This is a genomic window from Halospina sp. K52047b (genome assembly GCF_008709855.1).
Lineage (GTDB): Bacteria > Pseudomonadota > Gammaproteobacteria > Pseudomonadales > Oleiphilaceae > Halospina > Halospina utahensis_B.
Genome location: NZ_VYJH01000007.1, coordinates 1 through 56,608 on the forward strand (window position 1 = coordinate 1; position 56,608 = coordinate 56,608).

Annotated in this window: 50 protein-coding genes, 2 pseudogenes and 1 riboswitch (1 of these 53 cut by a window edge); of the genes and pseudogenes, 24 read left to right on the top strand and 28 right to left on the bottom strand. The window is 62.7% G+C overall.

Annotated elements, in window-relative coordinates; translation table 11 throughout:
* Nucleotides 1-1,472: pseudogene (locus F3089_RS09820) on the top strand (IS3 family transposase); the annotation flags it as partial.
* A 25-nt stretch (nt 1,473-1,497) separates the two neighbouring features.
* Here the strand turns inward: F3089_RS09820 and F3089_RS09825 are convergent.
* The 12 genes from F3089_RS09825 to F3089_RS09880 all read right to left on the bottom strand — a co-directional run bounded on the left by F3089_RS09825 (nt 1,498) and on the right by F3089_RS09880 (nt 18,638).
* Nucleotides 1,498-2,349 carry a sigma factor-like helix-turn-helix DNA-binding protein gene (locus tag F3089_RS09825; RefSeq protein WP_151440642.1) on the bottom strand — a complete coding sequence of 284 codons (852 nt, stop codon included), beginning with the start codon at nt 2,347-2,349 and terminating at the stop codon, nt 1,498-1,500.
* Complete coding sequence (locus F3089_RS09830) at nt 2,346-4,607, bottom strand: DEAD/DEAH box helicase family protein (protein ID WP_151440643.1); 2,262 nt, start codon at nt 4,605-4,607, stop codon at nt 2,346-2,348. Before F3089_RS09830 ends, F3089_RS09825 begins: the two co-directional genes overlap by 4 nt.
* A 537-nt stretch (nt 4,608-5,144) precedes the next feature.
* Entirely contained in the window at nt 5,145-6,587 is a 1,443-nt protein-coding gene (locus F3089_RS09835) for a cobyric acid synthase (RefSeq protein ID WP_151440644.1), read from the bottom strand.
* Nucleotides 6,588-6,784: 197 nt separating this feature from the next.
* Nucleotides 6,785-7,396: a cob(I)yrinic acid a,c-diamide adenosyltransferase gene (cobO, locus tag F3089_RS09840; protein WP_151440645.1), complete on the bottom strand. Its 612-nt coding sequence runs from the start codon at nt 7,394-7,396 to the stop codon at nt 6,785-6,787.
* A gap of 2 nt (nt 7,397-7,398) precedes the next feature.
* Nucleotides 7,399-8,712 (bottom strand): cobyrinic acid a,c-diamide synthase CobB, encoded by a 1,314-nt coding sequence (locus F3089_RS09845; RefSeq protein WP_151440646.1) that lies wholly within the window; start codon nt 8,710-8,712, stop codon nt 7,399-7,401.
* 139 nt (nt 8,713-8,851) lie between these two features.
* On the bottom strand, nt 8,852-9,616 hold the full coding sequence (locus tag F3089_RS09850) for an ABC transporter ATP-binding protein (protein WP_151440647.1): 765 nt from the start codon (nt 9,614-9,616) through the stop codon (nt 8,852-8,854).
* The gene (locus F3089_RS09855) at nt 9,616-10,527 is read right to left on the bottom strand and encodes a FecCD family ABC transporter permease (protein WP_502707335.1); all 912 of its coding nucleotides are present in this window, start codon (nt 10,525-10,527) and stop codon (nt 9,616-9,618) included. Before F3089_RS09855 ends, F3089_RS09850 begins: the two co-directional genes overlap by 1 nt.
* Nucleotides 10,528-10,624: 97 nt before the next feature.
* Nucleotides 10,625-11,506: a cobalamin-binding protein gene (locus F3089_RS09860; protein ID WP_151440648.1), complete on the bottom strand. Its 882-nt coding sequence runs from the start codon at nt 11,504-11,506 to the stop codon at nt 10,625-10,627.
* A 5-nt stretch (nt 11,507-11,511) separates the two neighbouring features.
* Nucleotides 11,512-11,814 (bottom strand): DUF2149 domain-containing protein, encoded by a 303-nt coding sequence (locus F3089_RS09865; protein ID WP_151440649.1) that lies wholly within the window; start codon nt 11,812-11,814, stop codon nt 11,512-11,514.
* Entirely contained in the window at nt 11,811-12,257 is a 447-nt protein-coding gene (locus F3089_RS09870) for a MotA/TolQ/ExbB proton channel family protein (protein WP_151440650.1), read from the bottom strand. Before F3089_RS09870 ends, F3089_RS09865 begins: the two co-directional genes overlap by 4 nt.
* 19 nt (nt 12,258-12,276) lie before the next feature.
* Nucleotides 12,277-16,833, bottom strand: a complete 4,557-nt coding sequence (locus F3089_RS09875; protein WP_502707334.1) for a cobaltochelatase subunit CobN — start codon at nt 16,831-16,833, stop codon at nt 12,277-12,279.
* Nucleotides 16,833-18,638 carry a TonB-dependent receptor domain-containing protein gene (locus tag F3089_RS09880; protein ID WP_151440651.1) on the bottom strand — a complete coding sequence of 602 codons (1,806 nt, stop codon included), beginning with the start codon at nt 18,636-18,638 and terminating at the stop codon, nt 16,833-16,835. The genes F3089_RS09875 and F3089_RS09880 overlap by 1 nt, the downstream gene beginning before the upstream one ends.
* A gap of 154 nt (nt 18,639-18,792) precedes the next feature.
* A riboswitch (cobalamin riboswitch) is annotated at nt 18,793-19,011 on the bottom strand.
* A gap of 154 nt (nt 19,012-19,165) precedes the next feature.
* On the opposite strand from F3089_RS09880, the gene F3089_RS09885 reads away from it, so the two are divergent.
* Nucleotides 19,166-21,025: a DUF3413 domain-containing protein gene (locus F3089_RS09885; RefSeq protein ID WP_192497330.1), complete on the top strand. Its 1,860-nt coding sequence runs from the start codon at nt 19,166-19,168 to the stop codon at nt 21,023-21,025.
* Here F3089_RS09885 and cobD read toward each other — a convergent pair.
* From cobD to F3089_RS09905, 4 genes are read right to left on the bottom strand one after another with little or no spacing between them, the layout of a single operon-like run.
* The gene (cobD, locus tag F3089_RS09890) at nt 21,022-22,008 is read right to left on the bottom strand and encodes a threonine-phosphate decarboxylase CobD (RefSeq protein WP_151440653.1); all 987 of its coding nucleotides are present in this window, start codon (nt 22,006-22,008) and stop codon (nt 21,022-21,024) included. The genes F3089_RS09885 and cobD overlap by 4 nt on opposite strands.
* Nucleotides 22,008-22,946, bottom strand: coding sequence for an adenosylcobinamide-phosphate synthase CbiB (gene cbiB / locus F3089_RS09895; RefSeq protein WP_151440654.1), 939 nt, complete (start codon nt 22,944-22,946; stop codon nt 22,008-22,010). Before cbiB ends, cobD begins: the two co-directional genes overlap by 1 nt.
* Entirely contained in the window at nt 22,946-23,260 is a 315-nt protein-coding gene (locus F3089_RS09900; RefSeq protein WP_151440655.1) for an AzlD family protein, read from the bottom strand. The genes cbiB and F3089_RS09900 overlap by 1 nt, the downstream gene beginning before the upstream one ends.
* Complete coding sequence (locus F3089_RS09905; RefSeq protein WP_151440656.1) at nt 23,247-23,969, bottom strand: AzlC family ABC transporter permease; 723 nt, start codon at nt 23,967-23,969, stop codon at nt 23,247-23,249. Before F3089_RS09905 ends, F3089_RS09900 begins: the two co-directional genes overlap by 14 nt.
* A gap of 133 nt (nt 23,970-24,102) precedes the next feature.
* Between F3089_RS09905 and cobT the strand changes: the two genes are divergently transcribed.
* Both cobT and F3089_RS09915 read left to right on the top strand, forming a co-directional pair.
* A complete protein-coding gene (gene cobT, locus F3089_RS09910) occupies nt 24,103-25,149 on the top strand; it encodes a nicotinate-nucleotide--dimethylbenzimidazole phosphoribosyltransferase (RefSeq protein WP_151440790.1) in 1,047 nt (348 codons plus the stop codon).
* Nucleotides 25,142-25,774, top strand: coding sequence for a histidine phosphatase family protein (locus F3089_RS09915; RefSeq protein ID WP_151440657.1), 633 nt, complete (start codon nt 25,142-25,144; stop codon nt 25,772-25,774). The genes cobT and F3089_RS09915 overlap by 8 nt, the downstream gene beginning before the upstream one ends.
* Here the strand turns inward: F3089_RS09915 and cobU are convergent.
* From cobU to F3089_RS09945, 6 genes and pseudogenes are all read right to left on the bottom strand, one after another.
* Nucleotides 25,737-26,279, bottom strand: a complete 543-nt coding sequence (cobU, locus tag F3089_RS09920; protein WP_151440658.1) for a bifunctional adenosylcobinamide kinase/adenosylcobinamide-phosphate guanylyltransferase — start codon at nt 26,277-26,279, stop codon at nt 25,737-25,739. The genes F3089_RS09915 and cobU overlap by 38 nt on opposite strands.
* Nucleotides 26,279-27,064: an ABC transporter ATP-binding protein gene (locus tag F3089_RS09925; protein ID WP_151440659.1), complete on the bottom strand. Its 786-nt coding sequence runs from the start codon at nt 27,062-27,064 to the stop codon at nt 26,279-26,281. Before F3089_RS09925 ends, cobU begins: the two co-directional genes overlap by 1 nt.
* Entirely contained in the window at nt 27,064-27,891 is an 828-nt protein-coding gene (locus F3089_RS09930; protein ID WP_160898413.1) for a FecCD family ABC transporter permease, read from the bottom strand. Before F3089_RS09930 ends, F3089_RS09925 begins: the two co-directional genes overlap by 1 nt.
* On the bottom strand, nt 27,884-29,008 hold the full coding sequence (locus F3089_RS09935; protein WP_151440661.1) for a PilT/PilU family type 4a pilus ATPase: 1,125 nt from the start codon (nt 29,006-29,008) through the stop codon (nt 27,884-27,886). Before F3089_RS09935 ends, F3089_RS09930 begins: the two co-directional genes overlap by 8 nt.
* A gap of 21 nt (nt 29,009-29,029) precedes the next feature.
* Nucleotides 29,030-29,302 (bottom strand): annotated as a pseudogene (locus tag F3089_RS09940) (twitching motility protein PilT); the annotation flags it as partial.
* The gene (locus tag F3089_RS09945) at nt 29,257-30,312 is read right to left on the bottom strand and encodes a type IV pilus twitching motility protein PilT (protein ID WP_151440663.1); all 1,056 of its coding nucleotides are present in this window, start codon (nt 30,310-30,312) and stop codon (nt 29,257-29,259) included. The pseudogene F3089_RS09940 and the gene F3089_RS09945, both read right to left, overlap by 46 nt.
* Before the next feature lie 144 nt (nt 30,313-30,456).
* On the opposite strand from F3089_RS09945, the gene F3089_RS09950 reads away from it, so the two are divergent.
* The 10 genes from F3089_RS09950 (at nt 30,457) to F3089_RS09995 (ending at nt 39,377) form a co-directional block, all read left to right on the top strand.
* Nucleotides 30,457-31,161 carry a YggS family pyridoxal phosphate-dependent enzyme gene (locus F3089_RS09950; RefSeq protein ID WP_151440664.1) on the top strand — a complete coding sequence of 235 codons (705 nt, stop codon included), beginning with the start codon at nt 30,457-30,459 and terminating at the stop codon, nt 31,159-31,161.
* Nucleotides 31,161-32,003, top strand: coding sequence for a pyrroline-5-carboxylate reductase (gene proC / locus F3089_RS09955; RefSeq protein WP_151440665.1), 843 nt, complete (start codon nt 31,161-31,163; stop codon nt 32,001-32,003). The genes F3089_RS09950 and proC overlap by 1 nt, the downstream gene beginning before the upstream one ends.
* A 192-nt stretch (nt 32,004-32,195) precedes the next feature.
* Nucleotides 32,196-32,756, top strand: coding sequence for a YggT family protein (locus F3089_RS09960; protein ID WP_151440666.1), 561 nt, complete (start codon nt 32,196-32,198; stop codon nt 32,754-32,756).
* A 118-nt stretch (nt 32,757-32,874) separates the two neighbouring features.
* A complete protein-coding gene (locus F3089_RS09965; protein WP_192497331.1) occupies nt 32,875-34,812 on the top strand; it encodes a dynamin family protein in 1,938 nt (645 codons plus the stop codon).
* A gap of 69 nt (nt 34,813-34,881) precedes the next feature.
* Nucleotides 34,882-36,039 carry a homoserine O-succinyltransferase MetX gene (gene metX / locus F3089_RS09970; RefSeq protein ID WP_095616420.1) on the top strand — a complete coding sequence of 386 codons (1,158 nt, stop codon included), beginning with the start codon at nt 34,882-34,884 and terminating at the stop codon, nt 36,037-36,039.
* Nucleotides 36,029-36,622: a methionine biosynthesis protein MetW gene (gene metW / locus F3089_RS09975; protein WP_095616419.1), complete on the top strand. Its 594-nt coding sequence runs from the start codon at nt 36,029-36,031 to the stop codon at nt 36,620-36,622. Before metX ends, metW begins: the two co-directional genes overlap by 11 nt.
* A 12-nt stretch (nt 36,623-36,634) precedes the next feature.
* The gene (locus F3089_RS09980) at nt 36,635-37,087 is read left to right on the top strand and encodes a DUF4426 domain-containing protein (protein ID WP_151440668.1); all 453 of its coding nucleotides are present in this window, start codon (nt 36,635-36,637) and stop codon (nt 37,085-37,087) included.
* Entirely contained in the window at nt 37,074-37,685 is a 612-nt protein-coding gene (gene rdgB / locus F3089_RS09985) for an RdgB/HAM1 family non-canonical purine NTP pyrophosphatase (RefSeq protein WP_225741730.1), read from the top strand. The genes F3089_RS09980 and rdgB overlap by 14 nt, the downstream gene beginning before the upstream one ends.
* Nucleotides 37,669-38,829 carry a radical SAM family heme chaperone HemW gene (hemW, locus tag F3089_RS09990; RefSeq protein WP_225741731.1) on the top strand — a complete coding sequence of 387 codons (1,161 nt, stop codon included), beginning with the start codon at nt 37,669-37,671 and terminating at the stop codon, nt 38,827-38,829. The genes rdgB and hemW overlap by 17 nt, the downstream gene beginning before the upstream one ends.
* The gene (locus tag F3089_RS09995; protein WP_151440669.1) at nt 38,826-39,377 is read left to right on the top strand and encodes a hypothetical protein; all 552 of its coding nucleotides are present in this window, start codon (nt 38,826-38,828) and stop codon (nt 39,375-39,377) included. Before hemW ends, F3089_RS09995 begins: the two co-directional genes overlap by 4 nt.
* Here F3089_RS09995 and trmB read toward each other — a convergent pair.
* From trmB to F3089_RS10010, 3 genes are read right to left on the bottom strand one after another with little or no spacing between them, the layout of a single operon-like run.
* Nucleotides 39,371-40,075, bottom strand: coding sequence for a tRNA (guanosine(46)-N7)-methyltransferase TrmB (gene trmB / locus F3089_RS10000; protein WP_151440670.1), 705 nt, complete (start codon nt 40,073-40,075; stop codon nt 39,371-39,373). The genes F3089_RS09995 and trmB overlap by 7 nt on opposite strands.
* A gap of 32 nt (nt 40,076-40,107) precedes the next feature.
* Complete coding sequence (locus tag F3089_RS10005) at nt 40,108-41,619, bottom strand: YifB family Mg chelatase-like AAA ATPase (protein WP_151440671.1); 1,512 nt, start codon at nt 41,617-41,619, stop codon at nt 40,108-40,110.
* A gap of 33 nt (nt 41,620-41,652) precedes the next feature.
* The gene (locus F3089_RS10010; protein WP_151440672.1) at nt 41,653-41,916 is read right to left on the bottom strand and encodes an accessory factor UbiK family protein; all 264 of its coding nucleotides are present in this window, start codon (nt 41,914-41,916) and stop codon (nt 41,653-41,655) included.
* 301 nt (nt 41,917-42,217) lie between these two features.
* Between F3089_RS10010 and glnK the strand changes: the two genes are divergently transcribed.
* Together glnK and F3089_RS10020 are read left to right on the top strand one after the other, a co-directional pair.
* A complete protein-coding gene (glnK, locus tag F3089_RS10015; RefSeq protein ID WP_095616411.1) occupies nt 42,218-42,556 on the top strand; it encodes a P-II family nitrogen regulator in 339 nt (112 codons plus the stop codon).
* Nucleotides 42,557-42,626: 70 nt separating this feature from the next.
* On the top strand, nt 42,627-43,871 hold the full coding sequence (locus F3089_RS10020; protein WP_151440673.1) for an ammonium transporter AmtB: 1,245 nt from the start codon (nt 42,627-42,629) through the stop codon (nt 43,869-43,871).
* A 65-nt stretch (nt 43,872-43,936) separates the two neighbouring features.
* Here the strand turns inward: F3089_RS10020 and F3089_RS10025 are convergent, their stop codons facing one another.
* From F3089_RS10025 to speE, 3 genes are read right to left on the bottom strand one after another with little or no spacing between them, the layout of a single operon-like run.
* On the bottom strand, nt 43,937-44,794 hold the full coding sequence (locus tag F3089_RS10025) for a class I SAM-dependent methyltransferase (RefSeq protein ID WP_192497332.1): 858 nt from the start codon (nt 44,792-44,794) through the stop codon (nt 43,937-43,939).
* A complete protein-coding gene (locus tag F3089_RS10030) occupies nt 44,791-46,005 on the bottom strand; it encodes an MFS transporter (protein ID WP_151440675.1) in 1,215 nt (404 codons plus the stop codon). The genes F3089_RS10025 and F3089_RS10030 overlap by 4 nt, the downstream gene beginning before the upstream one ends.
* Before the next feature lie 43 nt (nt 46,006-46,048).
* Entirely contained in the window at nt 46,049-46,936 is an 888-nt protein-coding gene (speE, locus tag F3089_RS10035) for a polyamine aminopropyltransferase (protein WP_151440676.1), read from the bottom strand.
* A gap of 120 nt (nt 46,937-47,056) precedes the next feature.
* On the opposite strand from speE, the gene speA reads away from it, so the two are divergent.
* The 8 genes from speA to F3089_RS10075 form a co-directional block, all read left to right on the top strand.
* Complete coding sequence (gene speA / locus F3089_RS10040; protein WP_151440677.1) at nt 47,057-48,946, top strand: biosynthetic arginine decarboxylase; 1,890 nt, start codon at nt 47,057-47,059, stop codon at nt 48,944-48,946.
* 69 nt (nt 48,947-49,015) lie between these two features.
* Entirely contained in the window at nt 49,016-49,660 is a 645-nt protein-coding gene (locus F3089_RS10045; RefSeq protein WP_151440678.1) for a sigma-70 family RNA polymerase sigma factor, read from the top strand.
* Complete coding sequence (locus F3089_RS10050; RefSeq protein WP_151440679.1) at nt 49,657-50,298, top strand: ChrR family anti-sigma-E factor; 642 nt, start codon at nt 49,657-49,659, stop codon at nt 50,296-50,298. Before F3089_RS10045 ends, F3089_RS10050 begins: the two co-directional genes overlap by 4 nt.
* 11 nt (nt 50,299-50,309) lie before the next feature.
* The gene (locus tag F3089_RS10055) at nt 50,310-51,053 is read left to right on the top strand and encodes an SDR family NAD(P)-dependent oxidoreductase (protein WP_192497333.1); all 744 of its coding nucleotides are present in this window, start codon (nt 50,310-50,312) and stop codon (nt 51,051-51,053) included.
* 80 nt (nt 51,054-51,133) lie between these two features.
* A complete protein-coding gene (locus F3089_RS10060) occupies nt 51,134-52,909 on the top strand; it encodes an acyl-CoA dehydrogenase C-terminal domain-containing protein (protein ID WP_151440681.1) in 1,776 nt (591 codons plus the stop codon).
* Nucleotides 52,910-52,987: 78 nt separating this feature from the next.
* Nucleotides 52,988-53,893 (top strand): phospholipase A, encoded by a 906-nt coding sequence (locus F3089_RS10065; protein WP_151440682.1) that lies wholly within the window; start codon nt 52,988-52,990, stop codon nt 53,891-53,893.
* A gap of 213 nt (nt 53,894-54,106) precedes the next feature.
* Complete coding sequence (locus tag F3089_RS10070) at nt 54,107-54,982, top strand: LysR family transcriptional regulator (RefSeq protein ID WP_151440683.1); 876 nt, start codon at nt 54,107-54,109, stop codon at nt 54,980-54,982.
* Nucleotides 54,983-55,045: 63 nt separating this feature from the next.
* Nucleotides 55,046-56,608, top strand: partial view of a sensor domain-containing diguanylate cyclase gene (locus F3089_RS10075; RefSeq protein ID WP_151440684.1) — the 5' portion only. 297 nt of this gene lie beyond the right edge of the window; only the first 1,563 of its 1,860 coding nucleotides appear in the window; the start codon lies at nt 55,046-55,048; the stop codon falls past the right edge of the window.

Genomic DNA, 56,608 nt, shown 5'->3' on the forward strand with positions numbered 1-56,608 from the left:
GCCGAGTTGGCCAGCCAGGAAGGCATCAGTACGGCAACCTTGTACAATTGGCGTAAAGCCGCCAGAGAGCAAGGTGCCGTTTTGCCATCGAACTCAGCCACCCCCGAGAAGTGGAGTAGCGAAGAGAAGTTCCGCATTGTGCTGGAGACCGCCCCAATGACGGAGGCGGAGCTCGGTGAATATTGCCGCAAACACGGTCTGTACCCGGAGCAGATCGAGGCCTGGAAAGCCGCCTGTGCGGGGGCTAATGCCCAGTCTGATGAGCAGGCCAAAAGGAACCGGCAAGCGACCAAAGCCGAGAAGAAACGAACCAAAAAACTTGAGTCGGAATTGCGACGCAAGGACAAGGCTCTTGCGGAAACGGCGGCTCTGCTGACGCTGTCAAAAAAAGCCGAGGCGATCTGGGGCCCCAAAGACGAGGACGAATGACCAGCCTCCCGGATCGCCAGCAGGCCATTACTCTGATTGAACAAGCGCAGAGTAGCGGAGCCCGGCTGGAGAAGGCTTGTGCCTTGCTGAACCTGACTGTACGCACTTATCAGCGCTGGACGACTGACAAGGGTGTCAAAGCGGACCAGAGGCCATTGGTGCCCAGAGCGGCGCCGAGCAATAAACTGACGAACCAGGAGCGCCAGGCCGTGGTATCGCTGTGCAATCAGAAAGAATATCGAAGCTGCCCGCCGGCGTTTATCGTGGCCGATCAGCTGGATCAGGGACGCTACCTGGCCTCGGAGTCAACGTTCTATCGGGTTCTGCGTGAGTACGATCAGGTGCACCCCAGAGGCCGACAGAAAGCACCTGAGAGCAGGCGCCAAGCGACCACACACAAGGCGACACAACCAAACCAACTGTGGTCGTGGGATATCTCATGGTTACCGGGCCCGGCCAGAGGCACCTGGTTCTACCTGTACCTGATGCTGGATGTGTACAGCCGCAAGATCGTTGGCCATGAGGTCTACGACAGCGAAACCGGAGAGCTGGCCAGCGAGTTCATTGAAAAGGCGTACTGGCGTGAGCATCTGGCAACGAAGGACAAACCACTGGTGCTGCACTCTGACAATGGCAGCCCCATGAAGGCGTCGACCTTCCTGGAGAAACTGTACGACTTGGGCATTACGCCCTCGAAAAGCCGCCCCAGAGTGAGCAATGACAATGCCTACTCGGAGTCGCTGTTCAAAACTCTGAAGTTCCGCCCGGGGTTCCCGACAAACGGCTTCACAACAATCGAGCAGGCCCGGGACTGGGTGTTGGCGTTCGTGCGTTGGTACAACACCGAGCATCGCCACAGCGCCCTGAATTACGTGACACCACAGCAGCGCCATAACGGCGAAGCTGACCAGATCCTGGTCCAGCGTCAACGGGTTATCGAGGCTGCGAAGGCTGAAAACCCGCGCCGCTGGTCCGGTGATATTCGAAAACTCAGCTTGCCGGAATCAGTGACTCTGAATCCGGAAACGGCGGTCAATTGTTAAAGAGCTGATGACTTAAACGCGACATCTACGTTGACAGACACCGCATATTACTCTCGACGATCGATGCAATCATGCCCCCAGTTAATCTTTTTTCAGACCTAAATTTATCTTTAAGCCCCTTCTCGATCTGCCTCACCCTCTCCCGAGTCAAATTTAGACAATTACCTATTTCTTGAAGCGTCTCCTTTTCCTCAGTAAACCCCCATCGACGGACAAAAATAAACTCTTCATTGCTACTTAAATTTTTTATAAATGCATCCAAATCCTCGATCAAAAGCGAATCGAGGGCTTCTATAGTTAATCCGTCTACCTTACTAGGCAACAAAACAGAACTTTTAAAGCCTTCAAGATCAACCTCACCTCTCAGGGCCTTGACAAGCTCACTAACACAAAGCTTCTTAATATTTAGTGCGCCAGAAATCGCTGCCTCTCCAATACCGTCTACCTGTACAAGCTCCTTCTGGTTGAGTGTAATCAAACTACTAACTGACGTACCTAATCCCTTACTCTCCAACTTCTTAAGAGCCTTAAGGTCACCTTCCTCCAAATTCATTAGATTTAGATAAACCCGGAGCGACAGGTTATATAATTCATCAAAATCCTCGCACTCCAAATTTTCTCCTTTATGAGGCCCTATGGAAGTCGAAGATTCAAAATCGTCCTTCATTTTAGAAAAAAGTTCAAAATACTTCGTTCCAAAATATGGAATTTTACGTAATTCACTTTCTTCTAACTCAAGAATCTCAGCGACTGTCGTTTCCTGACCACGCCCTATATATCCTTCTCTTACACCAAACGCTAAGCGTTGCATAACCTTTCTGTGGCCATTAAAACTCTCAACCTCTAATAATGGCATATCAAAATATTGGATATTCATTTAGAAGCCTTTCTCACCTTACTCAATTTCGCCAGAAAAAGGGATGGGGATTTAAACTCACGTAATATCTTTTCCTTTTCGCTATCTGCCAAACTCTCAAAATCATTACGACTCCTTACCAAATCAACGTAATGACGAATCAGTTCGCGCTGTTCGTTGGGTTCTTTCTCAATATCAGGCGGCAACCGCACTTCTTCTGATTTTAAATCGATATTGGTATTCAATTCATTTAAATGCAATTCTTTTGACCCACCAAGTGCTCCCGATTCATTTTTGGTAAATTCGCAGGTGGATGGATCCACACCTAAATCCTCAAGTTCATTTTCAGAAATATAGGGCAAGAACCCAAAGCTCAGCCCGGAACTTATTGCTCTTAAACTGGGAGAAATATAATTTTTCTGTCTGTATTCATCGATAAATTTATATACCCGTTCATAAAAAATGGACATATTTAAATCATCACCAAATGCCGCCTTGAGGTATCCATAATATGAATCGAAATGCGTAGCAATCTGATCAGGGGACACACTTTCTAGATAGACCTCCAATTGATGGATTTGAGGAACATACATCTCAGAGGCGTAAAATGCGGTAAGCTTTTCTATAAGATTTGATCTAGAGTTTAATCTAAATTTTAAGTTCTCAATTAAGTCAAGCACTTTTGCGGCTGACTCACTATAGAGTACGTCAATTGTTGAATCATGGAATTTAGGATCTAGTTGGTTGACTTCGTCATCGTTTTCGATTGCTTCGGGTTTTGTCCTGTTCACTGCGCGAGCAAAGCCCGTGATCTGCTCCAGCCTCTCTAGCGAACCCACGAAATCCAAAACATCCACAAAGTCCTTATTCGCAGTTTTTCGCAGCCCCCTTCCGAGCTGCTGTAACCAAACGGTTTGAGACCCTGTATAGCGCATAAACACAAGTAAGTTGGCCTCAGGAATATCTACTCCCTCGTTAAATAAATCACATACTAGAATAAATCGATAACTATCTTCTCGAAACTTCCGAAGATTTTCTCTTCGAGAGTCCTCAGATTGCTTGGAGTGAACATAAGTAGCAGACCCGAGCTCAAAGAACTTGATAAGATGGTTAATGTGATCAATATTTCTACAAAAAACGATGCCTTTTACAGGATCAAGTTGCTTATTATCGATGGTTTTCTCAATGATTCTAACGACCTCCTCATCTTTACGATGAAGAAATAGTCGTTTATCTAAATCTGAAACTGAAAGTCCGGTTTCTAGTTGATCTATTTTGCTTTGATCTAGATCATCAAGTAGAACATGATACCTAGGAAAAGCTAATTTTTTATTTGCTAAAGCCCATACCAGATCGTACTTTCCGATATGGCCATCCTCACCCCCAAAAAATGCGTTCACATCTTTGTTATCCCCCCGAAAGGGCGTTGCCGTTAGCCCAACTAAAAGCTTTGGTGCGAATGCCTCGACAACCTGACTATAGGTCGATGCTGGAGTATGATGCGCCTCATCAACTATAATAAAATCAAATTGATCACTTCTTAATTGACTTAATCGCGAGTACAATGTATCGAAGCTAGCAAATACGAAACTTGTGTTTTCAGGCGCGGCACCAGAGAAACATGCACTAAACGTGAAATCACCAATCCCAAATACGTTTTTAAAAGCAGTGACGGTCTGTAGTAGTATTTCAACTTGGTGGGCAAGAAAAAGAACTCTTGAGTCTTTCTCCATTAATTCTTTCATCAACAACGCAACAGTATAGGTTTTACCTAGTCCTGTCGCCATTTCCATCAGAAGTCTATTTGAACCAGACTTATATTTTTCGTAAGACTCCCTTATTATTTCCGATTGGTATTTTCTTGGTTTAATTTCTCTCCCTATTTCAGAATGCTTTACATGCCACAGATTCTGTAATTCATCCCGATCCACCAATTCCAGACCTAGGCGGAGAGCCCTAACCTTAACTTCATTGGTAAAGTATGAGTTTGTAACTAATATGAGATTTGAAGCTTTTGCTAACTTGGCGCCGGCTACCAATTGATTTAATGCCTTCACGTCGACTTGTGTACCGAGAGCTCTTTGCTTAACTTCAATGGCAAATTTCTTGCCGTTTCTGTAAGCGAATATATCAACCCCTCCATCACCTGACTTAAAATCTTCGCCAAGCTTGGTTATATATGCGTCAGACCAACCTGCACTAAGGAACAAGTCCCTTACAAAGACCTCAAATTCGCTATGGTGGAGGGAGTCAATTTCCTTAAAATTTTCTATTTTCATTTTTCCTTCCCGGTGAGCCGAAGCTGTTTTTATAATCACAGATACATAAAAACCGGCTGATTTCTCTGAGTAGTGAGTTCGTGGCGGCACTGCCTATATATTGATCATTGCTTTTGGATGAGGGTGGTTCTCCGATCTTTCGTAGTTCAAGGCCCTGAATCTGGCTCACTCTAAGGCAATGATCACTGGGCGTTTACACTGTTACTCGGAAATTTGTAGCAAGCCCCGGTACGAGAGACACGAGGGGACGTTACACTAACGCGACGCGATACAGGCACGCGATTGAAACGCCAATGGGTGGGGCGCTTTTGATCCTCAAAATATCAGCCTAGCTGAAGGGCAGTCCTTGGTCCATGCATTGGTTTGAATTGCTGTTTTTTCGGAGCTGATGGCGGAATTGCGGTTTGCGCGCCAAGCCGTATGAAGTCAGTACGTAAGGAGTATTTTCGGTTAGGTGATGCAATGCGGCATCACCCAAACGGTCCAGTTCTACCACCTGATAAAGTAAGTCGAACCTCAGGTGCCAAGGGTATGAAGTCAGACGCATTTAAGTACGCCCGCGCTAACATACTCCGTCACAGCATCGGCCAGCCGGTCCAGCTCGGCCAATCTGTGTTGCTGATAATCGGCGATTGCTTGGTCGTTTTGTAGCCCGGCCCATATCAGCAGGGTGTCGCAGGCCTCGGCGTCATCAAACACCCCATGGATGTAACAGCCAGCTATGGCCTGATCCTGGCTAACCGCCCCATCCGGCCTTCCATCCAATGACGCCAACGGCCGCTCCAACGCACTCCCGGTCGTCACCCCATTATGAATCTCATACCCACTCATCGGCGTCCCGCTCTCCGCAAACACCCCGGTCACGCGCCGCAGTTGCTTCCCTTCCTCCAGCCGCGTTTCAAGATCCAGCAGGTTCAGGCCGTCGGTTTCGCCGGGTTCGCCTTCGATGCCGTCCGGGTCGGCGATGGTTTTGCCCAGGATTTGGAATCCCCCGCAAATCCCGAGCACCTTGCCGCCGTAGCGCAGGTGGCGCTGGATGTGTTCGTCCCAGCCCTGGGCCTTGAGCCATTCGCGGTCGGCTCGGGTGCTTTTGCTGCCGGGGAGGATGATGAGGTCGGCGCCGGGTTTGGGTTGGTCGGGGCCGATGAACTGGAGGTCCACCTTGGGGTGGAGGCGCAGGGGGTCGAAGTCGTTGTGGTTGCTCATTCTGGGGAGCGCGGGGACGACGACTTTGAGGGCGTCTTCGTCGGCCTCGGTGCCGGTGAGGCCGACGCTGTCTTCGGCGTCCAGGATGAGGCCCTGGAGGTAGGGGAATATGCCGGCGATGGGTTTGCCGGTGTAGTCTTCGAGCCATTTGAGGCCGTCTTCAAGCAGGGCCGGGTCGCCGCGGAAGCGGTTGATGAGCAGGCCGGTGACGCGGTCGCGTTCGGACTGGGACAGGAGCTGGAGGGTGCCGACGAGCTGGGCGAAGACGCCGCCGCGGTCGATGTCGCCGACGAGCAGTACGGGGAGGTCGGCGGCTTCGGCGAAGCCCATGTTGGCGATGTCGTTTTCGCGCAGGTTGACTTCGGCGGGGCTGCCGGCGCCTTCGACGATGATCACATCATAGCGGGCCTTGAGGGCTTCCCAGGCGGCCATGACGCTCTTGCGGGCTTCTTTCTTGAAGCCGTGGTAGTCGACGGCGTCCATGTTGCCGTAGACCTGCCCTCGCAGGATGACCTGGGCGCCGCGGTCGGTCTGGGGCTTGAGGAGCACGGGGTTCATGTCGCTGTGCGGCTCGATGCCGCAGGCCAGGGCCTGGAGGGCGGTGGAGCGGCCGATTTCGCCGCCGTCTTCGGTGACGGCGCTGTTCAGGGCCATGTTCTGGGGCTTGAACGGGGCCACGGAGATGCCCTGGCGGTGGAGCCAGCGGCACAGGGCGGCGACGATGGTGCTCTTGCCGGAGTCCGAGGTGGTGCCCATGACCATCAGCGATTGCATGAGGTGTTGCCTCCGTTGTGCGCGTTCCCTGTAGGAGCGAGCTCTGCTCGCGATACCCTTTGCAGGAGCTTGCTTGCAAGCGATAGTGCCAGAGAGGGTATCGCGAGCAAGGCTCGCTCCTACGGTAGATTGATTCGCTCGCGATATCGCTTGCAAGCAAGCTCCTACGGGTCAGGAAATCGCGGGCGTGCCCGCTCCTACAGTTCGACGCCTTTCTGGGCGCGGACGCCGAGGTCTTTGAAGGCGTGTTTGACGATGGTCATGTCGGTGACGGTGTCGGCCAGCTCGATCAGCTCTTTCGGGGCGTTACGGCCGGTGACCACGACGTGCTGCATCTCGGGGCGGTTCTGGAGGTCGTCCAGGACCTGGTCCAAGTCGAGGTATTCGTAGCGCAGGGCGATGTTGAGTTCGTCGAGCAGCACAAGGCCGTAGCTGTCGTCCTGGAGCATGCGCTGGACTTCTTTCCAGGCGTTTTCGGCGGCTTCGACGTCTTTTTCGCGGTCCTGGGTGTCCCAGGTGTAGCCCTGGCCCATGACGTGGTAGTCGACGTTGGGTTGGTCGCGGAAGAAGCGTTCTTCGCCGGTTTGCATTTTGCCTTTGATGAATTGGACGATGCCTACTTTCATGCCGTGGCCCAGGGCTCTGGCGGCCATGCCGAAGCCGGAGGAGCTTTTGCCTTTGCCGTTGCCGGTGGTTACGAGTAGGACGCCCTGGTCTTTCTGGGCGTTGGCCATGCGTTCTTCCATGACCTTCTTCTTGCGGGCCATGCGTTGGGCATGGCGTTCCGGGTCTTTCGCATTCTCTCGCATCGTTATCGCTCCTGGCCTTTAAAAAGTTCCGCCACCAGTTTGGGGGCCGTGGGGAAGTAACCGTGGAAGTAGCTCGCTGTGAGTGAGCCCTGTTTGAACACGCGCTCCCCTTCACTGCCGTTTTTCTTGGTCGTTCTCATGGCCGGTTCCCGTTCCGTTTCGAGTTCGGAGTGGTGGAAGGTGTGGCCTCGGAGTTCGCCATTGTCGGTGTTCAGGGACTGGATGCCCAGTGCCTTGAGTTTGGGGGCCATGGAGACTTTGCCGGGCATGAGGGCGTAGAGGCTGTGTTCGGTGCCGTCTTCCGGGTCGGTCATGGTTTCGGTGCAGGCCATGAGGCCGCCGCATTCGGCATAGATTGGCTTTCCGGCCTGGTGGTGGGCCTGGATGGCCTGTTTCATGGCTGTGTTGGCGGCGAGTGCTTCTCCGTGGAGTTCGGGGTAGCCGCCGGGGAGCCAGAGGGCATCGGCGTCCGGGAGTTCTTTGTCCGCGAGGGGAGAGAAGAACTTCAGGGTGGCGCCCATGGCTTCGAGGAGTTCGGTGTTGGCCCGGTAGATGAAGGCGAAGGCGGCGTCCTTGGCGATGGCGATGGTGGTGCCTTCGAGGAGCCTTGGCGGTTGTTCGGGTGTTGTTGCTTCCAGGGTGACCTGGGCCGGGAGTTGGTCGAGGCCGGCTTCTTTCAGGACTTCGGCGGCGGCGTCGAGTTGTTGATCGAGGTCGGTGATTTCGTCGGCCTGGACGATGCCGAGGTGGCGGTCCGGGATGTCGAAGGCCTCATTCCTCGGGATGGCGCCGAGGAGGCTGATGTCTTCGGGGAGGCTCTCCTTGCACAGGTGGGCGTGGTAGCCGCTGCCGGTGCGGTTGGCGATGACTTCCTTCACTTCCAGATCATCGCGGTAGCGGGCGAGGCCCAGAGCAATCGCGCCGAAGGTCTGGCCCATGGCGTTGGCGCCGATGACCGGTAGCGCGGGGATGCCGCAGGCGACGGCCATGTCGGCGGTGCTGGGGTCGCCGTCGAAGAGGCCCATGGAGCCTTCGACCAGTATCAGGTCAGCGGTCTGGGCGGCTTCGGCGAGGCGCCAGCGGACTTCGTCCATGCCGGTCATCCAGCCGTGGACCTGGTAGACCGGGTTGCCGGAGGCCCGTTCGAGGACCATGGGGTCGAGGTAGTCCGGGCCGTGCTTGAAGACGCGGACGTTGCGGCCTTCGTTTTTGTGGAGGCGTGCCAGGGCGGCGGTGACCATGGATTTGCCGTGGCCAGAGCCCGGGGCTGTGATCATGGCGGCGGCGGTGGTGCCTGTGATGGTCTGGGTGTTCATTGAATTCAGCCTCGGTTAGTCTTGTTCCCTGTAGGAGCGAGCTTTGCTCGCGATTGTTTTATCGCTTGCTTTGTCTGGATCGCTTGGATCGCTTGCAAGCAAGCTCCTACAGGGGGGTCATTTTTGGGGGTTCTTTCCGTCATGACGGCACGAATACGGGAGCCCCATCCACCTCCGCCCACGTGAGGGGCTGGCCGTAGAGCTGTTCGAGGGCCTTGGGTTTGAGCATGCTTTCGGCCTCGCCCCAGCAGGCTTCGCCGTCCGGGTACAGGAGCAGGAGGTGGTCGCACCAGCGGGCGGCGAGGTTGAGGTCGTGGAGGCACATGACGACGGTGTGCCCTGCCCTGGCCTGTTCCGAGAGCAGTTCCATCACGGCCACCTGGTGGCGGAGGTCCAGGTGGTTGGTGGGTTCGTCGGCGAGCCAGATGCTGGGGCTCTGGGTCAGGGCCGTGGCCAGGGCGACGCGCTGGCGTTCGCCACCGGATAGGGTACTGACGGAACGATCCGCCAGGTCGCTGAGTTCCAGGCGTTCCAGGGCCTTTTCGGCCATTTCGAGGTCGTCGCCGCCTTCGAGCTGCCAGGGGGACAAAAAGGGGTGCCTTCCGATCAGGGCGGTTTCGAGGACGGTGGCGGGGAAGCCGTCCTGGCGTTCCTGGAAGACGAGGCCGAGCTGCCGGGCGATGGTGCTGCGCCGCATCTGGCGCAAAGGGGTGTCGTCGATCCGCACTTCCCCGCTCCTCGGGCGGTTGAGGCCGCCGAGGGTGTGCAGCAGGGTGCTCTTGCCGGCGCCGTTGGGGCCGAGGATGCCCCAGGTCTGGCCGGGTTCCATGCGCAGGCTGAGCGAACGGCCGTCGGCGCGCTCGGGGATGTCGATGATGAGATCGCGGGTCTCGAGCACGGCCATCAGCGACTCCGGTACAGCAGCACGAGGAAGGTCGGCACGCCCAGCAGGGCGGTGATCACACCCACGGGGAGCTGTTCGGGGGCGATGACGATGCGCGCGAGCGTGTCCGCCAGCGTGAGCAGTGCGCCCCCGGCCAGCGCGCAGGCCGGCAGGATGAGGCGCTGGTCGTTGCCCAGCACCAGCCGGAGCATGTGCGGCACCACCAGCCCCACAAAGCCGATGCTCCCGGCAGTGGTCACGGCCAGTGCGGTGAGCAGGCTGGCGAGCACGTAGATGGTCCATTCCAGCGGGCGCACGGCCACGCCCAGCGCCGCCGCCTGTAGCGGGCCACGTGCAAGGACGTTGAGGCTGCGCCCGAGGGGGATCACCAGCAAGCAGACCAGCGCCAGCGTGATCAGCGCCGGCCAGGGGGTCTGGGCGTAGGTGAGGTCGCCCATGAGCCAGTAGAGCATGCCCGGGAGCTTGTCCGTCGGGCCGATGGCCAGCATCAGTGTGATCACCGCGCCCCAGCCGGAGGCGACCACGATGCCGGTGAGCAGCAGCCGCGCCGGGGTCCAGCTGCCGGTGCCGTGGGCGAGGCCGAAGACCAGGAAGGTGGACAGCAGCGCGCCCGCGAAAGCAGAGCCGGAGAGCACGGCGGTGCCGGTGCCGGCGAGCATGGCGGCGAGCGCGCCCACCGAGGCACCGCCGGAGACACCAAGCACGTAAGGGTCCGCCAGCGGGTTGCGCAGCAGGATCTGCATGAGCGCCCCGGCCACCGCCAGCAGGCCCCCGGTGGCGAACCCGGCCAGTGCGCGCGGCGCGCGCAGCTCAAAGATGAGGGTGCGGTGCAGTTCACTGCCCTCGCCCAGGATCACCGCCCAGAACTCGCCGGGCGCGATGGTCACGCTGCCGATGGCGACGGCCATCATTAGGGCCAGCAGCCCCAGCAATACCAACCACACCAGCGGCAGAAAAGGACGCCAGGCGGAAATGGCCATGGAGGCGCTGGCCCGGTGCGCGACGGCCTCAGCGGCGTTCACGGGCGGTCTCCAGTTTCTTGCACAGGGTGGCGCCGCCTTCCAGCAGGCGTGGTGTAGGCCGCTGCAGGGTGGACGGCGGCACGAAGAAAAGGTTGCCCCGCTCGGTGGCGGTCAGCGAGCCGTACTGTTTCCATTCCTGCAACCAGTCCCGGTTCTGCTCGCCCATGCCGCCGGCGACGATCGCCTCCGGGTTCCCGGCCAGCACGGATTCCCGGTCGATGCGTGGCACCAGCCGGTCGAGCTCCGCGTAGATGTTTTCGCCACCGCACAGTTCAATCACTTCGTGGATGAAGTGCTCGCCATTAACCGTCATCAGGGGCTGATCCCAGACCTGGTAGAACACTGGCACCGGATCGGCATCACCGTATTCATCACGCAGCGACTCGATCCCGGCGCGGAACCGATCGGCTTCCCTGTAGCCCACCTCTTTGGTATCCGCCAGGGTCGAGAGGCGCTCGATGGCGCTGGCGATGCCCTCGAAATCCCTGGGCTCGAGGTAGTACAGGGTGAGGTCCAGCTCTTCCAGCCGCTCGGTCTGTTCCTTGGGGTTGCCGGTCACCCAGACAATCACCAGGTCCGGCGACATGCTCAGGATCCGCTCGACATCGAGCCGCTTGAGGCTGCCGATGATGGGCAGTTCCTTCGCGGCCTCGGGGTAGTCGCTGTAGTTGACCACACCCACCACGTCGTCCCCGGCGCCGGCGGCGAAGAGCAGCTCAGTGGCGCCGGGCGAGAGGCTGATGATGCGTTCAGCGGGGCTGTCCAGGCAGACCTCCTTCCCACGGTCATCCGTGGCACAGACTTCCGCGTGGGCCATCGTGGTGGCGACCAGAAAGAGAAGGGCGATGGCGGTGAGTCGGTGCAGCATCCGGATCACTGGCTGTTCCCCTTGTCGATCATGATCATGCGCCCGGTTTCCGGGTCCCGGTAGACCTGGCCCATGGGCTGGAAGCCTTCACCGGATTCGCCGGCGCCCTCGGGCAGCTCCGGCATCTCACGGCCCGCCTTCACGTCCACGCCGCTCTGCTGCGGGTCGTTGGCCCTTTCGGATGCGGCCAGCGCCACCATCAGGCCCACGGCGAACACAAGCATGATATCAGCCAGGTTCGCCAGCGGGCCCATGGGGTCCTCGTCGGTGACGTCGAAACGGCTGCGGCGGTACTCCGGCACACTCATGCGCTGGCCTCCTCCAGCCGTGCCATGGCGCCATCGTACCAGCGGCGGCGCATGCGCCCGAGCAGGAAGCCGATGATGCCGGCAAGCAGGCCGAGGACGGTGGTGTTGAAGGCCACGGTCACCGCCTCCGCCAGCACGTCGAGCTCACCGCGCCCGAGCGCGGCCAGGCCCGGGCCGAGCGGGATCAGGGTGCCCATGAGGCCCATCATGGGGCCGACACGAGCGATCAGGTCGGCGCGGTCAATGCGGCGCTGGGCGCGGGCGGCGAGGGATTCCGTATCACCGCGTTCGATCATCCGGCGCAGGCCGCCGGTGCGTTCACCGATGGCCAGGCCAGTTTCCCAGAGCGCCAGGGCGATCAGCGCCAGCAGCGCGATGATCACCGGCTCCAGGAGGAAGCTCACCATGGAGTCCATGATGTCGAGGGTTGCGGATGTAAACATTGCTTGCCTCCTTCAGGCCTTATGAGAGGCGTCGACCGGCGACGACACCACCACCGAGAAGCAGCAGGACACCACCGCCGATGAACCACGGAAGCAGGACCTGTCCGCCCTCGGCCGAGGCCTTTTGCGCATCGGGTTGCTCGGACGTTTGTTCCGTTTTCTTTTCCGATTGCTGCTGGGCCTTCTCTTCGGCTTCCTGCTGCTTGGGTTTCTGTTTCATAGTGACTTCGCGCATGCTCACCGGCTGGGCCTTGCCGGACTCCGGCGCCTGCATGCGCGCGGCATCGAGGACGGCCCTGAAGTCTTTCTTCAGCTCGGCATCGCTCAGGTTCTCGGCCACCCACTGCATGGTGGGGTGGTCCGGGCGGGTGTGGCCGCTGCCGGGCAGGCCGTTCTCGACGACGAGTTGGGCGAACTCCTGGCGCAGTTTCTTGAGGGTTTCCTCGTCGGGCTTCCAGAAGCCGCGATGCGCGGCCACCAGTGTGATCGCCTGCATGTGGGTTTTGACGTGGACGTTGTGGTCCTTCTCGAGGAACTTATCGAGACCCAGGTTGTGACGGTCCTCGAAGTAGACCTCGTTGATGTCGTCCCAGACGGCGGATTTCACCACGTCCGGGCTCGTCACCTGCCAGCCCCAGAGGTTGTCGAGGAAGTCCGCGGACATGGTGCGTGCGCCGGCGTAACCCTGCTCCATCAGCGGTTTGATCCACTGCGGGTTCAGGTTCTGGCCACGCAGCTCGCTTAGCAGGGCCTGCTGCAGGGATTCGACCCTGGGGTTGTCGGGGTCGGCGTGCATTAGGACGCGGTTGGTCGGGGCCTGGCCGGTTTCGTGTTCCACGGCCATGGAGAGGCCGCCCTGGAAGTCGAAGCCGTCGTCGTTGTCGAGCAGGCCGTAGACGTGGCTGGCGCGGCCGAGGTAGGTACGGCCGACGTCATCCAGGCGGTCCTTGAACGCATCGTGCGCGGGGCGGCCGCCCTGCTTGTCGCCGCCGAAGGCATAGCCCATGCGGCGGGTGTAGGCGTCGGCGACCTTGCCGCGGTCGTCCCAGGCGCCGGAGCGGTCCGCGAGGCGGTTGACGCCGGCGCCGTAGGAGCCGGGGGCGGTGCCGAAGACGCGCAGGGCCGCATCCGAGCCGGCTTTCTGGGCGTCAGAGCCGTTGGCCATCATGGCCTTGGTGTCGGCAACCCAGCGCGCGGCCACGTCGTTCTTCGCGAGGCTTTCACTGCCGGGGTCGCGCATTTCCTCGGGCAGCGGTTCCATGGCGGCTTCCAGGGCGCGGTCCAGCTGCGGGTGCTTGTTCATGATGGTCTTGTAGGCGCCATCCAGGGCCAGGCGCGAGGCCTGGTCGAGGAGCACGAGCTGGTCCTCGTAGAGGTCGCGGAACAGGCCGGAGGTGGTGAAGAGTGCGTCGCGGCGACGGGCCCGGTCTTCCAGCGGCATGCGCTCGAGGCCTTCGACGATGCCACGGGAGTTCCACTTGGGCTTGATGCCAAGCATGTCCAGACCGAAGGCGATCATCACGCCTTCATCACGGACGGTGTCCGAGGCCCAGAGGACGATGGCTTCACTGCCCTCGGCCTTGGGATCGCCCTTGTTACGGGCGTCCTCGGCCATTTCCGCGCCCAGGGACCAGGCAACGCGGGTCGGGACCAGGTCGCTGGAGAGAGCGTGGAAGTTGCGTCCCGTGGGCAGTACCGCCGGGGTTCGCACGGGGTCGTTGCCCTCGCCCGGGGGGACGAATCGGCCATCGAGGCCGGCCATGAGGTGGTCCATCTCTTCGCCGGGGGAGGCCTTGAGCTTCTCGCGCCATTCCGGCTTGGGCTCTTCGTCGTCACCGGCCATGGAGTTGAGCATGGTTTCGATGCCTTCCTGTTCCCAGTCACGCCCGAAGACGTGCAGGCCCAGGGGCATGAAGCTCTCCTGCATGGTGGTCAGGTAGTGGCCGACCTCGTGCACCAGGAGTTCGTCGTCCACGTCTTCCAGGTGGACGGTTTCCTCGTCGTGGTGGTGCTCGTGGCCGTGCTGGTCACCATCCTCATGCTCATGCGCGTGGGCGTGTTCGCCTTCCGGGTCTTTGTTGCCCTCGGCATGTTCGTGATGGTGCTCGGACTCGGCGTGTTCCTCACCTTCCTTGTGCTCTTCCTCGCCTTCTTCACCCTCTTCGTGGTCCTCTTCCTCGCCGTGGTGATGCTCTGCGGCAAGCTCCTTCTCAATGTCCTGGACCATGTCCAGTTCCTTGAGGCGCTTGCGCAGTTCCTTCACGGCACGGTCGCGCGAGGAGGAATCCGGATCGTTGGAGGACTCCCAGGTTTCGACGAGCTGGCGCAGTTCCAGCAGGTTGTCGTAGAGCTTGGTGGTTTCCAGCGGCGGCGTGAGGTGGCTGATCATTACGCCCATGGCGCGGCGCTTGGCCTGGATACCCTCGCCCACCCCGTCAACGATGTAGGGGTAGATGAGCGGAAGGTCCTTGCCCAGCAGCTCCGGGTAGTCGTCCTCGGCCAGGCCCGCGCGGCGCCGGGGCAGGAACTCGCGCGTTGAGTGGCGGCCCAGGTAGACGAGCGCATCCGCGTTGAAGTCCTTGCGCAGCCACTGGTAGAAGCCGAGGTACTGGTGGGTGGGCGGGAAGGTGGTGTTGGCGTGCAGCAGTTCCTCGCTCACTTCCCAGCCACGCGGCGGCTGCGGGCCGATGAAGACGTTACCGAAATGGATGCCGGGGAACAGCATCTCGCCTTCGTGAACCATGGAGCGGCCCGGCGCTTCGCCCCAGCCCGAGAGGCCGGGGATGCCGGTGCGGATCAGGGCATCGCGGATGCTGGTGACCTTCTTCGTCGAGTTCTGCTCATTGCGGAGAACGGCGCGCCAGCCGGTCTGGTACTGGTCGAGCAGGTCCAGAGCGCGCTGAGTGGCGTCGTGCTCGTAGTTGCGCAGCATGTGGCGCAGGTCCTTCACGCCGTTCTTGAGCAGGTCATTGCCGAGCTTGGTATGGCCGTTGTTGGCGGCGTTCTTCAGCTGGGCGTGGAGGTAGCCCACGGGGCCGTGCTGCATCTCCGCCTGGACAGCTTCCGGCAGTTGCTTGAAGCGCTCCAGGTAGGTCTCCTTGCTCACGGAGGGCACCTTGCCGGCCAGATCTTCCAGGCCGGACTGCTGGTCCGGCAGGTTCACGCCGCGATTCTGGATCTCATCCAGCAGGGCTTCCGGGGACTCGGGAAGCTCGCCCGTCTTGTAGCCCTCGGCCTTGAGCCGCTGCAGGATCTCGAACAGGGATTCCGGGACGTTGAGCTTGTCCGCGCCGATGTTCTGCCGGCCCGGCGGGTGGTTGTAGTAGACCACCGCAACACGCTTGTCCGAGTTGTCCTTTGTCTGGAGCGTGACCCAGCGATCCATCCGGTTCGCGAGGGCGTTAACGCGCTCGGCCACCGGCGTGGTCAGCGTGAGTTCCACGCCCGTTTCCTCATCGATGCGCGGCGGCTCAGCCACCGCCAGCACCATGGGCTGGCTGATGCCCTGGAGTTCGGGCATGGCGAGCTGGTAATGCACCGAATCCCACGGCAGCCCTTCATCGGAGAGCAACCACTCGGGCTTGGTGAGCTTGGAGATGCGGATCCCCTTGATGACCGGCACATCCAGGTTATTGAACGCTTTGGTCACGGCTTCGCGGCCATCGCCACCGCCAACGGTGAAATACTGCAGGCTGACGATGCCGGACAACGTAGCCGGCTGGATCCGTTCCTCCAGCGTCTTCACCGCTTCCACGCTCGCCCCACCCCAACGGGCCAGGATGGTGAAGCACTGGATGCCACGCTCTTCCATCTGCTCGCAGGCGGCGTCCAGCAGGTCCCGATCGCCGGGGCGGTCGCCCGAATCCAGGTCCAGCAGGGCCACGGCCGGGCCTTCCTCCAGGTTGAGGGAATCCGGATCGGCACTGGCTTCGCCATTACGGTAGTACCGGATGGGCTCGCGGGGCTTGGGTTCCGGCACCTCGATGTCATACCCGGCCTGGGCCAGCGCCCAGCGGAAGAGGCCATCCATGTGCTCGGGGCTGCGGCCCTGGTAGAAGGCGCGGCCGGTGAGCCATTCCGCCTGCTCCGGGTACTGCTTGCGGCGTTCATCCAGGTGCGCGGCGGGGTCCTCGCCGGGTTCAGGGTTCGCGACCATCTCGTTGATGGTCCTGTCCGAGAGATCCGCCATCACGCGCTCGCCCTCGAGCCGGGAAAGGCGGGTTATGCCGCGCTTGCTGTTCATGGCCATGATGGGCACGTCCGCCCCCGGCCCCTGGTCACGCACCAGCCGGCGGATGCGGCCGGACTCCTCGCCAAAAACGGCGGCCAGGATGAGCGCGTCCGCGTCGCTCCAGAGGCTGACCACCTCGTCATCGGGGAGCTTTTTCAGCTGCTCTGGCGTCCGGAGCACAATCTCATGCTCCGGAAAGGCCTCCAGGTGCCGCTCCGCACCCGCCGCCATTTCGGCGGAGGAGCGGTCGGAGACGATACCGACGATGGTGGCGGCTGTGGCCGACATACTCGTCAGCCCCAGTAACAGACATGTAAGTATCAACATCCGTGTGAGGGAGCGCATTACTTAGCTCCGTAACTGATAGTGGCGTAAACCGCACGGCCCGCAGCGAGATAGTCAAACTCTGGCGTAAAACTCCGGCTGGTGGTGCTGTAGCGCCGATCAAAGACGTTATCCACACTCACACTGAGCGAGAGAAGGCGGGTCACGTCCATTCCGGCTCGGAGATCAAGCCTCCCAAAACCAGCGAGGACTTCGCTGTTCTGCGGATCGTTGTAACGATCGCCTTCCGCGATGAACGAGGCACCCAAGTGATAGTTGGCGGGGGTGTAATCGGCGTCGATCCGCACGCTGCGCTTCGAGCGCCGCTGCAGCCGGTTTCCTGTAGAGCGGTCTTCGGGATCCTGAAAGGTAACGGCGGAGGTCACCTCGAAGTTTGACATCGAAACGCCACCGGAAAGCTCCAGGCCGTCGATTCGTGCCCGTTCGATGTTCTCCGGCTGCGCACTGATCAGGTTATCAACATCCGTCCTGAACAGCGCTACGTCCCAGAAGACGGATTCCCGATCCGATCTCAATCCAACTTCAACGGTTCCAGAGGTTTCAGGCTCCAGATTCGGGTCACCAAAACCCGGGTAGTAAAGATCGTTGAAGGTTGGCGCCCTGAATGCGGTCCCGTAACTGACTCGCGCGCTGTATACAGGGCTCAGATCGTACCCCAGCGCCACTGCCCCGGTCGTTTCTTCACCAAAGGCCTCGTTGTCGTCCCAGCGCCCACTGAGCTGCAGACTAGCGGCTCCAAACTCGCTCAAAAGCTGAGCGAAGGCAGCCTTGTTGCTGCGACTGTCTTCCTCGTAGGGCTCACTACTATCAACATCGTCCACACGGTATTCAGTACCGGCAATCAGTTCATGATTTTCGAAACGGAATGTATTCTCCCATCGCGCTGTGCGACTTACCGTATCGAAGAAGCTGGGACCAGCGGCCCTCTCATTGTCCTGCTCGTCCCGTGCCTCACTGAGTTGAATGGACGTTGTCCAGTTGCGAACGACGGGCGTACTTGCCTTTACGCCCAGCGTCCTCATATCGAAATCGGTCTCCCCACCGAAAAATTCAGTGTTTCCACTGCTCTGGAGGCCTACAACGCCAAGGGACGCACCATTATCAAATCTGTGGCTCACGCTGAGGGTCCCTGCTGCATTCCGGAAACCCTTGTCTTCACCCCCGGGCTGCAGGTTGGTGCCATCCGTGTCGAGGTAGTGGCCCTGAAGACTGTATCGGGTGTCACCGCTCTGGCCGCTCACACCCCCAGTGAATTGCTGGGTGGAAAAACTGCCACCCCCCATCTCAATCCACTGTTGGTCCTGCTCGTCACGCGGCGTGGTGAACCCCTGAATAACGCCGCCAACGGCATCCGATCCGTAAAGCGTTCCCTTGGGGCCACGGACAACCTCGATACGTTGAAGCAACTGCGGTGGTATGTATTGCCACGGCGCACCGCCGGTAGTGGCGGAGCGGATCCGGATGCCATCCAGAAGCAGTATCGTTGATTCACTGCTGGTTCCCCGCGTAAAAACGCTGGTGTTCTTACCGAAACTCCCGCTGGAGGTGACGTTAATGCCTGGCTGCGCCTGAAGAACATCACCGAGTCCCCGGGGATTACGCTGCTGTAGATCCTTGGAATCAATTACCGTCACAGAAGACAGACTCTCACTGACGGTCTCTACGCCAAGCGTTGAGGTGACAACCAGAGGATCCATATTGAACGCAGCGACCTGAGTGGTCCCATTCGTCTCCTGCGCCGTAGACAAGGACGCAGAAAGACTGATTGCAGCTGCCAGAGGCAGAATGGCCTGTCGGTTGGTCATGGTGTAACTCCCTGTTGCCTGCTGCGCTTCCCCGCACAGCATTGCTGGACGCGTCGCGGGGGCAGACTCAGGGTGACAGGCGGCGGGAGGTTGAATAGTGCGCAGCGTGAGCCGCGGGGGAAGATCCGGCCGGCCTGTCGTTGCCCTCCGCAACGCATGGCGATCCCTTCAGGCCGGTCTACGGGCTGATGAGCGGATGCCCATGGCATCCCCAGCGACCGCCTTCCCATGCTTCTCCGGCACAGTGGCGTGATGGCCGCCTTTGACTCAATCACCGTTGCGGGGGCAGCGCCGGCCTCGCTGCTTCATGCAGCTCACCGGCTTCCCGTTTCATCCCTGCCACAGCAGGGACACCTGAAAGTGGATCGAACCCTACCAAGGGCCCATGACCGGGTCAACTCAGCCATGAATGCCAGAACCAGCCACCGGGCACGGGAAGTACGGATGACGGGCGGCTTGGACTTCCACCTGGCGCTGGCTATCATAGGCCGCCTGACGATTAACACTGGACATTGGATGGAAGGGATTTGCTGAAAACTCAACTCAGGGAACTCGGGCAACGCCTGAGCTGGACCGGCTGGTTTCTGTTAGCCAATGGCGTACTGGCTCTTCTGGTTGGCCTGCGTTATCTGCCCTGGATCACCATTCCAGACGGTACCACCGGCATCTATGTCACTTTCCTGTACCTGGCGCAGTTCCCGCTGCTGGCACTGGTCGCCGGCCTGCCGCTGCTGGTGATCGGACTCATCCCCAGCCGCCGGCTGCTCATCGCTTTGGGGACAGTGTATGCAACGGGCGCTCTCGGGCTCCTGCTGATTGATACCGTCACCTATGCCCAGTTCCGTTTCCATCTCTCCGGGTTTGTTCTGGATATGGCCCTTAAGGGTGGCACCCAGATCTTTGCCTTTCCCTGGCAGATGTGGGCCATAGCCGGCGGCGCGACGCTCGGGCTGCTGCTTCTGGAGCTGGTCATGGGCATCTTCCTGTTCCGGCGGCGGCCACGGGGGCGCTGGCTGGCACTCGGTATTGCCACCGTCTTTGCCGGCCAGCTGGTTGTGCACGGCTGGCACGCCTGGGCGGATGCCAACCACGACAGCCGCATTACCTCAATCACCCGGGCCATGCCGCTGTATTACGGCGCAACCGCCAAGCGTTTCATGGAAAAGAACGGACTGGTGGACCCCGAGGCCATCCGGGAACAGAGCGCTGCCAGCGCGCTCACCACTGGCGGCGGCGGTGGCCAGTTGGATTACCCCACCGAGCCCCTGAGCTGTGAAAGGCCGGCCGAACGCCCCAACGTGCTGGTGATCGCGATAGACGGCGCCCGCGGCGACATGGTCGATCCCCGGTGGATGCCGAACATCCATGAATTTGCGGGCAGGAGCCTGCAGTTCACGGATCACTACAGCAATGGTAATGCCACCAAGCCGGGCATTTTCACCCTGTTCTATTCACTGCCCAGCGGCTACTGGGAAGCGTTCACCACCGCCAAACAGCCGCCGGTGATGATTACGCGCATGCAGGAACTGGACTACCGGATGAAGATCCTGAGCTCCGCGCCGCTGATCAGCCCCGCGTTCACCAAGAACGTCTTCGCTTCTGTGGACGATCTGCGCCTGGAAACACCCGGCGACAAACCCTGGGACCGTGACACCCGCATCACCAATGACTGGTTGGACTTCACTGCGCAGCAGAGTGAGGCCAGCACCGGTGAGCCATTCTTCGGGTTCCTGTTCTACGACACACCACACAACCACCGGGTGCCGGACGATTATCCGGTGAAATTCCAGCCGTACTGGGATCCGGTGAACAAGCTGGCCCTGGGCCCGGACTTCAACCCGGAACTGATGCGCAACAACTACAAGTCCACCCTGCATTTCGTGGACAATCAGGTCGGGCGCGTGCTTTCCGACCTCCGTGACCGGGACCTTCTGGATTCCACCATCGTCATGATCACCGGGGACCATGGCCAGGAGTTCAACGAATACGGAAAGAATTACTGGGGCCACGGCAGCAACTTCGGGCAGTACCAGCTGCACACCCCCATGATCGTGCACTGGCCGGGACGTGACAGCCGAACCATCGAGTACCGCACTGAGAACTTCGATGTTGCCCCTACGCTCATGGGCAGGGCCCTTGGCTGCAGCGCCACGGCCCCGGAGACCTATGCCACCGGCAACGGCCTGTTCCAGAAGCGCGAACGGGACTGGAGCATTGCCCACAGCTACATGGACTACGCGGTGTTACTGGACGATCACCGGATCGTTCAGTATGCCTCAGGCCGGGTGGAAACCGTGGACGATGAGCTCAATCCGGCGCCGGAGTTCCGGCCGGATCCCCGCACTATCAAGGAAGTGCTCCAGGAAATGTCCCGGTTCTACCGCTAGAGGGTCTGGAGCGCACGCGCCAGCTGTTCCCATTCGGGCTCTGCCCCAGGCAGGCCAAAGCGCAGGGCGGGCGGCGCCTCGAACACACGCACCAGCACCGCCTGCGCGGCCAGCGCCTCTGCGACCCGCCCAGGCTCATCATGGGGGCAGTACGCAAAGTACGGCGCACTGCCCCGGGGAGCCAGGCCGGCGCTCCTGAGCAGTGCGACGAGGCGGTCGTGCCCGTGATGAAGCTGGCTTGCAGCGGCTTTCTGCCAGGCCGTATCCGACAGGGCCTGCTGCGTCAGATAGCGCGCGGGGTGGCTGACAGCCCAGGGGCCAAGCAGCTCACCAAGCGAGCCACAGAGCCCGCCAGGTCCGAACATCAGTCCGGCCCGCAGGCCTGCCAGCCCGAAGAACTTGCCCATGGAACGGTACACCACCAGTCCTTCACGCCCCGTCTCAGGCACCAATGTCTGAGTCGGCTCCGCGTCGATAAAGGCTTCATCCACCACCAGCCAGCCCCCATGGGCCGCCAGTTGCTCGTGGCAGGCCATCAGATCACGGGCCATCACCGGCTCCCCTGTGGGGTTGTTGGGATTGATCCAGACCAGCGCATCCAGCGCGGCCAGCTCCTCATCGCTGGGCAGGGTCGTGAACGGGATAACCTCATGCCCAGCAGCCCGCCACCCTTCGGCGTGTTCAGCATAGCCCGGGTCCGGCACGCCGATGCGCCCCGGGGCCCTTAATCGGGGAAGGGCCTGTATCGCGGCCTGGGTTCCGGCCACGGGAAGACATCCGGCATCGGGCGGCGCACCGGCCCAGTGCCGTGCCTGAGCCGGTAGACCGTCGTCCTCCTCCGGGAGCCGCTGCCAGACTTCAGCCGGCACCGCTGGAACCGGCCACGGCCAGGGGTTGATGCCAGTCGAAAGGTCCACCCACTGGCCGCGGGGAATCCCCCACTGCTGTACCGCCTGGTTCAGTCGGCCACCGTGTGTTGCCATTACCACAGCCCTCCCCGGCCCAGAGCTTCCACCAGCACCGTCACGATGGCCACCGCAAGCATCCAGAGCACAAGACTGCGCTGGATCAGCGTGATGGCGGATGGGATGGTAAGCGCATCGGGCAGCTCGCCATGGCCGAGCAGCGGCCGCTCACGCCAACCGTCGTGATAGGGCGCACGCCCGCCAAGCCGTACGCCCAGCGCGCCCGCGCCGGCTGCCATCACCGGACCGGCATTGGGGCTCTCCCATGCCCTGGCCTGGGTTTTCCAGCACCTCAGTGCCATCCGCGTGCGGCCCGCAAGCGCGTACCCCAGCGCGGTCAGCCGCGCGGGAGCCCAGTTCAGGGCATCATCCAGCCGGGCCGCCACCCTGCCAAAGCGGTTGAACCGGTCGCTGCGGTAGCCCCACATGGCGTCCAGTGTATTCACGGCCCGATGCAGCAACAGCCCCGGAAGACCGGCAACCAGGAACCAGAAGAGGCTCGCGAAGATCGCATCCGCGCCATTCTCCAGCAGGGATTCCGTCGTAGCCTTGGCGATGGCTTCTTCATCCAGCCCCCGGGTATTGCGGCTGACCATCATGCCCACACGTTCACGGGCCGTCTCCAGATCCTCATCCATCAGTGGCTGGTAAACCGCCATACCGTGCTCCGCCAGGCTGCTGTGGCCGATGCAGACCCACAGAAGAATCACCGCCACGACCAGCCCATAGGGCCACGGCAGCGCCGACGCCACCAGGGCAACGCCGATCACCGGCAGCACCACCAGCACGGTTGCCAGCCCGCCAGCCAGGATGCCGCCCCGCCCAGAGGGATTCAGCGCAGCTTCAATACGGTCCGCATACCAGCCCAGGCCTACCAGTGGATGCCACCGGCGGGGCTCGCCCACCAGAAAATCCAGAACGAGGGCCAGCAGGCAGCTCAGAAGCGCCACTGCCATCACAGAAACTGCCGCACCAGCGCCGCCGCTACGAACCCTGCGCCGATGGCCGGCAGGGAGCGGCCCGTGGCAACCATGATCACCGCCGTGGTCAGCAGCGCCGCCTTGGCACCCAGATCCCCGGCGAAGGCCATGGGCACGACAATGGCGATCAGAACGGAGCTGGCCATGGCATTGATGAAGCTCTCCACCCGGCGGCTCAGGGGGACCCGTGCCATCAGGAAGGCGCCCCCGAAACGGGTGCCCAGGGTCACCAGAGACATGATGAGAATGATGGCCAGGATGCCGAGGGTTGTGGTCTCAATACTGGTCATGATGCGGCTCCAGCCAGAAGAGACCCACAACGCCACCGGCCAGCGCGCCCACGATCACATGGGTGTGCGGCGGCAGCCATCGCCAGGCGAGCACCGCCGAGATGCCCGCCACCGTCCACGCCACCAGGATCCGCCGTGATTTCGGCCCGCCCAGTGCCATGGTCAACAGGAAGCATCCCAGCACCATATCCAGCCCGAAGGCTTCCGGGTTCTGAACAAGCCCGCCGAAATAGCCACCGAAGAGGGTACCCGCCACCCAGGCCATCCAAAGCACCAGACCACCACCGAGGATGGCTTCCAGATTCTCGCGCCCGGCCTGATACTGCTGGAAGGAGCGCGCCCAGTTGGCGTCGGTCAGCACCAGCAGTATGCCGTAACGCCGCGCCGGCGGGAGCTTGCGGAGCATGGGGTAGAGCGAGGCGCCCATGAGGATGTGACGGGAGTTGATCGCCAGCACTATGGCGACCAGGGGAATCAGCGAGACCTCCTGCCCCCAGAGCCCCAAAGCCGCGAACTGGGCGGCACCGGCGAAGACGGTGACACTCATCAGGCCCGCCTGCCACGGCAGCAGCCCCGCCTGCCCGGCCGCCAGACCGAACGCGATACCGAATACGGTTACGAAAACCGCAATGGGCAATAACTGGAAGAACTCGGCTTTCACCTGATCGGGGTTGAGCCGATAGGTGTCCGTCTTCGCGTCAGTGGCCATGAGGTGTCCCGGGCAATCGGATGGATCGAACGGGGATTCTATAGCCCGGACAGTGCCCGGTAAAGGCGCCGCCCTGGCACTCCCGCAGTCTTCGGAGTAAGGTGCACCCATTTCAGCAATGCGATACTGAATGATGACCGACCCCTTCTGGCAGCTGCCCCTTCCGCAACCTTCCCGCGCCCACTATGACCGGGCCCTGGCCCGCCAGCAGCAGCTGACCAAGCCACCGGGCTCACTCGGGCAGCTGGAAGCACTGGCCTGCCACCTCTGTGCCCAGCAGCACCGCGACCGCCCGGCCGTGGACCGGGTGCATGTGGCGGTTTTCGCCGCGGACCATGGCATTGCGGCCGACGGGGTCTCGGCCTTTCCCCAGGAAGTGACGGCCCAGATGGTGGCCAACTTTGCTGCCGGCGGCGCGGCCATCAGCGTTCTGGCCCGCCAGCTGGGCGCCTCACTGGAGGTGGTCAATCTGGGCATGGCCCACCCGCTGCCGGACGATCGGGGCGTGACGGACGAATGGATTGCGGCGGGCACCGGCAATCTCATGAAGGAACCCGCCATGACGGCGGAGCAGCTGGAGCAGGCCCTGGAGGCTGGCGACCGCTCGGCGGCACGCGCCTCGGAAGCTGGGGCGGAACTGTTCATCGGCGGTGACATGGGCATCGGCAACACCACCAGTGCCTCCGCTCTGGCCAGCCTGCTGCTCGGGGCCCGTGTGGAGGAGCTTGTCGGCCCGGGAACCGGGCTGGATGAGGTTGGCGTGGCCCGCAAGGCCCGCCGCATCCGGGCGGCCCTGCAGCGCCACGGCAGCGACACGGACCCGTTCAATGCCCTCGCCTCGCTCGGCGGCTTTGAGATCGCCGCGCTTGCCGGCGCCATGATCGGTGCGGCCCACCGGGGAATCCCGGTCCTGGTGGATGGGTTCATCGTCACCGCGGCCGCCCTGGCCGCAACGCACCTGAGCCCGAACCTGATGGCCTGGCTGCATTTCTCCCACCAGTCCCGCGAGACCGGCCATCGTTACCTGCTTGGCGCCATGGGGGCCGCACCGGTTCTGGACCTGGACATGCGCCTGGGCGAAGGCAGCGGTGCCGCCGTGGCCGTTCCAGTGCTACGCTCTGCCTGTGCGCTCCACAATGAGATGGCAACCTTCACGGAAGCGGGAGTAAGCGATGGCTGACAGCGCCGAGCAACCGGGCACCTTTTTCGACCTGATCCGCCATGGCGAGCCGGAAGGCGGCCGCAAGTACCGCGGCCTGATCGATGACCCGCTGAGTGACCAGGGCTGGCAGCAGATGCAGGCGCAGGTTTTTGAATCGGATCAGTGGGATGCGGTTCTGACCTCCCCCCTGAAACGCTGTGCCGATTTTGCCGCCTCGGTGGCCGAGGCCCGGGGCCTGCCCCTGCTGGAGGAGCCGGACCTGCGCGAGATGAGCTTTGGTGACTGGGACGGGCACTCGCCGGAGGCGATCGCCCGGGAGACCCCGGAAGCGCTGCAGGCGTTCTGGCGGGATCCGGTCCACTGCCCTCCGCCGGGGGGTGAGAACATCAGCGTTTTCTACCGGCGGGTTGAGGGCGCCATGATGCACTGGCGGGAACAGCTGGAGGGTCAGCGTACACTGCTGGTGTGCCATGGCGGGGTTATCCGCATGATCCTGGGGATGGTCATGGCAACGCCGCTGGAGCATGCCATGGGTGCCGTGTCCGTGCCCTTTGCCTGCCGCAGCCGGATCCGGATGGACCGGATCGCGGAAACCAGCGAGTGGCTCAGCTGCCTGATTGCCCACCAGCCGGGGAACCCTTGAGAACCTGGGGCAGCCCGGCCACCGACAGCACTACCTGATCGCAGCGCTGGGCCAGCGCCTGGTTGAGCCAGCCCATTTCATCGCAGAAGCGGCGGGTCAGTGCGTCCATGCCGATCACGCCCAGCCCCACCTCGTTGCTGACGATCACCAGCGGCCCGGGGTAGCGTTCCAGCTGGGCCAGAAAGGCCTCGCGCTCGCGTTCCAGCGCGCCCTCCTCTTCTCCCAGAAGGTTGCCCAGCCAGAGACTCATGCAGTCAATCAGCAGGCAGGGTGCTTCTTCCCGGTGTCTTGCCAGGACGCCGCCCAAGGCCACCGGCTCCTCATCCAGCCCCCAGTCATCCGGCCGCCTCTGCTGGTGACGGGCGATCCGGTCGACCATTTCGCCGTCATCAGCAGTGGCTGTGGCCACGTACACCACAGGCCGGCCGCAGGCAGCTGCCTCGGCTTCGGCCAGGGCGCTTTTGCCTGAGCGGATGCCGCCCAGAATCAGTGTCCGGTTGCTCATCATCGGCTCCGTTTGCGGTGGCCCAGTGGCACCCAGAAGGGGGTCTCTTGCGAGCCGACTTCCTTCAGGGGGACCCCGTAGAGGTGTTCGAGCCGGTCTTCGGTCAGCAGTTCCGCTGTATTGCCGGCCTCCCAGGTGCCATCAGCGTACAGCATCAACAGGCGGTCCGCGTACTGGCTGGCGAGATTCACATCGTGCAGCGAGACCATGATCAGCCGCCCGCCATCCGCATAGTCCCGGAAGCGGTCCATCAGGGCCACCTCGTGGCGCACGTCCAGGTGGTTGACGGGCTCATCCAGAAGCAGGGCGCCGGGCTCCTGTGCCAGAAGGGTGGCAATGGCCACGCGGCGTTGCTCGCCGCCGGAGACCTGGTCCGCCCGAAGCTCGGCGAGCTCCAGCAGGCCGGTCTCCTCCAGGGCGCGTTCAACCGCGGCGTGATCCTCCCGGCGCAGCGGCCGCCACGGCGGCCTGTGGGCATAGCGCCCGGCACTGACCGTCTCGCGCACGGAATAGGGAAAAGCCACGTCCTGGTGCTGGAGGAGCAGACCGAGCCGGCGGGCCAGGACCTTGCGCGGCATGCGCCGGAGGTTCACGCCGTCGACAGCAACCTGTCCTGCCAGCGGCGGCACAAGCCCCGCCAGGGTGGCCATAAGCGTGCTTTTACCGGAGCCGTTCTCGCCCAGGACGGCCCAGAATTCCCCGGATCGGGCCTCCACCGTCACCGGCCTGGTGAGCGCCTGGCCGCGATGCCCGAACACAAGCCCATCCAGCTGCAGTGATGCCATCAGCCACCGATCCTTGTGCGCTGCAGCATGTAGAGAAATACGGGAATGCCCACGATCGCCGAGAGAATGCCGACCGGAATCGACCCCGGGATCAGCGGCAGACCGGCGATCGCATTGAGGCCCGTCAGATAGATACCGCCCACCAGAACCGAGAACGGCAGCAGTATGCGGTGGCGCGCGCCGACACGGAGCCGGACCAGGTGCGGCACCACCAGACCGACGAAACCGATGGGCCCGGCCAGCGTCACCGCCAGGGCTGTCAGTACCGCCGCCAGGACGTAGCACACCAGGCGCACCCGGTGCACCTCCACGCCCAGCACCGCAGCCTGTTCATCGCCACGCACCAGCAGATCCAGTGCCGGTGCCATGACCCAGCCGGCCACCAGTGCCAGCGCCAGGGCGACCAGGCCCCACCAGGGGGAGATGGAACGGGTCAGGTCGCCCATCAACCAGTAGAGCATGTCGTGCACGGAGGCGCTGGATTCCATCGCCAGCAGGAAGCTGATGACCGTGCTCCAGCCAGCGGCCATCACGACCCCGGTCAGCAGCAGCCGTTCCCTGGGCACCCGGGCATCACCGCCGCCGACCAGAAACACCACTGCCAGGGAGAAGAGGCTCGTCACCAACGCGGAACCGGAGATCCACCAGCCGCCCAGCCCGAGCAGCATGCAGACCAGACCGGCACTGGCGGCCCCGCCGGAAACACCGAGCACATAGGGCTCCGCCAGGGGCGTGCGCAGCAGCACCTGCATGAGCACACCCGCCATGGCCAGCATGCCCCCAACGGCAAACCCGGTCAGCAGCTCCGCCAGCAGGGCGTTACCCATCGTCCTGGATGGAGAGCTTGTCCACCGAGCTGGACAGTTCGTCTGCCGTGGCCGCATCGGCACCGAGCTTGATCATCAGGCGCAGGTCATTGGCCGAGTCCGCATGGGCCAGGGCATCCTTGTAGGTGATCCGGCCGTCGGCGTAGTGGTGGTACAGCGCCTGATCGAAGGTCTGCATGCCCGCCTCGCCGGATTTGGTCATCAGGTCCTTGAGTTTGTCCACCTCGCCCTTGCGGATCATGTCCTGAGCCAGCGGTGTATTGATCAGCACCTCGATCGCTGCGACCCGGCCGTTGCCGTCCGGCGTGGGGATGAGCTGCTGGGCCACGATGGCCTTGAGGTTGAGCGACAGGTCCATCCAGATCTGGTTGTGCACTTCCGGGTTGAAGAAGTTGATGATCCGGTCCAGCGCCTGGTTGGCGTTGTTGGCGTGCAGGGTGGCCAGGCACAGGTGGCCGGTCTCGGCGAACGTGACGGCGTATTCCATGGTCTTGGCGGTACGCACCTCGCCAATGAGGATGACGTCCGGCGCCTGGCGCAGGGTGTTCTTGAGCGCGGTCTCGAACGAGTCCGTATCCACCCCCACCTCGCGCTGGGTGACAATGCAGCCCCGGTGCTGGTGGATGAACTCGATGGGGTCTTCCACCGAGACAATGTGCCCGCGGCTGTTCTGGTTGCGGTAGCCGAGCATCGCCGCCAGCGAAGTGGACTTACCCGTACCGGTGGCACCCACGAAGATGATGAGGCCCCGCTTGGTCATGGCCAGCTCACTGATGATGTCGGGCAGGCCCAGGTCGTCCAGCTGTGGAATCTCGGTCTCGATCCGGCGCAGCACCATGCCGCACAGGTTGCGCTGGAAGAAGGCGCTGACACGGAAGCGCCCGATACCCCGGGCACTGAGCGCGTAGTTGCATTCGTTGTTCTCGTCGAACTCCCGCGCCTGCTTGTCCGTCATTGAGCCGTACACCAGCTCCCGGGTTTTCTCCGGCGTCAGTGGTTCCTTGGTGACCGGCACGATGCGCCCGTTGATCTTGACGCTCGGCGGCACACCGGTGGTGATGAACAGGTCGGAGCCGTTTTTATCGACTACAACCTTGAGCAGCTTTTCGAGTTCCATGACCGTATTCCCCGCCCCTTATCAGAAATTGTCCGGCATCTTGGCCTTGGCCTGGGCCTCCTCGCGGGAGATGGTGCCCTTCTGCAGCAGGTTCTGCAGGTGCTGGTCCAGGGTCTGCATGCCCAGCTGACCGCCCGTCTGGATGGCGGAGTACATCTGCGCCACCTTGTCCTCGCGGATCAGGTTCCGGATGGCCGAGTTGCCGATCATGATCTCGTGCGCGGCAACCCGGCCGCCACCGTTTTTCTTCAGCAGTGCCTGGGAGACCACCGCCTGCAGAGATTCCGACAGCATTTGGCCTGGGCCTCCTCGCGGGAGATGGTGCCCTTCTGCAGCAGGTTCTGCAGGTGCTGGTCCAGGGTCTGCATGCCCAGCTGACCGCCCGTCTGGATGGCGGAGTACATCTGCGCCACCTTGTCCTCGCGGATCAGGTTCCGGATGGCCGAGTTGCCGATCATGATCTCGTGCGCGGCAACCCGGCCGCCACCGTTTTTCTTCAGCAGTGCCTGGGAGACCACCGCCTGCAGAGATTCCGACAGCATCGAGCGTACCATGGCCTTTTCCTCAGCCGGGAATACGTCCACTACGCGGTCGATGGTCTTGGCGGCGGAGGTGGTGTGCAGGGTGCCGAATACCAGGTGGCCGGTCTCAGCCGCGGTCAGGGCCAGACGGATGGTCTCGAGGTCCCGCAGCTCGCCGACCAGGATGATGTCGGGGTCCTCACGCAGCGCGGAACGCAGGGATTCGTTGAAACCGAGTGTGTCGCGGTGGACTTCCCGCTGGTTCATCAGGCATTTCTTGGAGTCGTGTACGAATTCGATGGGGTCCTCGATGGTGAGGATGTGGTCGTACCGGGTTTCGTTGATGTAGTCGATCATCGCGGCCAGCGTGGTGGACTTACCCGAACCGGTGGGGCCGGTGACCAGCACCAGGCCGCGCGGGTTGGAGGAGATGTCCTTGAACACCTGGCCCATGCCGAGGTCTTCCATGGTCAGGACCTTGGAGGGGATGGTCCGGAAGACGGCGCCGGCGCCGCGGTTCTGGTTGAAGACGTTGACACGGAAGCGGGCGACACCGGGGACTTCGAAGGAGAAGTCGGTCTCGAGGAACTCTTCGTAGTCCTTGCGCTGCTTGTCGTTCATGATGTCGTAGATCAGCCGGTGCACTTCCTTGTGCTCCATGGGCGGCAGGTTGATTCGCCGGACGTCGCCGTCCACCCGGATCATGGGGGGCAGGCCGGCGGAGAGGTGGAGGTCGGATGCGCCCTGTTTGGCGGAGAACGCAAGCAGTTCGGTTATATCCATGGTGCCCTCAGATAGAACATCGCAGAAAGACTTCGGGGTTTGTTGCGAAAACGCCCGGACTACGAGCCAGACGCCAGCCTCGCCTTGGTTTTTACAGGGGCAGACGTTACTTTATGAGCCGTCACATTCCCCCGGGCAGAGCCAATGATCAGCATAGCAGAGAACCTCGAAAAGGCAGCCACGCGCATCCGTTCCGCGGCAGAAGAGGCTGAAAGGGATCCGGCAGGCGTGCAGCTGCTGGCCGTGTCCAAGACCAAGCCGGCGGAACTGCTCCGGGAGGCCGCCGAGGCGGGGCAGAAGGCGTTTGGGGAGAACTACATTCAGGAGGCGCTGGACAAGATTGAGGCGCTTTCGGATCTGCCGGATCTGGAGTGGCATTTCATCGGGCCGCTGCAGTCGAACAAGACGCGGCCGGTGGCGGAGCATTTCAGCTGGGTGCACAGTATTGATCGCGCCAAGGTGGCGCGGCGGCTGAGTGAGCAGCGGCCTGAGGGCATGGCGCCGCTGAACCTTTGTATTCAGGTCAATATCGATGATGAACCGACGAAATCCGGCGTGCGTCCGGAGGAGGTTCCGGGGCTGGCGCAGGAGCTGAGTGGGCTTGAAGGGTGCCGGTTGCGGGGGCTGATGGCGATTCCGGATCCGGCCAATCCGGCGGCGGTGCAGCGTGAGCGCTTCCGTGAACTGGCCGGTTTGCTGGCTGAGGTAAGGCGCGGCGTGGATAATGGGGCTCTGGACACTCTGTCCATGGGCATGTCCGGCGACCTGGAAGCCGCCATCGCCGAGGGCGCGACCATCGTGCGCCTGGGCACCGCCCTTTTCGGACCCCGCGACTACGAGGCTCAGTGATGCAACAGGATCCGCAGCAACCCGCCATTTCGTTCATCGGCGCCGGTAACATGGCCCGCGCCATCCTGGGCGGCCTGGTCGCCAACGGCTATGACCCCTCGCGGATCTGGGCCAGCGCACCGGAGGACAAGCACCTTCAGAGCCTGCGCGACGACTTCGGTATCTATACCACCACGGACAACCGCCACTGCGCCAGCCAGGCGGACATCCTGATCCTGGCGGTGAAGCCCCAGATCATGGCGGAGGCCTGCCAGGACATCGCCAGCGTGGTCCAGAACACCCGCCCCCTGGCTGTATCCATCGCCGCCGGGCTGGATTCGGAAACCATCGGCAACTGGCTCGGCGGTGACGTGCCCATGGTCCGCTGCATGCCCAACACGCCGTCACTGGTCGGCAAGGGCGCGACCGCGCTCTATGCCACGGACGGCGTATCCCGGGAACAGCGTGACACCGTGACGGATATCTTCAGCAGTATCGGCCTCGCCGTCTGGCTCGAGCGGGAAGAAGAGATGCACGCCGTCACCGCCCTCTCCGGCAGCGGCCCCGCCTACTGCTACCTGCTGGTGGAGTCCATGGAGGCGGCGGCGATCGACGCTGGCGTCCACCCGGACACCGCCCGCCAGCTCGCCATCCAGACCATGGCGGGCGCGGCGGAGATGTGCTCCCGTGGCGACGAGGCGCCGGAGCAGCTGCGGCGTAACGTCATGTCCCCCGGTGGTACCACGGAACAGGCGGTGGATGCCCTCGAGAAAGGCGGCATAAGGGACATCGTGAAAAAGGCGTTCAACGCGGCGAAGACGCGTTCGGCGGAGCTGTCGGAGCAGTTGAAAAAAGCTTTATAATCCAAGCCACTTAACACGTTGCCAACGGGGTAGCCGGGAGTCCTGTCCGGGAAACGCTGTAAATACATCCCTGTACACTGCTCTTCCGCCATCCATGGCTCCAGAGCTTCCCGGACAGGACTCCCGGCTACCCCTTGTTCAGACCACGCGAAGCCTCCGGGCCAGAATTCGCTTTAAGGAGCAGAGATACCCATGGGCACCGAAATCCTGGTTTCATCCCTCCAGATGCTTACCACCTTCTACCTGACACTGCTGATCCTCCGGTTCCTGTTCCAGCTCTGTCAGGTGGACTTCTTCAACCCCATCAGCCAGTTCATCGCCAAGGCCACCAATCCGGTCACCGATCCCGTGCGCAAGGTGGTCCCGCCGGTCAAGCGCTTTGACGGCGCCTCGCTGATTGTGGCCATCCTGTTCCAGGCCCTCATGTACCTGATCATCCTCAGCCTCGCCGGCTACGCTTTCCCGCCGCTGGCACTGCTGGTCTGGGGGCTGCTCAAGGTGATCAGTCTTGTGCTGACCATCTACTTCTTCGCCATCATCGGCATGATCGTGATCAGCTGGCTGGCGCCCGGCAATCCGCACCCCGGCATCCAGATCATCCACCAGATCACCGAACCCATCATGGCGCCGTTCCGCAACCTGCTGCCCCCCATGGGCGGGCTCGACCTGTCGCCGATCCTGGTCTTCCTGGTGCTGAACATGGTCCAGGTGGTGATGAGCAGCCTCCAGCAGGCAGCGGGCATGCCGTTCTGACGAACCCGCGTATTCAAACCGAAACATAAAGGCACAGGGGCATTACATGCCCCTTGTTCAGGGACGTTCTATACTTCCGCAAAATCCCGTCAAACGGATTCCGGAAGCTCAGGGGCCTATGATGGCAGATGCAGTTACCCTCACGGATCAGGTTGAGGCCTACCACAGCTGGAAAAAGGAACTGGTCCGGAACATCACACGTTACCGGCGCTGGCTCCAGTTCAACGAGCTGCTTGAAGGGGATATTGAACGCCACCTCCAGCGCAGCATCCGCCTCCTGGTGGAGGACGAACTGACCATCGCCTTTGTGGGCGAATATTCCCGGGGCAAGACCGAGCTGATCAATGCCCTTTTCTTCGCTGGTCACGGTCAGCGGCTGCTGCCATCTGAGGCCGGACGCACCACCATGTGCCCCACGGAGCTGTTCTACGACCGGCACGCCCGCACCAGTTACCTGATGCTGCTGCCCATCGAGACCCGGAACGGCGCCATGTCCCTGCAGCAGCTGCGTCACGAGTCGGGTGCCTGGGAGACTGTGACACTTGACCCGGCCGACACGGAGACCATGGCGGCCACACTGGCCCGGGTTGCAGAGACACGCACTGTCCCGCGCGCCGAGGCGGCGGATCTGGGCTTCAACGATGCCATGCTTGATGCCTCTCCGGACGACCCCGCGCAGGTGCTCATTCCCGCCTGGCGCCATGCCCTGATCAGCCTCCAGCATCCGATCCTTGAGCGCGGCCTGCGGATCCTGGACACCCCGGGCCTCAATGCGCTGGGTTCGGAACCGGAGCTGACCGTCTCCATGCTGCCCTCGGCCCAGGCGGTAGTCTTCCTGTTGGCGGCGGATGCCGGCGTTACGGCCAGCGACATGACCATATGGAATGAACACATCGACACCCGGGATGCGGATCACCGCGCCGGGCGTTTCGCGATCCTCAACAAGATCGATGTGCTGTGGGATGACCCGTCCGGCAGTGACCATACCGGCAACGCCATCGAACGGGTACGCGAGACCACCGCCCGCCAGCTCGGCCTCGGCATGGAGGATGTGCTGCCTGTCTCCGCCAAACAGGGTCTGCTGGCTCGCATCCGCGATGACGACGGGCTGCGCCGCAAAAGCGGCGTGGCACAACTGGAGGAGCTGGTCAGTGAACGCATCCTCGGGCGCCGGGAACAGCTGATCAGCAGCGAGCTGGTCTCTGATCTGCGCTCCATGATCCGCGACAACCAGGCGGAGCTGGAGAACCAGAAGGCATCACTGGATGCGGAATTTGAACTCCTGCAGGCCCAGGGCACCGACCGCCAGGAAATCGCAGAGCTGGCGGAGAAGACCCGGCACGACTATGACTTCTTCAACCGTCGGCTGATCACCCTGAAATCCAGCCGGCGCCTCATGGCCTCCCAGGGCGATATGCTGCGGCGCATTCTCAACCCCGAGCGTTTTGAGCAGCACGCTGAGCGCACCCGCCAGCGCCTGGAAGGCAGCTGGACCACCCCGGGGCTGGCCAGTGCCATGAATGCCCTTTTCGAGGTGCTGGAGAACGACTTCAACAACCTGATGGCGGAAGGCCGCCGGGCGGAGAAGATGGTGGGATCCATCTACCGCCGCCATACCAGCGGCGACGATGACCGCACGCTGGAGCCGGTGCCGCTGCGCCTGGGCAGGCACCTGATTGCCCTGCGCGACCTGCGCAGCCGCGCGGATCGCTTCCGCAGGGACCCACGCTCGCTGCTGATGCAGCAAAGCCGGCTGATCCAGCAGTTCCTGACCACCATTGTCAGTGAGGCCCGCCAGATCATCCACCGCACCATGCAGGACATTGACCGCTGGCCGGGCGAAGCCCTGATGCCCCTGCTGCAGCACACCCAGCAGCAGAAACAGCGCCTTGAGACCCAGTTCCAGCGGCTGCGCCATATCGTGGACGACGAGAAGGAACTGAAGGCCGAAGCGGACAAGCTGCGACAGCAGCGCGAGACCCTGGACCAGCAGCTGCGGGTGGCGCGCAAACTGGAGGAAGGGATTGCCCCACCGCCCGGCGCACAGTTGCCTTAGGGCTGGCCCCTCGATACACTGCCCGGCCTGACCGGAACCGTCCATCACCGAAGGATCCTTTTCGCATTCATGGCTGCTGAATCCCAGGCCGCCGACTCGGTGGGCATTGTCGAACCACAGAGCCTGCACTTCCCGGAGCCCATCCGGCTGGAGTCCGGCCATACCCTGCCGGAATTCAATCTGGTGTTTGAGACCTATGGCACCCTGAACGCGGATGCCAGTAACGCGGTGCTCATCTGTCACGCACTGAGCGGCCATCATCACGCCGCCGGCTATCATTCCCGTGAGGACCGCAAGCCCGGCTGGTGGGATGCCTGCATCGGCCCCGGCAAGCCCATCGACACCAACAAGTTCTTTGTGGTGTGCCCCAACAACCTCGGGGGCTGCCACGGCAGCACCGGCCCGGCGTCCGAAAACCCCGATACAGGCCGTCCTTACGGGCCTGATTTCCCGGTGATCACGGTCCGTGACTGGGTCAAGAGCCAGGCCCGGCTGGCCGACCGCCTCGGCATTGACCAGTGGGCCGCGGTTATCGGCGGGTCCCTCGGGGGCATGCAGGCACTCGACTGGGCCATCCACTACCCGGAGCGGATCCGCCATGCCGTGGTGATCGCCGCCACCCCGAGGCTGACCGCCCAGAACATCGCCTTCAACGAGGTGGCCAGACGCGCCATCACCTCGGACCCGGAATTCCACGAGGGGCGGTACCTGGAGAACAACGCCATTCCCCAGCGCGGGCTGATGCTCGCGCGTATGGTCGGGCACATCACCTACCTGTCGGACGTCTCCATGGGCGAGAAATTCGGCCGGGAGCTGCGCGACCACGCCTATCACTTCGGCTTCGATGTCGAATTCCAGGTGGAGAGCTACCTGCAGTACCAGGGGGTGCGCTTCTCCGAGTCCTTTGATGCCAACACCTATCTGCTGATGACGCGCGCCCTGGACTATTTCGACCCGGCGCGGGAGTTCGGTAATGACCTGACCCGCGCCATGGCCGAGGCCCGCTGCCGCTTCCTGGTGCTGTCGTTCAGCTCGGACTGGCGCTTTGCCCCGGAGCACTCCCAGAAGCTGGTCAACGCCATGGTCGATGCCCGGCGCGACGTGAGCTACGCGGAGATCGATTCCGACTGGGGCCATGATGCCTTCCTGGTGCCGAATGAGCGCTACGAGAGCCTGTTCCGGGCCTACATGAACCGGGTAGCAAAGGAGCACGGCGATGCGGGCTGATCTCAAGCTGATCGAACCCTGGGTGGCCCCCGGCTCCCGCGTGCTCGACCTGGGCTGTGGTGACGGCACCCTGATGGACTACCTCCAGCGCGAGAAGAGCGTTGTCGGTTACGGGCTGGAGATCAACCCGGACTACATCGAGGAATGCGTGCGCAAGGGTGTGAACGTGATCGAACAGGACCTGGATGAGGACCGGCTGCACAGCTTCCGGGACCAGACCTTCGACACCGTGATCATGACCCAGGCCCTTCAGGCCGTGCGCCGCCCCGATCGCGCCCTGACGGAAATGCTGCGCCTCGGGCGTGAAGGCATCGTGACCTTCCCCAACTTCGGCTACTGGCGCCTGCGGCTGCACCAGCTCTGGAACGGGCGCATGCCCATGTCCAGCACCCTGCCGCACACATGGTACAATACGCCCAATATCCACCTGTGCACGGTGCGCGATTTTGAGGCGCTGTGCCAGGAGCACCGGATCCGTATCAAGGATCGGACAGTGGTGGACAACGCCCACCGTTCCCGCTGGTACAATCGGCTCTGGCCCAACTTCCTGGGGCAGATCGCGGTCTATCGCGTCACCCGCTGACGGAGGTCATCCATGGTAAAACGTCTCCTGGCCCTTGCCCTGCTGCTTGCCAGCCCGCTCGCCAATGCGCTACCCGACGAGAACCAGGGCATCACCGAGTTCGACAACTACCGGGTTCACTACTCCGTCATCCCTTCGACCTTCCTGGAAAAGAAGGTCGCCCGGGAATATGACCTGACCCGCAGCCGTTCCGTTGGCCTTCTCAATGTCGCAGTCCATAAGACCTCCGGGGACGATGCCCCCAAACCCATCACGGCCCAGATCAAGGGCACCTTCACCAATGAGGCCCGCCAGACCAAGGAACTGTCCTTCCGGCGCGTGCAGGAGGGTGACGCCGTCTATTACCTCGCCCAGTTCCAGTACCGCCAGGGTGAGCTCCTGATTTTTGAGCTTGAACCGGCCCCCTACGGGGATTCCACAACCCTGCCGGTGCGTTTTTCCCGGGAGCTCTATGATGACGAGTGATCGGCACTGGGTGCTGGCCAGCAACAACGCCGGCAAGATCGCCGAGTTCAACCGGCTGCTCCAGCCCTGGGGCATTGAGGTCAGCGCCCAGAAGGACCTTGGCGTGGACTCGCCCGAGGAGACCGCCACCACCTTCGTGGAGAACGCGCTGATCAAGGCCCGCCATGCCGCGCGCATCAGTGGCCTGCCGGCACTGGCGGATGACTCCGGGCTGGCGGTGGATGCCCTGGGGGGCGCTCCGGGTGTCTATTCCGCCCGCTATGCGGGCGAGCCGGCGGACGATGACGCCAACAACCGCAAACTGCTGGATGCCCTGGCGAACGTGCCGGACGCCGAACGCACCGCCCGCTTCCACTGTGTACTGGTGCTGATGCGTTCCGCCGAGGACCCCATTCCCATGATCTGCCACGGCCAGTGGCCTGGCCGGATCGCCCGTGAAACGACCGGGGGTGGTGGCTTCGGCTATGACCCACTGTTCCTCGTGCCCGAGGAAGGCTGCACTGCCGCCGAACTGCCAGCGCAGCGCAAGGCCCAGGTCAGTCACCGCGGCCGTGCCATGGCCGAGCTCAGGGAGCGCCTTGGTGACAGCGTCGCCTGAGGCTTTCACCGCCCCGCCGCTGACGCTCTACGTGCATACGCCCTGGTGCGTGCGCAAGTGCCCGTACTGCGACTTCAACTCCCATACGGCGCCGCAGACGATCCCGGAGGACGACTACCTGGACGCCCTGCTGGCGGACCTGGATGCGGACCTGACGACACCGGAAACCCGCCCCATTGAGGCCATTTTCATCGGCGGCGGGACGCCCTCACTCATGTCGCCAGGGTTCTACGAACGCCTTTTCGAGGCGCTGGCACGCCGTCTGGATCTATCCCGGCTCGACGAAATCACGCTGGAGGCCAACCCCGGCACCGTGGAGGAGGCGCGCTTCACCGGCTTTCGCAGGGCAGGCATCAACCGCCTCTCGCTCGGGGTACAGAGCTTCGACCCGGATCACCTGGAGCGCCTGGGCCGGATCCACGGCGGTGACGATGCCTCGCGGGCGGTAACAGCGGCCCAGGCCGCGGGCTTCGAGCGCATCAACATCGACCTGATGCATGGCCTTCCGCAACAGACACCGGAACAGGCGGTCGCAGACCTGGAGACCGCCCTGGCCTTCAACACCGGCCACATCTCCTGGTACCAGCTCACCATTGAGCCCAACACGGTATTCCACTCGCAGCCGCCCACGCTGCCGGACGAGGACACCCTGGCCACCATTCAGGAGGCCGGCGAAGCCTGCCTGGTCGAACACGGGCTGCAGCGCTATGAGGTCTCGGCCTGGTCGCGCCCTGGCGAGGAATGCAGGCACAACCTGAACTACTGGCGCTTCGGGGACTATCTGGCCATCGGCGCCGGCGGCCACGGCAAGCTGACCGACCCGGAGGCCGACCAGATCACACGCTACTGGAAGACCCGCCGGCCCGAGGACTACCTCAACCGCATCGGCAGCCGCACCGCCGGCCGCCAGGAGCTGGAGCACGTGGATCGCCCGCTGGAGTTCCTGCTGAACACCCTGCGGCTGAGTGCCGGTGTGCCGACCTATTCCTTCCCAGAGCGAACCGGCCTACCCTTGGAGCGCATCCATGATCAGCTCGAACAACTCCGCAGGCGCGGGTTGCTGGTGGCGGATGAACAGCGCCTGGCCGTGACCGACCAGGGCCAGCGCTTCCTGAACGATGTGCTGGAGGCCTTCGTGCCATGAAACTCTTCGGCGTGGAACCCCGACCCTGGTCGCACAGGCTGCGCTGGCTGGCCCTGCTCACCGGTGCCGCACTGGTAGCGGTGATGCTCACCAACCAGTACCTGGCAACCCCCGAGATTCCCCAGCATGTCATGAGCTATGAGCTGGCGGATGAGCCGGAACGCGCCGAGCAGCTGCACCGCCAGTGGCAGCGCAACCACACGCCCCTGCCGGAGCTCACGCTCTGGGTGGATTTCGTGTTCATCGGGCTCTATGCGGTTTTCCTGGTGGCCCTGGCCAACCACTTCCTGTACGACCGTCCGGGCATCCGGGAACGCAAGGCCGGACGCCTCGCGAAGGTTCTGCTGGTGCTCGGTGCCCTGGGGGATGCGGCGGAGAACGCCTTCCTGATCACCGCCATCCACCAGCCGGAAACCGAAGTCTGGCCACAGCTGGCCGCCATCGCCACCCTGGTCAAGTTCACCGGGCTGCTGGTGGGTGGCGCCTGTCTTCTGGTGGTCCGGGCCGCCCGGCGCCAGCCGGTGCAGCCCGAAGACTGGCGTCACTGACGCTCGAACAGCATATCGGCCACACCGTGACCACGGGCCTCGCCCCGCTTCTCGAACTTGGTCAGTGGCCGGTCCGCCGGGCGCGGCACCGTGGTGCCATCCTCTGACAGGTTCCGGTAGCCCGGCGCCTCGTTCATGACTTCCAGAATGTGCTCGGCGTAGGGCTCCCAGTCCGTAGCGATGTGCAGCAGGCCGCCTGGGCGGATGTAGCGGTGCAATGTCCCAACGAAATCCGGTTGGATCAGGCGGCGCTTGTGGTGCTTCTTCTTGGGCCAGGGGTCCGGGAACAGGATCAGCGCCCGGTCCAGGCTGGCCTCCGGAATCGCCTCGCTGAGCACGTCCAGGGCATCCGCCCGGTAGAGGCGGATGTTGTCCAGACCGCGCGCCTCCATCTCCATCAGCAGTGCACCGCAGCCCGGTTTGTGCACCTCCACGCCGATGAAATCCTGCTCCGGCGCCGCCTCGGCCATCTCGGCCAGCGACTGGCCCATGCCGAAGCCAATTTCCAGGTTCAGCGGTGCCTGACGGCCAAACACCCGTTCCCGGTCGATGGGGCCATCCGCCAGGCTGAGCCCATAGCGCGGCCAGAGCCGGTCCCAGGCGTTCTGCTGACCACGGGTCATGCGCCCGGCGCGCAGCACGAAACTGCGCACGGATCGTTCCTTGCTGCGGGCCAGGTCGTCGCTGGAATCAGTCATGGGGCCTCCGGCTCTGGGGTTTGGGCCACGGATTATCCGGATTCGGCGCCGGACTGCAATCGGTAACCCAGAGCCTCCACCAGATGCGCCTTTTCCACCCGTTCCGCACCGGCCAGGTCCGCAATGGTGCGGCTCACCCGCAACACCCGGTGCAGCGCCCGAGCGGACAGCCCCAGCCGCCCCATGGCCTGCTCCAGCAGCGTTTCACCCTCGCTGTCGAGGGCACAGGCCTGGTGCAGGGCATCGCCCGCCAGCTCCGCGTTCAGTGCACCACGCTGGTGCTGGAGGGTGCGCAACCGGCTGACCCGGTCACGCACCTCGGCACTGCTGGTCTCGCCCTTCTCCGGGCGGAGCAGTGTGCGCCCGTCCTGAACAGGCACGCCCACGTGCATATCAAAGCGGTCCATAAGGGGCCCTGAGAGGCGGCTCTGGTAGCGCAGCACCTGCTGCGCCGAGCAGCGGCAGGCGATATCCGGGTGCCCTTCATAGCCACAGGGGCACGGGTTCATGGCAGCCACCACCTGGAACCGGGCCGGAAAGGTCACCCGGGTATTCGCCCTGGAAATGACAATCTCACCGGATTCCATGGGCTCGCGCAGCACTTCCAGCACCTTGCGGTCGAACTCCGGCAGCTCGTCCAGGAAGAGCACACCCCGGTGCGCCAACGAAATCTCGCCGGGGCGCGGGCTGCTGCCACCCCCGACCAGGGCCACGGCCGAAGCGGTATGGTGGGGTGCCCGGTAGGGCGGCGTGCGCCATCCCCGCGCCTGGCTGAACGAGCCCGCCACTGAGTGCACGGAGGCAACCTCCAACGCCACCTCCCGCGCCAACGGTGGCAGCAGCCCTGGCAAGCGGCTCGCCAGCATGCTCTTGCCGGTCCCGGGCGGACCGTGGAACAGCAGGTTGTGGCCCCCGGCAGCGGCGATCTCCAGGGCTCGTTTGGGAATGTGCTGCCCCTGAACGTCCACCAGATCCGGCACTGCTCCCTGCCCCAGGTCGTCCGCCTCGCGGGGCGCAATGGCCGTCAGCCGCTGTTCGCCTTTGAGGTGGGCACAGACGCCGAGCAGATGGTCCGCGGCGAAGGTATCCTCCTGGCTGGCAAGGGCTGCTTCGTCGGCATTGCCTGCGGGCACCATTATGGTGCGCTCCATACCGCGCGCGCCCATCACGGCGGGCAGTATGCCCTCCAATGGACGCAGGCTGCCGTCCAGCGCGAGTTCTCCCAGGAACTCCATCCCGGCCACGGCCTCCGGCTCAACCTGCCCGGACGCGGCCAGTATGCCCAGGGCGATGGGTAGATCGAAGCGGCTGCCTTCCTTGGGCAGATCGGCGGGCGCCAGGTTGATGGTGATGCGGCGGGCGGGAAAATCGAAACCGCTGTTGAGCAGGGCACTGCGCACCCGGTCCTTACTCTCGCGCACACCCGCCTCGGGCATGCCTACAATGGACAGTGACGGCAGGCCGCCGGAAAGGTGGGTCTCAACGGTAACGGCGGGGGCATCCACGCCCACCCTTGCCCGTGTGTGGATCACGGCAAAACTCATGGCAACATCCCTGTTGTTGGTGGTGTTGTGCGGTTACTGCTGGTCGCGGCCCAGTTGCTCTTCCAGCGCCGCAACGCGCTTCTCAAGCGCCTCGACCTTCTCCCGCGTGCGGGTAAGGACGGCGGACTGGGCATCGAACTCTTCCCGCGTTACCAGATCCAGTCGATCGAGTACCGAGGTCACCGCCATGCGCACGTGCTGCTCCACGTCGTCCCGGGCCACCCGGGCCATATCCGGCATGAACTGGTCCAGTTGACCACGCAGTTCGCTGAAAAGATCCTGGGGGCTACGGGGCATGGCTCCACTCCTCGGTTCATTAATGGCGGTATGCTAGCACAGCGGCCAGGGCGCTCCCACAGGCCGCCGGACGCCCAATGTTGGGTCACGTCGGGTGCGAATGCGCTACAATGGGGCAATGCAGCCGGGCCGCACCCCGGCGGCATCAGATAACTTCCTGTTTTTACAGTTCGTTTCTGCGTTGGCACAGGGCGTGCAAAGGCCTGCGCAGAGTCCGCACAACCTGCTGCGGGCCTGGTACGCACCCCGATTAAGGCCGCCATACCCAGTTCGGCTGGGCCGGCAACGAAAGGAGAAACCCATGAAACTTGTGACAGCGATTATTAAGCCGTTCAAGCTTGATGACGTGCGCGAAGCCCTGTCCGAAATCGGTGTCCAGGGTGTCACCGTCACGGAAGTCAAAGGCTTCGGCCGGCAGAAAGGCCACACCGAACTCTATCGCGGCGCGGAATACGTCGTTGATTTCCTGCCCAAGGTGAAAGTCGAGATCGCCATCAGCGAAAAGCTGCTGGACCAGGTCATCGAGTCCATCTCGAAGGCCGCCAATACCGGCAAGATCGGTGACGGCAAGATCTTCGTCAGTGAGATGGAGCAGGCGATCCGGATCCGGACCGGCGAGACCGGCGAGGAAGCTGTCTGACGGCCGGTCACTCCAGACGCCAGAACACCATTCCCGAAGTTGAAAAGCCTTGTGCGGAGGGCTTATTCCAATGGAAAACACAGTTAACGAACTGCAGTTTGCGCTCGATACCTTCTACTTCCTGATCTGTGGTGCCTTCGTCATGTGGATGGCGGCAGGCTTCACCATGCTTGAGTCCGGATTGGTCCGGGCCAAGAACACCACCGAGATCCTGACCAAGAACGTTGGTCTCTATTCCATCGCCTGCATCATGTACATGGTCTGCGGTTACGCCATCATGTACGGCGGCGGCACCTTCCTGTCCGGCATCATGGACCCCGGTGTCTCCGAAGGCTTCACCTATGAAGCGGTTTCGACCTACGCGCCGGCCTCGGATTTCTTCTTCCAGGTCGTGTTCGTGGCAACCGCCATGTCCATCGTCTCCGGGGCCGTGGCTGAACGGATGAAGCTCTGGGCGTTCTTCGCCTTCACCGTTGTCCTGACCGGCTTCATCTACCCGATGGAAGGTGCATGGACCTGGGGCGGTGCGGCCGTATTCGGCATGTACAACCTCGCTGACCTCGGCTTCAGTGACTTTGCCGGTTCCGGCATCGTGCACATGGCCGGCGCGGCCGCTGCCCTGGCCGGCGTTCTGCTGCTGGGCCCGCGTAAGGGCAAGTACGGTCCCAATGGTGAGGTGCGTGCGATTCCGGGCGCCAACCTGCCGCTGGCCACACTGGGCACCTTCATCCTCTGGATGGGCTGGTTCGGCTTCAACGGCGGTTCCGTGCTGGCAGCGGCCAGCGTTGAGTCCGCCAATTCCATAGCCATTGTGTTCCTCAACACCAACACCGCTGCTGCCGGTGGTGCCGTGGCTGCACTGATCGTCTCCCGGCTGATGTTCGGCAAGGCCGACCTGACCATGCTCCTCAACGGGGCGTTGGCCGGACTGGTTGCCATTACCGCCGAGCCCTCCACCCCGACACCGCTGACTGCCACGCTCTTCGGCGCCCTTGGCGGTATCCTGGTGGTCTTCTCGATCGTGACACTGGACAAGCTGCGCATCGACGATCCGGTAGGCGCCATCTCCGTCCACGGTACTGTGGGTCTCCTGGGCCTGCTGCTGGTGCCGATCACCAACGGCGGCGCGAGCTTCAGCGGCCAGATCATCGGTGCCCTGACCATCTTCATCTGGGTCTTCGTGGCCAGCCTGGTTGTCTGGGGCATCCTCAAGGCCGTGATGGGCATCCGGGTCACCGAGGAGCAGGAGTACGAAGGCCTCGACATTGCCGAGTGCGGCATGGAAGCCTACCCCGAGTTCGAACACACCAGCTGATCCGGACAACGCGTAACAAAGCAGGCAAGACAGGGGCGCCCCCACGGGGCGCCCTTTTTCATGGTTCAGCCAGTACCGGCCGCCACCACGCGCACCACCGCATCGCCACGATTGGATGGCAGCTCCACGTATTCCCGGTATTCCGCCGGGTCATGGACCCGCACGCCGGCAAAACCAGCCCCCCGGAATACCCGCTCCACCTCGCCAGCATCCGCGAAATGGAAGGTCACATCACTGTCACTGAGCCGCCCCAGCGCGTTCGCCCCCATACGGATGGCCCGACTGAACGCGCCACTGCGTGGCACAAGATAGGTCTCCATGAGATATCGACTGCCTGGATGGCGCGCACCAAGAGCGGCTATGCGTTCCCAGAACGGGACCATATCCTCAAGCGTGAAGTAACTGGTCAGCCCCTCGGTGATCACCACAATGGGCTCACCGGGCCGGAAGCACTGCTCAACCACGCTTTCCATGGATTCCGGCCCTTCCCGGTGAAAGACATTGAGCGGCACGACCTGATGCCCCTCGCTCAAAGCCCCCTCCTGCTCCAGGGCACGGCGCTTGCGCTCGGCCATGCCCGGCATGTCGGTCTCCACATAGGTCAGCTCCGGGAAACACTGCCGGAAGCGGTGGCCTCGGGGGGACAGGCCGCTGGCAATCTCCAGCACCTGGGTAACACCCTCCTCCCGGATCCAGCGCTCCAGAAGGTGGTCCATGATGCGGTGGCGCTGCAGCAGGATGGTGCGCAGGTTGCTGCCGCCCAGAGTGCGACTCAGCCATTCCACGGGTACCAGCCCGCGGTACAGCCAGGGCCCCGCCCCGGACCCAAGCCATTGTGGCGCCAGGTCGTTGCGGCGCCAGACCTCCCCGGTATAGAGGCCAGTGAAGCTTATGGATGCGGTGTCGTCGGACTGTCGTCTCATGATTCGGAGGCCTCCCCTGTCCATAGCCCTGAAGCGGCGGCCGCCCGCTGCCAGTAGACCAGCATCGCCAGGCCCACACCGGCAACCGGCAATGAAAGCACCAGACTCCCGGACCAGCCCAGCAGGTGATAGAGCGCACCCGCTGTCAGTGCGCCCACCGCGGCCAGGCCGGAGACAACCGTATCGTTGATGCCCTGGATACGGTGCGCCCGCTCCGGTGAGTGGCACAGCGTCAGGAACGCGCTGCCACCCACGTAGAGAAAGTTCCAGGCGACCCCAAGGAGAATGAGTGACGGAACCACGAATACCGGCGCTCTGCCCGGCATCCCGATGAGGGCGGATAACGCCAGCAGCAGAAAACCGAACGTCAGAACACGGCCATGCCCCAGTCTCTCCAGCAACCGCCCGGTGAAGAACGAGGGCAGGAACATGGCCACCACATGGAGCTGGATGGCCACGCCCACCAGCGTGTGGCTGCCCGGCCCGCTGTTGAGGGCCAGCGTGGACTGGACCATGAGCAGGTTCATGACCATATAGCCGGCACCCGCGCAGTACATGGCCAGAAAAGCTCCGAAGCCGGCCATGGCGGGTGGGACGGCGGGCGCCGGCGCCGCCTTCCCTGCATCCGGTGCTGTCCCTCCGGCATTGAGCCCCGGCACCGTGAGCATGACCAGGAAAGTGACCGCACCAGCCAGTGAGAAGATCAGGTAACTGTGGGCGAAGGACTGGCCTTCGAACAGGGCCCCGGCTTCCAGCGTGAGCAATGGCGCCAGGATGCCGGCCAGGACGCCACCCGCTGTGACCAGCGCCACCGCCCGCCCTCTCAGCTCCGCTTCAACCCCATCGGTGGCGGCGAACCGGTAGTAGTTGGCGTGGGTAATGAAGATGCCCAGCAGCACATGGCTGAGGATCAGCCCGGTGAAGGAGCCACCGCGGATGGCCAGATAGCCGGTCACACCCGCCGCCATGGCGAAACAGGCGCCCATCAGGAAGACGGGCCGCCGCCCCAGAGCCCCCATGAGCCTTGAGACCGGGTAGGCGCACAGGATCACAACCGCGAACTGCAGGCCATAGGGCAGTGTGGTCATCCAGGGGGTGGGCGCCAGTTCCGAGCCCACAATCGCGGCGACCGACACCGAGGCCACCGCACAGGTCAGAAACAGGGCCTGGCACAGAGCCAGCAGATAGACACGTTGCTGTTGTCGGGTCATTCAGAGCACTCCTTTGCGTTTGCGCCCGGTTTCAGTCGAGGCTTCACCCTTCGCCGCCGACGGGATGATCCTCGCCGATGATGTCCTGCAGGAAGGGCGGTGTCGCCAGGGCTCCCCGGTGCACGTCCGCGCTGTAGTAGCGGGTCGGGAAGGGGCGCGCCCCGGCATCCGCCTCCCGGAAGTGTTCGAGCGGCGTCACCTTGCCCGCAATGGTGCAGCTCCACCAGCCCGTGGGGTAGACGGGCTGCGGGAACACCAGCGTCTTGCTGTGATGGTAGCCCGCAGCTTTCATGTCCTCATGCGCCTTGCGGATGATCGATTTCGGCCGCTCCATCAGCGGCGACTCGGTCTGCTGCACCATCAGGCCGTTCTCCCCCAGCGCCATGTAGCAGTCGCGGTAGAAATCCTTCGTGAACAGCCCTTCCGCCGGGCCCACCGGGTCCGTGCTGTCGATGATGATGACATCAAAATAGCCCGGATCCGTGTCCTGGATCCACTTGATGCCGTCGCCAAAGAAGAAATTCGCGCGCGGATCCTCATTCGCCTCGCACAGCTCCGGGAACCACTGCTCGGAAAGCTCTGTCACACGCTGATCGATTTCCGCCTGCCAGACCTCTTCCACACCATCATGGCGCAGCACCTCGCGGAGCGTGCCGCAGTCACCACCGCCAATGATGGCGACCCGCCTGGGATTGCGGTGAGTGAACAGCACCGGATGGGCCATCATCTCGTGGTAAAGGAAGTTGTCCCGGGTGGAGAGCATGACGCAGCCATCAATCGCCATCAGGTACCCGAATGTCTCGGTCTCGTAGATGCTGATGCTCTGGTAGGGCGACTGCTCCGCGTGCACCCTCCCCTTGATACGGAGCGAGAAGGCAATGGACTCCTCCGGGTAGATCTCGGTGAACCAGTTATCGTCGAGTCCGCTCATGGCTCTCTCCTGCGCCTGGGTAAAGGGATCATTGTACGACCCGCCGGCAACGGACAGAAGCCTGTTCCATAAACGCCCGCGGCCTTACAATCCCCGGAAAGCCATCTGCCCGGAGCCCGCATGCACAGTGATACCCCTGGCCGCACCTGGAACATCGATCGCTGGAGCGAGGGCTACGTCACGGTCGGCACCGGAGGTGAGCTGCGCATCAACCCCGATACCCGGAGCCCAGGGGTGTCGCTCGCCGAGGTCGTGGCACAGGTGCAGCGCGAGGGTGCCCGCCTGCCAGTGCTGATCCGCTTCAGCGACATTCTCCGCCACCGTGTGAACCGTCTGTGCCGTGCTTTCAATGAGCCCATCCGGAACCTTGGCTACGAGGGAGGCTACACCGCTGTCTATCCCATCAAGGTCAACCAGCAGCGCCGCGTGGTGGAAGAGATCCTGCGCAGCGAACCGGCCGCGGGAGAGGGCCAGATCGGTCTGGAGGCCGGCAGCAAGCCGGAACTCTTCGCGGTGCTGGCTCTGGCCCCACCCAATGCCCGCATCATCTGCAACGGCTACAAGGACCGCGAGACCATCCGCCTCGCCCTGATGGGGCAGCGCCTCGGCCACCGTGTCTTCATCGTGGTGGAGAAAGCCTCGGAGCTGCCGCTGATCCTGGACGAATCCCGCCGGCTGGGTGTCCGCCCTCTCATCGGGGTTCGCGCGCGGCTGGCCACCATTGGCGAGGGCAACTGGCAGAACACCGGCGGCGAGAAGTCCAAGTTCGGGCTCTCCGCGCAACAGGTCCTGACGGTGGTGGAGCAGCTGCGTGAGGCCGATGCCCTGGATCGCCTGCAGCTGCTGCATTTCCACCTGGGGTCCCAGATCGCCAACATCCGGGACATCCAGACCGGCCTGCGCGAGGCGGCACGCTTTCACCATACCCTGCACGAAGCGGGCGCGCCCCTGAATACCGTGGACGTGGGCGGCGGCCTGGGCGTGGACTACGAGGGCACCCGTTCGCGCAGTGCCTGCTCCATGAACTACAGCATGGAGGAATACGCCCGCCAGGTGGTGCAGACCTTCCACGAGTCCTGCACCCATAACAACCTGCCCCACCCGCACCTGATCACCGAATCCGGCCGCGCCATGACCGCCCATCACGCGGTACTGGTGACCAACATCATTGACCGGGAAGCGCCCGAGGCGGCCATCCCGGAAGCGGTCCCCGAAACCGCCCCGGCGCCACTGCGCAGCCTCTGGGCGGATTATCAGGCGCTCAGCGGCGACGGGCCCGAACGCTCGGCCGTCGAGATCCATCATGATGCGGCGCAGGCCATGGCGGACGTTCAGACCGAATTCGCCCATGGACTGCTCTCTCTGCAGCAGCGCGCCCAGGCGGAACAGCTCCAGCGCCAGGTGGCCATGCGGCTGCGCACCCGCCTCAACCCCGGCAACCGCGTGCACCGCGACCTGCTTGATGAGCTTAACGAACAGTGCGCGGAACGGCTGTTCATGAATCTTTCGATCTTCCAGTCACTGCCGGACATCTGGGGCATTGACCAGATATTCCCCATCCTGCCGCTTCAGGGACTGGACCAGCCGACCACGCGACGGGCGGTGCTGAGGGACATGACCTGCGACTCCGATGGCCGCATCGACCACTACGTGGATGGCGACGGGATTGAGACCACCCTGCCCCTGCCCGATGCCACGGACGTGGATCAGCTCGCCTTCTTCATGACAGGCGCCTACCAGGAGATCCTGGGGGACATGCACAACCTGTTCGGCGACACGGACGCCGCTGATGTCAGCCTGGATGCCGCGGGCAACGCCCAGGTCACCCACCTGGCCCAGGGTGAGACGCTGGCCAGCGTGCTGCGCCAGGTCAACCATGACCCGGAGAACCTGTTCCGCCAGCTGGAATCCCGGATCGAGACCGCCGGACTGGCGGACGAGGAGCGTCTGCGGCTTCTGGAACAGATCCGCCAGGGGCTGGGGAGCTACACTTACCTCACCGACCACTGATCCGTACCCGTACCGCCCGCGTAATTCTGTCCAGGTTTGGATTTCCCAACATGGCAACGGGCACCTACAATGGAACTCATAAGAAGCAGCCAGACGGCAGCAACCAAGAGTCGCAACGTGACCACAGCCCCGGACAGTTCGCGCGCCGAGCGCAGCAAGGACCACTGGAGCCAGCTTCTGGAGCGGGTCGCCAGTCATCAGGACAGGGCGGCCTTCCACGAGCTGTTCGAGCACTTCGGTCCCCAGATCAAGTACTATGCCATTTCCAATGGCATCGCCCATCAGGCGGAAGAGCTCGTCCAGGAGGTCATGATCTCCATCTGGCGACGGGCGTGCACCTATGACTGGCGCAAAGCGGCTGCCTCCACCTGGATCTTCACCATTGCCCGTAACCAGCGCATCGATATGCTGCGCAAGATCCAGCGCGGCAGCGCCGAGATGGCCATCGAAACGGAAGACCTTTGGCAGATTCCCGGGGACGATGAGAAGGATCCAGTGCCCTCCCTTCACCGTATCATTGCCGAACGGCGTATCCGTGACTCCTTCGAACATCTGCCACAGGAACAGCTGACCGTGCTCAAACAGGTCTATCTCGAACACAAGTCGCACCAGGCCGTGGCTGAGGATCTCGACATTCCACTCGGTACCGTCAAGAGCCGTGTCCGTCTGGCACTGGGCAAACTGAAAGTGATTCTTCAGGATCAGGATCTATGAGTACCCATCATCCCGATGAAGTCCTTCTGATGGAGTACAGTGCAGGAACGCTCTCCGAGCCCATGGCCCTGTGCATGCGTATGCATCTCGACCGGTGCTCCCATTGCCGCGGCCAGCTGGACATGCTGAACAGTCTGGGCGCGATCATGCTCGACCACAGCCAACAGGCCAGCCGTGTCTCCGACGATCTGTTCGACAATATTGTTGCGCAGATTGACAGCGAACCGGCGCCCCGTGAGGCGGAGACGGAAAAGCCCGCCCATGATTCCCCGCTTGAACGGCTGCTTGGCAGTGACCTGCAGGAGCTGCCCTGGAAGCGCCAGCTGGCCGATGTCAGCGTCTATGACCTGAGCGACCGCTTTCCCGGGGATGAGCGAGTTACCCTGCAGAAGCTGTGCGCGGGTGGACGGGCCCCTTCCCACAGCCACCACGGCTCCGAGGCCACACTGGTGCTGACCGGTGCCTTTGCCGATGCCAATGGTGTATTCAGCAAAGGGGACTTCGTGATCCTTGATCAGCACCACGACCACCAGCCAGTGGCACTGCACGGTGAGGACTGCATCACCCTCTCGGTGATGGACGCCCCCGTGAAGCTCACCGGCCGGTTGACGCGGCTGCTCAACCCCTTCATCCGCTAGCCCCGGGGCTGATGGATACCCTGGTTGCCGGAATCAGTGGTGGCATAGGCCTGGCGCTGGCGGCCCATGAGCTGCAGCGCAATCCCGAAACCCATGTGGTCGGACTGAGCCGTAACGCTTCCCGGAACCACGAGGCCTGCGCCCTGGCGGAGGCCTTTCCCGGGCGGCTCAGCCTGGTGGATGCGGATGTGGCCGAGAGGGGCACCCTGGATGCTGCCCTTTCTGACCATTTACCCGGGGATGCCCGGGTTACCCGCATTCTCTATGCCGTTGGTGTGCTCCATGGCGAAGGGCTGTTTCCGGAAAAACGGCTGGAGGACGTGGACCCGGAGGCCATGCTGCACAGCTACCGGGTCAATACGCTGGGATTCCTCAACACCGTACAGGCGCTGCTCCCATGGCTGCGCCACCGCGATGCCAAGCTGATCGCCGCGGTTTCCGCCAAAGTCGGCTCCATTGGCGATAACAGCTATGGCGGCTGGTACGGCTACCGCTGCAGCAAGGCCGCCCTCAATATGGCGGTGCGCAATCTCGCTATCGAAACACAGCGCCGGCTGCGGCCCGCAACCGTGGTGGCCCTTCACCCCGGCACCACCGAAACGGCCCTGACCGCCCCCTTCCCACAGTCCCTGGCTCACCTCAAGGTGCACAGTCCCGCTGATACCGCCGCCAACCTGTGGACGGTTTTGGACGGGCTGGGTCCCGAGGACAGCGGTCGCTTCCTGAGCTGGGATGGCTCGGAACTTCCCTGGTAACCCTGAACCAGCAGCCCGCCTCATCCGTAATCACTGTTACATCCTGAATCTCCATTCACCTCACCATAGCGAGGCGTTTCATGGCCTACGATGCACCGGTTACCGATTACCGCTTCCTCCTTTACAACGTACTCGGCGCCGATCGCCTGTGCGAACTTGAGCCCTACGCCGAGGCCACTCCGGATCTGATCAACGCCATCCTTGAGGAAGGCGGGCGTTTCATGCGGGACATCATGGAACCCACCAATGTGCCGGGTGACCGTGAGGGCTGCCAGTTCAATCCGGACGATGCCAGCGTCACAACGCCTTCTGGTTTCCAGGAGGCCTACCGCCAGTTCTCAGAAGGCGGCTGGACCTCGCTGGACGCGCCAGTCGAGTACGGCGGCCAGGGCCTGCCGCACATCCTCAAGTTCATTATCGATGAGATGGTGTGCGCCACCAACCTGTCGCTGGGCATGTACCCGGGGCTGACCCACGGCGCCATCAGCACCCTGCACGAGCACGGCTCCCGGGAACTGAAGGACACCTACCTGGAGAAACTGATCTCCGGCGAATGGACCGGCACCATGTGCCTGACCGAACCCCAGTGCGGCACCGACCTGGGCCTGATCCGCACCAAGGCCCAACCGGATGCCGACGGCAGCTATCGGGTCAGCGGCACCAAGATCTGGATCACCGGCGGTGAGCACGACCTGACAGACAACATCGTGCACCTGGTGCTGGCCAAGCTGCCAGACGCGCCCAAGGGCACCAAGGGCATCTCTCTGTTCGTGGTGCCCAAGGTCATCCCCGAAACCGGTGACCGCAACAGCATCTTCTGTGGTGGTCTGGAGCACAAAATGGGGATCAAGGGCTCTGCCACCTGTGTCATGAACATGGACGAAGCCAGGGGCTGGCTGGTGGGTGAACCCCATGACGGCATGCGCCAGATGTTCACCATGATGAACGAAGCCCGGCTGATGGTAGGCATGCAGGGGCTTGGCCTGGCCGAATCCGCCTACCAGGTGAGCCTCGGGTTCGCGAAGGAGCGCCTGCAGAGCCGCTCCCTGGCCGGCCCGAAAAACCCGGAGGGCCCTGCAGACCCGGTCATTGTCCACCCGGACGTGCGCCGCATGCTGATGCGCCAGAAAGTGCTTAACGAAGGCATGCGCGCCATGGCCCTGTACGCCGGGCATCAGCTGGACCTTTCCAAGGCCCACCCGGACGCGGAGACCCGCCAGACGGCGGACGACATCGTCCAGATCATGACCCCTGTGGTGAAAGCCTTCCTTACGGACGAGGGCTACGCCAACGCCAACACCGGCCTGCAGGTCCTCGGCGGTTCCGGCTTCACCCAGGACTGGCCCATTGAGCAGTACGTGCGCGACGGTCGCATCGCGCGCATCTATGAAGGCACCAATGGCATCCAGGCCATGGACCTGGTCGGACGCAAGCTCAGCCTGCACAAGGGCCGCCTGGTGCAGAGCCTGTTCACAGACATGACCGACTACCTGAAACAGCATCCCGACTGCGCTCACCGGGACCAGCTGAAAGCCGCACTGGCAACTCTGGAAGAAGCCGTCAACTGGCTGAACACCAACGCACGGCAGGACCCGGAGCAGGCTGGTGCCGCGGCCACGCCCTTCCTGCGACTCACGGGGCTTACCGTCATCGCCTTCATGTGGGTGCGCATGGCTGAGGCTGCCCGGCAGGCTATCGCCAGTGGCGAGGGCAACCAGGCCTTCAATGAGGCCAAACAGGTCTCAGCGCGTTTCTTCTTCGACAAGCTTCTTCCGGAGAAGGATGCCCTGCTTGCGGACATCGTGGACGGTAAGGAGAGTCTTATGGCCCTTGATGACGACCAGTGGGCCCTGTAAACCATCACGCCGCACCCGACGCCGGGCCCAGTGCCCGGCGTTTTTGTGTGCGACCCATGCCTGGCGTAAACTCCGACCATGAAGCGACTACACCACCTGACACTGCTGATGACCTTCCTGATCGGGCTCTACACGGTCCCCAGCCCGGCACACCCTCATGACGACACCGACAGCGAGGCGGAGGCAACCTCCGAACCGCACCCCCGGGAGCGCATGCTCGGCGAGTCAAGCATCCTCCAGCCGCACCGGCGCAACTACCTGCTGCCGGCCACACGGACAGGATCGCCCAACCAGATACCCACCACCCCCACCTATACGCCGCAACCCCATGGCGAGCAGGTGGAAAAGGAGGAGGTCAAGTTCCAGCTCAGCTTCCGCCTGCCCCTGCTGACCGGTGTGTTTGAAGGCCCCAACCGGCTGTGGTTCGGCTACACCCAGCTGGCGTTCTGGCAGCTGTACAACACCGAGGAATCCTCGCCGTTCCGCGAGATCAACTTCGAACCCGAAATCTTCATGACCCATAACCTGGGGTGGGAGATTGGCCCGGGCGAACTCGAAACGCTCATCATCGGTCTCAATCATGAATCGAATGGCCGTGAAGAGCCTTTTTCGCGCAGCTGGAACCGCGTGAAGGCGGGCATGGTCTACAGAACCGACAACTGGACGATCGCCCTGGAGCCCTGGTACCGGCTCAAGCCCTCAAGGGCAGAAGACGATAACCCGGACATTGAGCGGTATCTCGGATATGGCGAGCTCAACGCGGTCTACAACCCCACGGGAACCCACGCACTCGGCATCTCGCTGATGAATAATCTGAGGGATGAAAACAACCGGACCTCCGTCGAGATCAACTGGTCCTTCCCGGTAAGCGAGTCCATCAAGGCCCACATCCAGTACTACAACGGCTACGGTGAGTCCCTCATCGACTACAACGAACGCACCCACCGCATCGGGCTGGGCGTCTCCCTGAACGACTGGCTCTGAGCAACAGCGGAATCGGAAAGGAATGGGCAGGCGGACGCCTGCCCATGGAAGGGGCTGCCGGCCAGCCGAGGAGCCTGACCGGTAACCGGCTGCATCACAATACACGGGCAAACCCGCTCTTCCCTGAACCCGCGCCTTGATGCTGGTTACACTTTACTCACGGCAATCGATGATGGAAAATGATTATTTCTATTCGATCCGTGAGTTATGCTCATGATTCAGCGGCACCATCTTGAAATCCTCATGGCCCTGCACGAAAAGGGCACCCTTGGCGAAGCCGCCAGTCACCTCTGCCTGACCCAGTCGGCCCTCTCCCATTCCATGCATAAGCTGGAGGAGCAGAGCGGGGCCCGGCTGTGGTCCAAGCAGGGCCGACGCCTGCAGCTGACGCAGGCCGGCAGCTACCTGCTGGAACTGGGCCAGCAGCTGCTGCCGCGTCTGCAGGAGGCGGATGCGACCCTGCGCGCCTTCGGTGAAGGGCGGCGCGGCCGCCTGCGGATCGGCATGGAATGCCATCCCTGCTACGAATGGCTGCTGACGGTTGTCCAGCCCTACCTGCGGCGCTGGCCGGACGTGGACCTGGACGTGATCCAGAAGTTCCGCTTCAACGGCCTCGAAGCCCTGACCCAGCACCGGATCGATATCCTCATCACCAGCGATCCCGTGTTCAGCAGTGACCTCTGCCACACACCGGTCTTTGACTACGAGCTCATGCTCGTGGCCGCGCAGGAACACGCCCTTGCCGGCGGCGGTGCCGTCACGCCGGAGCGCCTCAGCCAGACACGACTGATCCACTTCCCGGTGGCCCGGGAACGGCTGGATGTGTTCACTCACTTCCTCTCACCGGCCGGGCTGGAACCGCTCCACCAGCAGGAAGTGGAGGCCATGGAGATCATGCTCCAGCTGGTGGCGGCCAACCGGGGGGTCTGTACGCTGCCGGACTGGCTGGCTGAACGCTATCGCGACAGCCACCCCATCGCTACCCGGCGCCTGGGTGAGGAAGGGGTCCACAAGACACTGTATCTGGTGTACCGCCAGGCCGACGCCGGCATTGATTACCTGGCGGACTTCGTCGGTTACGGTCGGTAACCAGAGGGCAACACGGCATTCCGGGACCGCCACTACACTGAGCGGAAAAGGGATGCTGATAAAATGAGCCGCATACTGATTCGGTTGCTACTCTACGGACTCCTGCTGCTGGCAGGCCCCGCGTCCGCAGAGACTGCCCAGTGGTCCGGGAACGAACGGAACCTCCCACTTGAGGGCCATACCCAGTCGTGGGTCGACACCAGTGGCGACGCCAGCCTCGGTGACGTCCGCAGCCTGCCGCGTGAAGCCTGGACCCCGGAAGAGCCGCCGTCCATCAGCCACGGCTATGTGGATGAGCCCTACTGGTTCCGGACCCGGATCCACAACCCCACGGACACTCCGCTCAATCCCTATCTGGAAATCGGTTACCCCGCACTGCACCACATTGACCTGCATGTACTCAGCGATGGCGAGACCGTCCAGACACAGACCATGGGCAATCAGCTGCCTTTCGGGCAGCGCCCGCTGGAACACCGTAATTTCGTGATTCCGCTGCAACTCGCACCCGGGGAAACACTGACGGTGCTCATGCGCGTGGAGACGGGCAGCTCCATGCAGGTGCCGCTGACCCTCTGGGAATCGGAAGCGTTTCTGGTCTATGAACAGTCCGACCTGCTGTTCCAGGGCATCTATTTCGGCATTGCCGTGGCCATGATCTTCTATCACATCTTCGTCTACATCGCGGTGCGCGAACGGGCCTTCCTCTACTACATCGGTTACATCTCCGCCATGCCACTGTTCCTCGCCACGCTTGGCGGCCTCGCCTACCAGTTCCTCTGGCCCGGCGCGACCTGGTGGAACAACCAGCTGATGATGATCTTCCTGATGAGCGTGGTGGTCTTCGGTGCCCTGTTCACCATCCGCTTCCTGTCCATCAACAGCGACAACCATCCCTTCCTGCTGCGGGCTACCTCAAACCTGATCGCTGCCGCCCTGCTCATCATCCTGGTGGCCCTCTTCGTGCCCTTCAGCACCATTGTACTGCCGAGCATCGGCGTGGCCTTCTTGGCCTGCTGCCTGATGCTTCTTGTGGGGATTGTCCGTCTCCTCAAAGGAGTACAGGCAGCGCGTTACTATACGGTTGCCTGGTTCGCGATGCTTGCCGGCGGCATCATCCTGGCCCTGAGCAAATTCGCCCTGCTGCCCAACACCGTGTTCACCCAGAACGCGGTCCAGGTGGGCTCGGGCCTCGGAGTCATTGTGCTCTCATTCGCCATTGCGGATCGCCTCAACAAGGAGAAAAAAGCGGCGCTGGAGGCCCAGCAACAGGCCCTGCGCGAGGAGCGCAATGCCCGCATGGCACAGGCGGAGACACTGCGGGTCCAGGAAGAGGCCAATACACGCCTGGAGCATCGGGTGCACGAGCGTACCGAGGCCCTGGAAGCCGCCAATGCCAAGCTGCTGGAATTCAGCACCACGGACGCCCTCACCGGCCTGCGCAACCGCGGCTACTTCGAAGAGGTTTTCCCGAACTATTGCGTGGAAGCATTCCGTTACCGCCAGCCGCTGTCCGTAATGGTCCTGGACATTGACCACTTCAAGGCCTTCAACGACCGTTACGGGCACCTGGTGGGTGACGACTGCCTGCGGATGGTGGCGGAATGCATTGCCAACCTGGTGACACGC

Bases quoted from the DNA above. Each gene is read 5' to 3' on its own strand.
- F3089_RS09825 (WP_151440642.1), bottom strand. From the start codon at position 2,349: ATGAATATCCAATATTTTGATATGCCATTATTAGAGGTTGAGAGTTTT.
- F3089_RS09830 (WP_151440643.1), bottom strand. From the start codon at position 4,607: ATGAAAATAGAAAATTTTAAGGAAATTGACTCCCTCCACCATAGCGAA.
- F3089_RS09835 (WP_151440644.1), bottom strand. From the start codon at position 6,587: ATGCAATCGCTGATGGTCATGGGCACCACCTCGGACTCCGGCAAGAGC.
- cobO (WP_151440645.1), bottom strand. From the start codon at position 7,396: ATGCGAGAGAATGCGAAAGACCCGGAACGCCATGCCCAACGCATGGCC.
- F3089_RS09845 (WP_151440646.1), bottom strand. From the start codon at position 8,712: ATGAACACCCAGACCATCACAGGCACCACCGCCGCCGCCATGATCACA.
- F3089_RS09850 (WP_151440647.1), bottom strand. From the start codon at position 9,616: ATGGCCGTGCTCGAGACCCGCGATCTCATCATCGACATCCCCGAGCGC.
- F3089_RS09855 (WP_502707335.1), bottom strand. From the start codon at position 10,527: ATGATGGCCGTCGCCATCGGCAGCGTGACCATCGCGCCCGGCGAGTTC.
- F3089_RS09860 (WP_151440648.1), bottom strand. From the start codon at position 11,506: ATGCTGCACCGACTCACCGCCATCGCCCTTCTCTTTCTGGTCGCCACC.
- F3089_RS09865 (WP_151440649.1), bottom strand. From the start codon at position 11,814: ATGAGTGTGCCGGAGTACCGCCGCAGCCGTTTCGACGTCACCGACGAG.
- F3089_RS09870 (WP_151440650.1), bottom strand. From the start codon at position 12,257: ATGTTTACATCCGCAACCCTCGACATCATGGACTCCATGGTGAGCTTC.
- F3089_RS09875 (WP_502707334.1), bottom strand. From the start codon at position 16,833: ATGCGCTCCCTCACACGGATGTTGATACTTACATGTCTGTTACTGGGG.
- F3089_RS09880 (WP_151440651.1), bottom strand. From the start codon at position 18,638: ATGACCAACCGACAGGCCATTCTGCCTCTGGCAGCTGCAATCAGTCTT.
- cobD (WP_151440653.1), bottom strand. From the start codon at position 22,008: ATGGCAACACACGGTGGCCGACTGAACCAGGCGGTACAGCAGTGGGGG.
- cbiB (WP_151440654.1), bottom strand. From the start codon at position 22,946: ATGGCAGTGGCGCTTCTGAGCTGCCTGCTGGCCCTCGTTCTGGATTTT.
- F3089_RS09900 (WP_151440655.1), bottom strand. From the start codon at position 23,260: ATGACCAGTATTGAGACCACAACCCTCGGCATCCTGGCCATCATTCTC.
- F3089_RS09905 (WP_151440656.1), bottom strand. From the start codon at position 23,969: ATGGCCACTGACGCGAAGACGGACACCTATCGGCTCAACCCCGATCAG.
- cobT (WP_151440790.1), top strand. From the start codon at position 24,103: ATGACCGACCCCTTCTGGCAGCTGCCCCTTCCGCAACCTTCCCGCGCC.
- F3089_RS09915 (WP_151440657.1), top strand. From the start codon at position 25,142: ATGGCTGACAGCGCCGAGCAACCGGGCACCTTTTTCGACCTGATCCGC.
- cobU (WP_151440658.1), bottom strand. From the start codon at position 26,279: ATGAGCAACCGGACACTGATTCTGGGCGGCATCCGCTCAGGCAAAAGC.
- F3089_RS09925 (WP_151440659.1), bottom strand. From the start codon at position 27,064: ATGGCATCACTGCAGCTGGATGGGCTTGTGTTCGGGCATCGCGGCCAG.
- F3089_RS09930 (WP_160898413.1), bottom strand. From the start codon at position 27,891: ATGGGTAACGCCCTGCTGGCGGAGCTGCTGACCGGGTTTGCCGTTGGG.
- F3089_RS09935 (WP_151440661.1), bottom strand. From the start codon at position 29,008: ATGGAACTCGAAAAGCTGCTCAAGGTTGTAGTCGATAAAAACGGCTCC.
- F3089_RS09945 (WP_151440663.1), bottom strand. From the start codon at position 30,312: ATGGATATAACCGAACTGCTTGCGTTCTCCGCCAAACAGGGCGCATCC.
- F3089_RS09950 (WP_151440664.1), top strand. From the start codon at position 30,457: ATGATCAGCATAGCAGAGAACCTCGAAAAGGCAGCCACGCGCATCCGT.
- proC (WP_151440665.1), top strand. From the start codon at position 31,161: ATGCAACAGGATCCGCAGCAACCCGCCATTTCGTTCATCGGCGCCGGT.
- F3089_RS09960 (WP_151440666.1), top strand. From the start codon at position 32,196: ATGGGCACCGAAATCCTGGTTTCATCCCTCCAGATGCTTACCACCTTC.
- F3089_RS09965 (WP_192497331.1), top strand. From the start codon at position 32,875: ATGATGGCAGATGCAGTTACCCTCACGGATCAGGTTGAGGCCTACCAC.
- metX (WP_095616420.1), top strand. From the start codon at position 34,882: ATGGCTGCTGAATCCCAGGCCGCCGACTCGGTGGGCATTGTCGAACCA.
- metW (WP_095616419.1), top strand. From the start codon at position 36,029: ATGCGGGCTGATCTCAAGCTGATCGAACCCTGGGTGGCCCCCGGCTCC.
- F3089_RS09980 (WP_151440668.1), top strand. From the start codon at position 36,635: ATGGTAAAACGTCTCCTGGCCCTTGCCCTGCTGCTTGCCAGCCCGCTC.
- rdgB (WP_225741730.1), top strand. From the start codon at position 37,074: ATGATGACGAGTGATCGGCACTGGGTGCTGGCCAGCAACAACGCCGGC.
- F3089_RS09995 (WP_151440669.1), top strand. From the start codon at position 38,826: ATGAAACTCTTCGGCGTGGAACCCCGACCCTGGTCGCACAGGCTGCGC.
- trmB (WP_151440670.1), bottom strand. From the start codon at position 40,075: ATGACTGATTCCAGCGACGACCTGGCCCGCAGCAAGGAACGATCCGTG.
- F3089_RS10005 (WP_151440671.1), bottom strand. From the start codon at position 41,619: ATGAGTTTTGCCGTGATCCACACACGGGCAAGGGTGGGCGTGGATGCC.
- F3089_RS10010 (WP_151440672.1), bottom strand. From the start codon at position 41,916: ATGCCCCGTAGCCCCCAGGATCTTTTCAGCGAACTGCGTGGTCAACTG.
- glnK (WP_095616411.1), top strand. From the start codon at position 42,218: ATGAAACTTGTGACAGCGATTATTAAGCCGTTCAAGCTTGATGACGTG.
- F3089_RS10020 (WP_151440673.1), top strand. From the start codon at position 42,627: ATGGAAAACACAGTTAACGAACTGCAGTTTGCGCTCGATACCTTCTAC.
- F3089_RS10025 (WP_192497332.1), bottom strand. From the start codon at position 44,794: ATGAGACGACAGTCCGACGACACCGCATCCATAAGCTTCACTGGCCTC.
- F3089_RS10030 (WP_151440675.1), bottom strand. From the start codon at position 46,005: ATGACCCGACAACAGCAACGTGTCTATCTGCTGGCTCTGTGCCAGGCC.
- speE (WP_151440676.1), bottom strand. From the start codon at position 46,936: ATGAGCGGACTCGACGATAACTGGTTCACCGAGATCTACCCGGAGGAG.
- speA (WP_151440677.1), top strand. From the start codon at position 47,057: ATGCACAGTGATACCCCTGGCCGCACCTGGAACATCGATCGCTGGAGC.
- F3089_RS10045 (WP_151440678.1), top strand. From the start codon at position 49,016: ATGGAACTCATAAGAAGCAGCCAGACGGCAGCAACCAAGAGTCGCAAC.
- F3089_RS10050 (WP_151440679.1), top strand. From the start codon at position 49,657: ATGAGTACCCATCATCCCGATGAAGTCCTTCTGATGGAGTACAGTGCA.
- F3089_RS10055 (WP_192497333.1), top strand. From the start codon at position 50,310: ATGGATACCCTGGTTGCCGGAATCAGTGGTGGCATAGGCCTGGCGCTG.
- F3089_RS10060 (WP_151440681.1), top strand. From the start codon at position 51,134: ATGGCCTACGATGCACCGGTTACCGATTACCGCTTCCTCCTTTACAAC.
- F3089_RS10065 (WP_151440682.1), top strand. From the start codon at position 52,988: ATGAAGCGACTACACCACCTGACACTGCTGATGACCTTCCTGATCGGG.
- F3089_RS10070 (WP_151440683.1), top strand. From the start codon at position 54,107: ATGATTCAGCGGCACCATCTTGAAATCCTCATGGCCCTGCACGAAAAG.